Annotated in this window: 56 protein-coding genes and 1 tRNA gene (2 of these 57 running past the window's edge); 26 read left to right on the forward strand and 31 right to left on the reverse strand. The window is 59.1% G+C overall.

Annotation, left to right across the window (positions count from 1 at the left end; all coding sequences use genetic code 11):
• Positions 1-183, forward strand: partial view of a YaiY family protein gene (locus FHW76_RS09015; RefSeq protein ID WP_012542723.1) — the 3' portion only. It extends 120 nt beyond the left edge of the window; the window shows 183 of its 303 coding nt (coding positions 121-303); its start codon lies off the left edge, out of view; its stop codon occupies positions 181-183.
• Here FHW76_RS09015 and FHW76_RS09020 read toward each other — a convergent pair.
• The 3 genes from FHW76_RS09020 to FHW76_RS09030 all read right to left on the reverse strand — a co-directional run bounded on the left by FHW76_RS09020 (position 180) and on the right by FHW76_RS09030 (position 3,155).
• Positions 180-1,286: a DUF1615 domain-containing protein gene (locus FHW76_RS09020; protein ID WP_012968854.1), complete on the reverse strand. Its 1,107-nt coding sequence runs from the start codon at positions 1,284-1,286 to the stop codon at positions 180-182. The genes FHW76_RS09015 and FHW76_RS09020 overlap by 4 nt on opposite strands.
• An 18-nt stretch (positions 1,287-1,304) precedes the next feature.
• Positions 1,305-2,525 (reverse strand): peptide antibiotic transporter SbmA, encoded by a 1,221-nt coding sequence (gene sbmA / locus FHW76_RS09025; RefSeq protein ID WP_008805336.1) that lies wholly within the window; start codon positions 2,523-2,525, stop codon positions 1,305-1,307.
• Between the two features lie 117 nt (positions 2,526-2,642).
• The gene (locus FHW76_RS09030) at positions 2,643-3,155 is read right to left on the reverse strand and encodes an isochorismatase family protein (RefSeq protein ID WP_162493340.1); all 513 of its coding nucleotides are present in this window, start codon (positions 3,153-3,155) and stop codon (positions 2,643-2,645) included.
• A gap of 219 nt (positions 3,156-3,374) precedes the next feature.
• On the opposite strand from FHW76_RS09030, the gene ampH reads away from it, so the two are divergent.
• The 4 genes from ampH (at position 3,375) to FHW76_RS09050 (ending at position 8,261) form a co-directional block, all read left to right on the forward strand.
• The gene (ampH, locus tag FHW76_RS09035) at positions 3,375-4,535 is read left to right on the forward strand and encodes a D-alanyl-D-alanine-carboxypeptidase/endopeptidase AmpH (RefSeq protein WP_008805334.1); all 1,161 of its coding nucleotides are present in this window, start codon (positions 3,375-3,377) and stop codon (positions 4,533-4,535) included.
• Between the two features lie 105 nt (positions 4,536-4,640).
• Complete coding sequence (hemB, locus tag FHW76_RS09040; protein ID WP_002890201.1) at positions 4,641-5,615, forward strand: porphobilinogen synthase; 975 nt, start codon at positions 4,641-4,643, stop codon at positions 5,613-5,615.
• 255 nt (positions 5,616-5,870) lie between these two features.
• Positions 5,871-6,362: an REP-associated tyrosine transposase gene (locus tag FHW76_RS09045; RefSeq protein ID WP_004178721.1), complete on the forward strand. Its 492-nt coding sequence runs from the start codon at positions 5,871-5,873 to the stop codon at positions 6,360-6,362.
• 180 nt (positions 6,363-6,542) lie between these two features.
• Complete coding sequence (locus FHW76_RS09050) at positions 6,543-8,261, forward strand: lysophospholipid acyltransferase family protein (protein ID WP_064166044.1); 1,719 nt, start codon at positions 6,543-6,545, stop codon at positions 8,259-8,261.
• Positions 8,262-8,435: 174 nt separating this feature from the next.
• Here FHW76_RS09050 and tauD read toward each other — a convergent pair whose 3' ends face one another.
• The 7 genes from tauD to FHW76_RS09085 form a co-directional block, all read right to left on the reverse strand.
• The gene (gene tauD / locus FHW76_RS09055; RefSeq protein WP_004144604.1) at positions 8,436-9,287 is read right to left on the reverse strand and encodes a taurine dioxygenase; all 852 of its coding nucleotides are present in this window, start codon (positions 9,285-9,287) and stop codon (positions 8,436-8,438) included.
• The gene (tauC, locus tag FHW76_RS09060) at positions 9,284-10,111 is read right to left on the reverse strand and encodes a taurine ABC transporter permease TauC (RefSeq protein ID WP_008805332.1); all 828 of its coding nucleotides are present in this window, start codon (positions 10,109-10,111) and stop codon (positions 9,284-9,286) included. Before tauC ends, tauD begins: the two co-directional genes overlap by 4 nt.
• Complete coding sequence (gene tauB, locus FHW76_RS09065; protein WP_004893960.1) at positions 10,108-10,875, reverse strand: taurine ABC transporter ATP-binding subunit; 768 nt, start codon at positions 10,873-10,875, stop codon at positions 10,108-10,110. The genes tauC and tauB overlap by 4 nt, the downstream gene beginning before the upstream one ends.
• A gap of 11 nt (positions 10,876-10,886) precedes the next feature.
• On the reverse strand, positions 10,887-11,849 hold the full coding sequence (gene tauA, locus FHW76_RS09070) for a taurine ABC transporter substrate-binding protein (protein WP_060876166.1): 963 nt from the start codon (positions 11,847-11,849) through the stop codon (positions 10,887-10,889).
• Between the two features lie 224 nt (positions 11,850-12,073).
• Positions 12,074-13,006, reverse strand: a complete 933-nt coding sequence (gene mmuM, locus FHW76_RS09075) for a homocysteine S-methyltransferase (RefSeq protein WP_055323071.1) — start codon at positions 13,004-13,006, stop codon at positions 12,074-12,076.
• Positions 12,993-14,402 carry an S-methylmethionine permease gene (gene mmuP / locus FHW76_RS09080; protein WP_032739171.1) on the reverse strand — a complete coding sequence of 470 codons (1,410 nt, stop codon included), beginning with the start codon at positions 14,400-14,402 and terminating at the stop codon, positions 12,993-12,995. The genes mmuM and mmuP overlap by 14 nt, the downstream gene beginning before the upstream one ends.
• 82 nt (positions 14,403-14,484) lie before the next feature.
• A complete protein-coding gene (locus FHW76_RS09085; protein ID WP_012542728.1) occupies positions 14,485-14,601 on the reverse strand; it encodes a hypothetical protein in 117 nt (38 codons plus the stop codon).
• 74 nt (positions 14,602-14,675) lie between these two features.
• Between FHW76_RS09085 and eat the strand changes: the two genes are divergently transcribed.
• Genes eat through eutC form a run of 3 tightly spaced genes read left to right on the forward strand, consistent with a single transcriptional unit; the run spans position 14,676 to position 18,226 of the window.
• A complete protein-coding gene (gene eat / locus FHW76_RS09090; RefSeq protein WP_008805328.1) occupies positions 14,676-16,055 on the forward strand; it encodes an ethanolamine permease in 1,380 nt (459 codons plus the stop codon).
• Positions 16,056-16,064: 9 nt separating this feature from the next.
• On the forward strand, positions 16,065-17,453 hold the full coding sequence (locus FHW76_RS09095; RefSeq protein WP_016160361.1) for an ethanolamine ammonia-lyase subunit EutB: 1,389 nt from the start codon (positions 16,065-16,067) through the stop codon (positions 17,451-17,453).
• Positions 17,450-18,226 carry an ethanolamine ammonia-lyase subunit EutC gene (eutC, locus tag FHW76_RS09100; RefSeq protein WP_064166043.1) on the forward strand — a complete coding sequence of 259 codons (777 nt, stop codon included), beginning with the start codon at positions 17,450-17,452 and terminating at the stop codon, positions 18,224-18,226. Before FHW76_RS09095 ends, eutC begins: the two co-directional genes overlap by 4 nt.
• 440 nt (positions 18,227-18,666) lie before the next feature.
• Here eutC and FHW76_RS09105 read toward each other — a convergent pair whose 3' ends face one another.
• Positions 18,667-18,810 carry a hypothetical protein gene (locus FHW76_RS09105; RefSeq protein WP_046881799.1) on the reverse strand — a complete coding sequence of 48 codons (144 nt, stop codon included), beginning with the start codon at positions 18,808-18,810 and terminating at the stop codon, positions 18,667-18,669.
• On the opposite strand from FHW76_RS09105, the gene FHW76_RS09110 reads away from it, so the two are divergent.
• From FHW76_RS09110 to FHW76_RS09130, 5 genes are read left to right on the forward strand one after another with little or no spacing between them, the layout of a single operon-like run.
• On the forward strand, positions 18,803-19,909 hold the full coding sequence (locus tag FHW76_RS09110; protein WP_004147267.1) for an ABC transporter substrate-binding protein: 1,107 nt from the start codon (positions 18,803-18,805) through the stop codon (positions 19,907-19,909). The genes FHW76_RS09105 and FHW76_RS09110 overlap by 8 nt on opposite strands.
• Positions 19,910-19,928: 19 nt before the next feature.
• Positions 19,929-20,828 carry a branched-chain amino acid ABC transporter permease gene (locus FHW76_RS09115; RefSeq protein WP_002890128.1) on the forward strand — a complete coding sequence of 300 codons (900 nt, stop codon included), beginning with the start codon at positions 19,929-19,931 and terminating at the stop codon, positions 20,826-20,828.
• Entirely contained in the window at positions 20,828-21,877 is a 1,050-nt protein-coding gene (locus FHW76_RS09120; protein WP_008805324.1) for a branched-chain amino acid ABC transporter permease, read from the forward strand. Before FHW76_RS09115 ends, FHW76_RS09120 begins: the two co-directional genes overlap by 1 nt.
• Positions 21,864-22,646: an ABC transporter ATP-binding protein gene (locus FHW76_RS09125; protein ID WP_008805323.1), complete on the forward strand. Its 783-nt coding sequence runs from the start codon at positions 21,864-21,866 to the stop codon at positions 22,644-22,646. Before FHW76_RS09120 ends, FHW76_RS09125 begins: the two co-directional genes overlap by 14 nt.
• Positions 22,639-23,334, forward strand: coding sequence for an ABC transporter ATP-binding protein (locus FHW76_RS09130; RefSeq protein WP_004204908.1), 696 nt, complete (start codon positions 22,639-22,641; stop codon positions 23,332-23,334). Before FHW76_RS09125 ends, FHW76_RS09130 begins: the two co-directional genes overlap by 8 nt.
• Before the next feature lie 116 nt (positions 23,335-23,450).
• Here FHW76_RS09130 and FHW76_RS09135 read toward each other — a convergent pair whose 3' ends face one another.
• A complete protein-coding gene (locus FHW76_RS09135) occupies positions 23,451-23,627 on the reverse strand; it encodes a hypothetical protein (RefSeq protein ID WP_012542732.1) in 177 nt (58 codons plus the stop codon).
• A 327-nt stretch (positions 23,628-23,954) separates the two neighbouring features.
• Here FHW76_RS09135 and FHW76_RS09140 point away from each other — a divergent pair, with 327 nt between their 5' ends.
• From FHW76_RS09140 to FHW76_RS09155, 4 genes are read left to right on the forward strand one after another with little or no spacing between them, the layout of a single operon-like run.
• The gene (locus tag FHW76_RS09140) at positions 23,955-24,764 is read left to right on the forward strand and encodes an ABC transporter substrate-binding protein (protein WP_064166042.1); all 810 of its coding nucleotides are present in this window, start codon (positions 23,955-23,957) and stop codon (positions 24,762-24,764) included.
• Position 24,765: 1 nt separating this feature from the next.
• A complete protein-coding gene (locus FHW76_RS09145; protein ID WP_008805322.1) occupies positions 24,766-25,584 on the forward strand; it encodes an amino acid ABC transporter ATP-binding protein in 819 nt (272 codons plus the stop codon).
• Positions 25,581-26,333, forward strand: coding sequence for an amino acid ABC transporter permease (locus FHW76_RS09150; RefSeq protein ID WP_012968860.1), 753 nt, complete (start codon positions 25,581-25,583; stop codon positions 26,331-26,333). The genes FHW76_RS09145 and FHW76_RS09150 overlap by 4 nt, the downstream gene beginning before the upstream one ends.
• Positions 26,323-27,012: an amino acid ABC transporter permease gene (locus FHW76_RS09155; RefSeq protein ID WP_008805320.1), complete on the forward strand. Its 690-nt coding sequence runs from the start codon at positions 26,323-26,325 to the stop codon at positions 27,010-27,012. Before FHW76_RS09150 ends, FHW76_RS09155 begins: the two co-directional genes overlap by 11 nt.
• Before the next feature lie 3 nt (positions 27,013-27,015).
• On the opposite strand, the gene FHW76_RS09160 is transcribed toward FHW76_RS09155, so the two are convergent.
• From FHW76_RS09160 to FHW76_RS09185, 6 genes are all read right to left on the reverse strand, one after another.
• Complete coding sequence (locus FHW76_RS09160; protein WP_008805319.1) at positions 27,016-27,726, reverse strand: fimbria/pilus periplasmic chaperone; 711 nt, start codon at positions 27,724-27,726, stop codon at positions 27,016-27,018.
• The gene (ecpD, locus tag FHW76_RS09165) at positions 27,695-29,338 is read right to left on the reverse strand and encodes a fimbrial adhesin EcpD (protein ID WP_012968862.1); all 1,644 of its coding nucleotides are present in this window, start codon (positions 29,336-29,338) and stop codon (positions 27,695-27,697) included. Before ecpD ends, FHW76_RS09160 begins: the two co-directional genes overlap by 32 nt.
• On the reverse strand, positions 29,328-31,853 hold the full coding sequence (gene ecpC, locus FHW76_RS09170; RefSeq protein ID WP_183476561.1) for a fimbrial usher EcpC: 2,526 nt from the start codon (positions 31,851-31,853) through the stop codon (positions 29,328-29,330). The genes ecpD and ecpC overlap by 11 nt, the downstream gene beginning before the upstream one ends.
• A gap of 25 nt (positions 31,854-31,878) precedes the next feature.
• Entirely contained in the window at positions 31,879-32,547 is a 669-nt protein-coding gene (locus FHW76_RS09175) for a fimbrial chaperone EcpB (RefSeq protein WP_008805316.1), read from the reverse strand.
• Between the two features lie 58 nt (positions 32,548-32,605).
• Positions 32,606-33,193 (reverse strand): common pilus major fimbrillin subunit EcpA, encoded by a 588-nt coding sequence (gene ecpA, locus FHW76_RS09180; RefSeq protein WP_012542737.1) that lies wholly within the window; start codon positions 33,191-33,193, stop codon positions 32,606-32,608.
• A gap of 74 nt (positions 33,194-33,267) precedes the next feature.
• On the reverse strand, positions 33,268-33,810 hold the full coding sequence (locus tag FHW76_RS09185) for a helix-turn-helix transcriptional regulator (RefSeq protein ID WP_008805314.1): 543 nt from the start codon (positions 33,808-33,810) through the stop codon (positions 33,268-33,270).
• Positions 33,811-34,653: 843 nt separating this feature from the next.
• Here FHW76_RS09185 and phnC point away from each other — a divergent pair.
• The 4 genes from phnC (at position 34,654) to phnE (FHW76_RS09205) (ending at position 38,278) form a co-directional block, all read left to right on the forward strand.
• Entirely contained in the window at positions 34,654-35,496 is an 843-nt protein-coding gene (gene phnC / locus FHW76_RS09190) for a phosphonate ABC transporter ATP-binding protein (RefSeq protein WP_012542738.1), read from the forward strand.
• Positions 35,497-35,518: 22 nt separating this feature from the next.
• Positions 35,519-36,457, forward strand: a complete 939-nt coding sequence (gene phnD, locus FHW76_RS09195) for a phosphonate ABC transporter substrate-binding protein (RefSeq protein WP_032691132.1) — start codon at positions 35,519-35,521, stop codon at positions 36,455-36,457.
• A gap of 67 nt (positions 36,458-36,524) precedes the next feature.
• Entirely contained in the window at positions 36,525-37,397 is an 873-nt protein-coding gene (gene phnE / locus FHW76_RS09200) for a phosphonate ABC transporter, permease protein PhnE (protein ID WP_012968864.1), read from the forward strand.
• Positions 37,394-38,278, forward strand: coding sequence for a phosphonate ABC transporter, permease protein PhnE (gene phnE / locus FHW76_RS09205; protein ID WP_012968865.1), 885 nt, complete (start codon positions 37,394-37,396; stop codon positions 38,276-38,278). Before phnE (FHW76_RS09200) ends, phnE (FHW76_RS09205) begins: the two co-directional genes overlap by 4 nt.
• A gap of 340 nt (positions 38,279-38,618) precedes the next feature.
• On the opposite strand, the gene FHW76_RS09210 is transcribed toward phnE (FHW76_RS09205), so the two are convergent.
• Positions 38,619-39,284: an HAD family phosphatase gene (locus tag FHW76_RS09210; RefSeq protein WP_064166039.1), complete on the reverse strand. Its 666-nt coding sequence runs from the start codon at positions 39,282-39,284 to the stop codon at positions 38,619-38,621.
• A 95-nt stretch (positions 39,285-39,379) separates the two neighbouring features.
• Positions 39,380-40,249: a DMT family transporter gene (locus FHW76_RS09215; RefSeq protein ID WP_008805308.1), complete on the reverse strand. Its 870-nt coding sequence runs from the start codon at positions 40,247-40,249 to the stop codon at positions 39,380-39,382.
• A gap of 411 nt (positions 40,250-40,660) precedes the next feature.
• On the opposite strand from FHW76_RS09215, the gene FHW76_RS09220 reads away from it, so the two are divergent.
• The gene (locus FHW76_RS09220; RefSeq protein WP_004222859.1) at positions 40,661-41,227 is read left to right on the forward strand and encodes an NlpC/P60 family protein; all 567 of its coding nucleotides are present in this window, start codon (positions 40,661-40,663) and stop codon (positions 41,225-41,227) included.
• A 45-nt stretch (positions 41,228-41,272) separates the two neighbouring features.
• On the opposite strand, the gene phoE is transcribed toward FHW76_RS09220, so the two are convergent.
• Positions 41,273-42,325: a phosphoporin PhoE gene (gene phoE / locus FHW76_RS09225; protein ID WP_115656123.1), complete on the reverse strand. Its 1,053-nt coding sequence runs from the start codon at positions 42,323-42,325 to the stop codon at positions 41,273-41,275.
• A gap of 289 nt (positions 42,326-42,614) precedes the next feature.
• On the opposite strand from phoE, the gene proB reads away from it, so the two are divergent.
• From proB to FHW76_RS09240, 3 genes are all read left to right on the forward strand, one after another.
• Positions 42,615-43,718, forward strand: coding sequence for a glutamate 5-kinase (gene proB, locus FHW76_RS09230; RefSeq protein WP_008805306.1), 1,104 nt, complete (start codon positions 42,615-42,617; stop codon positions 43,716-43,718).
• 10 nt (positions 43,719-43,728) lie between these two features.
• Positions 43,729-44,982, forward strand: coding sequence for a glutamate-5-semialdehyde dehydrogenase (gene proA / locus FHW76_RS09235; RefSeq protein WP_022065078.1), 1,254 nt, complete (start codon positions 43,729-43,731; stop codon positions 44,980-44,982).
• A 113-nt stretch (positions 44,983-45,095) separates the two neighbouring features.
• A tRNA-Thr gene (locus tag FHW76_RS09240) sits at positions 45,096-45,168 on the forward strand.
• A gap of 827 nt (positions 45,169-45,995) precedes the next feature.
• Here FHW76_RS09240 and FHW76_RS09245 read toward each other — a convergent pair.
• From FHW76_RS09245 to nac, 6 genes are all read right to left on the reverse strand, one after another.
• A complete protein-coding gene (locus FHW76_RS09245; RefSeq protein WP_032438732.1) occupies positions 45,996-46,733 on the reverse strand; it encodes an amino acid ABC transporter ATP-binding protein in 738 nt (245 codons plus the stop codon).
• Between the two features lie 9 nt (positions 46,734-46,742).
• The gene (locus FHW76_RS09250; RefSeq protein WP_012968869.1) at positions 46,743-47,504 is read right to left on the reverse strand and encodes an amino acid ABC transporter permease; all 762 of its coding nucleotides are present in this window, start codon (positions 47,502-47,504) and stop codon (positions 46,743-46,745) included.
• 5 nt (positions 47,505-47,509) lie between these two features.
• The gene (locus FHW76_RS09255) at positions 47,510-48,205 is read right to left on the reverse strand and encodes an amino acid ABC transporter permease (protein ID WP_004222853.1); all 696 of its coding nucleotides are present in this window, start codon (positions 48,203-48,205) and stop codon (positions 47,510-47,512) included.
• Between the two features lie 23 nt (positions 48,206-48,228).
• The gene (locus tag FHW76_RS09260) at positions 48,229-48,981 is read right to left on the reverse strand and encodes an SDR family oxidoreductase (protein ID WP_009485112.1); all 753 of its coding nucleotides are present in this window, start codon (positions 48,979-48,981) and stop codon (positions 48,229-48,231) included.
• A 113-nt stretch (positions 48,982-49,094) separates the two neighbouring features.
• Positions 49,095-49,535: an acetyl-CoA carboxylase biotin carboxyl carrier protein subunit gene (locus FHW76_RS09265; protein ID WP_009485113.1), complete on the reverse strand. Its 441-nt coding sequence runs from the start codon at positions 49,533-49,535 to the stop codon at positions 49,095-49,097.
• A gap of 117 nt (positions 49,536-49,652) precedes the next feature.
• Entirely contained in the window at positions 49,653-50,576 is a 924-nt protein-coding gene (gene nac, locus FHW76_RS09270; RefSeq protein ID WP_009485114.1) for a nitrogen assimilation transcriptional regulator NAC, read from the reverse strand.
• Between the two features lie 355 nt (positions 50,577-50,931).
• Here nac and FHW76_RS09275 point away from each other — a divergent pair, with 355 nt between their 5' ends.
• Positions 50,932-52,134: a pyridoxal phosphate-dependent aminotransferase gene (locus FHW76_RS09275; protein ID WP_004222844.1), complete on the forward strand. Its 1,203-nt coding sequence runs from the start codon at positions 50,932-50,934 to the stop codon at positions 52,132-52,134.
• A 224-nt stretch (positions 52,135-52,358) separates the two neighbouring features.
• On the opposite strand, the gene FHW76_RS09280 is transcribed toward FHW76_RS09275, so the two are convergent.
• The 4 genes in view from FHW76_RS09280 to FHW76_RS09295 are tightly spaced (at most 10 nt apart) and all read right to left on the reverse strand, a layout consistent with a single transcriptional unit that may run on beyond the window.
• Positions 52,359-53,129 carry a 5-oxoprolinase subunit PxpA gene (locus FHW76_RS09280; RefSeq protein ID WP_004222843.1) on the reverse strand — a complete coding sequence of 257 codons (771 nt, stop codon included), beginning with the start codon at positions 53,127-53,129 and terminating at the stop codon, positions 52,359-52,361.
• 10 nt (positions 53,130-53,139) lie between these two features.
• Complete coding sequence (locus FHW76_RS09285) at positions 53,140-54,126, reverse strand: biotin-dependent carboxyltransferase family protein (protein ID WP_004222841.1); 987 nt, start codon at positions 54,124-54,126, stop codon at positions 53,140-53,142.
• Positions 54,123-54,830, reverse strand: coding sequence for a 5-oxoprolinase subunit PxpB (gene pxpB / locus FHW76_RS09290; RefSeq protein WP_009485116.1), 708 nt, complete (start codon positions 54,828-54,830; stop codon positions 54,123-54,125). Before pxpB ends, FHW76_RS09285 begins: the two co-directional genes overlap by 4 nt.
• Positions 54,831-54,832: 2 nt before the next feature.
• Positions 54,833-55,667, reverse strand: partial view of an ABC transporter substrate-binding protein gene (locus FHW76_RS09295; protein ID WP_155011511.1) — the 3' portion only. It continues 5 nt past the right edge of the window; the window shows 835 of its 840 coding nt (coding positions 6-840); its start codon lies beyond the right edge, outside the window; its stop codon occupies positions 54,833-54,835.

The following is a 55,667-nucleotide window of genomic DNA, read 5'->3' on the forward strand; positions in this document are numbered from 1 at the left end:
CTCAGCATGCTGATCCACGCTCCGGGGGTATTTGAACGCTTGATGCAAACGCAGGACGCCAGCCGTCCGCAAGTCGACATCAGTCTCGCCGTTGGCACCCTCTTTGGCCTGATCCCTTTCCTGATCGGCTGCTCGTTCATCGGGCTGCTGGCGCTCATTGTGCGCTGGCGTCAGCGCCGTTAACGCCGCGCCATACAATTTGCCCGCCGCTCATCAACCCGTTTTGCAAACCACGCCGTCGTCAGATTACGGGTAATTTTCGGACTCTCAAGCTGGATCCCTGGCAACATCTCCCGCGGCAGAGTCTTGCCCGCCCTTTTCTCGGCGAGGCGGAAAACCTGCTGATAAAGGTCGGTCTTCTCAAACGCCAGGCTGTCGCCCTTTTTCAACTGGCTGTGGATCTCGCTGTCGCTCATTCCCAACTGGCCCGCCAGACGACGCACCGCCAGCTCGGTGCTGCCCGGTTCCTCGCTGTCGTAGCGGATAAGGTCGCCGTCGAGCGCCAGTTTCACCCCGCTGGCTTTCACCACCGCGTTCTGGAAGGCGGCGTTACGGCTGGCATACCAGCCGGCGTTGAAGTCGGCAAAGCGGTACAGCGGCACGCTGTAGCTGGCCGGGTAGTTCAACAGATGATAGGTGCCAAACCACAGGCCACCGCGCAGGCTGAAGACCTCCTGGCGCACCGTCCCGTTCATTTTCCACGGGTAGCCGGAGGTGTGCTGCTCGGCAAAGGCAATGCTGACCTGCATCGGCCCCCCGGTGTGCACCGGGTTAAGTGAACCGAACAGCTTCTGCCCCATCGGCACCATCCCGATAAAGTCATCAAAAATGGCGCTCAGCTGCTTTTCCGTCTTCACATTGTCCAGACGGTCGCTATAGCTTTTACCGTTTGGCGAGGTGATCTTCAGCGCGGTATGGACCAGAAACGGCGGAATGTGCATTTTTTCCGCCCGGCGGTCAATTTCCTGCCAGGCGATTTTATTCAACCCCGGCACCACCGGATCGGACTGATAGTTAGACTCCTGCTGCGCGACCGCCAGCACCGAGCAGACATTCTCTTCCGTCGGCGCCAGCTTCTGGCTGTCAAACGCGGTGGCGATGGCTTGCGCCCAGGCCTCCCGATCCTTGACGCTGGCCGGCATTTTCTGCCGCACCACCGACGCCACGTCAACGGGCTTCTCGCCCTTTTTCAGCGTCGGGGCCTGCTGGCTGGTACAGGCGCTCAGCACCATGGCCGCCAACAGCGTCAATGAACCGGGAATAATGCGCGATAAACGTGCGGCCATCATGCTTCCTTGTCTTAATTAACGTAATGTCGGGATCGCTTCCTGCAGCGGCTTGCCGTCCAGCTCGCGTTCAAAACTGCGCAGACGTTTGTAGATGGACATCAGTTCCACCAGCGTCGTCCACGAGCTAATCAGGTACTGGAACGAGCCGCGCACCTGGCCGAAGACGTTGGTAATTTGCGTCATCAGCCCGAGGGTAATCGTACCGGCAACGATCGACGGAAACAGCAGGAAAAGGCCGAAAACGTTATCCACCTGCAGGTAGAGAATGCGGGCGATATTGAAATACATATAGTGGAAATAGAGACGGAAATAGTTGCGACGCACCGCGCTGAACAGCTCGCGCACCGTCGGCGGCGTGGCGCGGGTTTCATCGTCCTCACCGTAGACCAGCTCTTTACGATAGGCGGCTTCCACGCGCTGGTTTTTAAACTCCAGGCCCGGCAGCTTAATCCCCACCACCGCCAGCAGGCCGGTCCCCATCAGCGACCAGACGATAGCGGCAATCACCAGACCATACGGCAAATGGCCGACGATAGGCAGGTCGGGAACGTGTTCGGAGAGCGTCACCAGCACCGGCAGGAAGGCGATCAAGGTCATCACCGCGTTGATAAAGCTTACCCCCATATCTTCCAGGGTGGAGGCAAAGCGCATGGTATCTTCCTGCACACGCTGCGCGGCGCCTTCGATATGGCGCAGATGCTGCCAGTGGGCCATATAGTGTTCGTTCATCGCCGTGCGCCAGCGGAAGACGTAGTGGCTGACGAAGAAGTTGTTCATCACGCCAATGATCACCGCGATGAGCGCGATGCCGAGAAAGATGCCGATCTCATGATAAAACTGGTTGATGCTGACCTTATGCGGGGTGGCCAGCGCGCTCTGGATCAGGTCGTAGAACGGCGCATACCAGGCGTTGATCGCCACCCCGACTTCCACCAGAAACCAGGTGACGAAGATGATGAGCGACGTGCCGAGAATCGACCAGTACTGCCAGCGATGCGGGCAGTAGACAAACCAGAAGAGTGCAAACACGCCGACGCAAAACAGATAGTAAGCGTAGAACACCAGATAGTTGAGCGACCAGAAGCGCGCCGCGCTGATCGCCACATTTTGCGATGCTCCGGTGACCCGCAGCAGCCAGTCGCCGCCGCCCGCCTGCCAAAAGATCACGGCCAGCAGCGACCAGATAAAGGCAGAAATAAAAAACGGCCCCGGTTTGGGGAAAAAAGATTTAAACATCATTGTCTCCTGCTAACTTCTTATCGTTCTGCTATTGCTGTGTACGACGCATACGTCGGCCGCCGCGTGGATGCGCTCTCGCGGGGCAGACGAATGATAAGACCGGATATCAACAGCTTAGTTCTGCTGCCAGGCGTGCAGAATTGTTTCTGTGGGTTTCACCTGTAAAGGATTGCCAGGAACGGTCAGCGTACGCCACACCTCATTGTAGTGGGCGATAAGCGTCGCGGCCTGCGCGGCGGGGCGGTCGGCGGTGGTATGGGCATCTTCCGCGATCACAATACCGTACCCGCGGCTGGCGCCGTTTTTAATGGTGGTGTCGAGGCAGTAGTCGGTGGCGCAGCCGCAGATGACGAACTGCTGAATGTCGTGTTCGTCCAGCACCTGCGCCAGCGAGGTGTGGTAGAAGGCGTCGCAGGCGGTTTTGGTGACATACAGCGCGCCAGCTGGCTGTTCCAGCTCGGGAAGCAGGGCGAAGCCTTCGCTGCCGGCTTCGAGGCCGCCGGCCTCATCATGCTGAATGAAAATAACCTTGTCCGCCGCGCGCACCAGACGATTAATTTGCGCGACGCAGCGCTCGCGCGCCAGACGCGGCGTGGCGAACACGCCGTTTTGCATATCCACGACCATCACTACCCGTTGAGCCGTCATTGTTCTCTCCCACGAACTTTCAGCCAAACGGTCATCATACGCGGCAGCGGAAAAAGCCGATATCTGAAAGCGTAAAAAAGTCTTTTTTACGCACCGTTACCTTTTTCCTGCAGGAATGTCGTGAATCCCACTTTGTTCTGCGCCACTTCGTAGTATAAATACCCTCTTCTTTTTTATTTATTTAATGGATGATCTCCGTTGAAACGTAGTTTGCTCATTTTTGCTGCGCTGTGCGCGGCGTCGTGGACCTCGGTGCAGGCCGCACAGCCTACCGTTGACCCGGTTTTCGCCTCGGATGTGGTCGATCGTTACGCCAATCATATCTACTACGGCAGCGGCGCCACCGGCATGGCGCTGGTGGTTATCGATGGCAATCAGCGTGTTTTTCGCAGCTTTGGCGAAACCCGCCCGGGGAATAATCAGCACCCGCAGCTCGACTCGGTGATCCGTATCGCCTCCCTCAGCAAACTGATGACCAGCGAGATGCTGGTGAAGCTGCTCGACCAGGGGGTGGTGAAACTCAACGATCCGCTGAGCAAATACGCCCCGCCGGGTACCCGGGTGCCTGACTGGCAGGGAAAACCAATCACCCTGGTTAACCTCGCAACCCATACCAGCGCCCTGCCGCGCGAGCAGCCTGGCGGCGCCGCTCATCGTCCGGTGTTTGTCTGGCCGACCCGCCAGCAGCGCTGGAACTGGCTCTCTACCGCGACCCTGAAGACCGCGCCGGGCTCACAGGCAGCCTACTCCAACCTGGCCTTTGATTTACTGGCGGACGCGCTCTCCACCGCTGCCGGCAAACCTTATCCGCAGCTGTTTGAAGAACAGATCACCCGGCCGCTGGGGATGAAGGACACCACCTTTACCCCGTCACCGGATCAGTGCCAGCGGCTGATGATCCCGGAAAAAGGCGCCAGCCCATGCAACAACACCCTGGCGGCGATCGGCAGCGGCGGAGTCTACTCGACGCCGGGGGATATGATGCGCTGGATGCAGCAGTTCCTGTCATCCGATTTCTATACCCGCAGCCAGCAGGCCGATCGGATGCAGACGCTGATTTATCAGCGTAACCAACTGACCCGGGTGATTGGTATGGACGTGCCGGGCCGCGCCGACGCGCTGGGCCTCGGCTGGGTGTATATGAAGCCGAAGAATGGCCATCCGGGGATTATTCAGAAAACCGGCGGCGGCGGCGGGTTTATCACCTATATGGCGATGAATCCGCAGGCTAACGTCGGCGCCTTTGTGGTGGTAACCCGCTCGCCGTTAACCCGCTTCAACAATATGAGCGATGGCATCAACGACCTGGTCAGCGAGCTGAGCGGCGCGCAGCCCAACATGCAGACGGCCAGCCAGTAAGTTCGCGGGGGTTTCGCCAACACGACATAACGATCGTTTTGGCGAAACATCCCCATGCCATTTCAGTTACACTAACGTCTTTCATTTCACAAAATCAGGCAAACCATGACAGATTTAATCACTCGCCCCCGCCGCCTGCGTCAATCCGCTGCGCTGCGCGCCCTGTTTGAAGAGACAACACTGAGTTTGAACGACCTGGTGTTGCCGATCTTTGTTGAAGAAGAAATTGATGATTACAAAGCGATCGAGGCCATGCCCGGCGTGATGCGCATTCCGGAAAAATATCTGGCACGTGAAATCGAACGCATCGCTAACGCCGGCATTCGCTCGGTGATGACCTTTGGCATTTCTCATCACACCGATGCTACCGGCAGCGATACCTGGAATGAAAATGGCCTGGTGGCGCGTATGTCGCGGATCTGCAAGTCCACGGTGCCGGAGATGATCGTCATGTCCGATACCTGCTTCTGCGAATACACTTCCCACGGTCACTGTGGCGTGCTGTGCGACCACGGGGTGGATAACGACGCGACCCTGGAAAACCTCGGCAAGCAGGCCGTTGTCGCCGCCGCCGCCGGGGCGGATTTCATCGCTCCTTCCGCCGCGATGGACGGTCAGGTACAGGCGATTCGCCGCTCGCTGGATGCCGCCGGTTTCACTAATACGGCAATTATGTCCTACTCCACCAAGTTCGCTTCCTCCTTCTACGGCCCGTTCCGCGAAGCGGCCGGTACCGCGCTGAAGGGCGATCGGAAAACCTATCAGATGAGCCCGATGAACCGCCGGGAGGCCATTCGCGAGTCGCTGCTCGATGAAGCCCAGGGCGCCGACTGTCTGATGGTGAAACCGGCTGGCGCCTACCTGGATATTCTGCGCGATATCCGCGAACGCAGCGATCTGCCGCTCGGCGCCTATCAGGTCAGCGGGGAGTACGCGATGATCAAATTCGCTGCCCAGGCGGGCGCTATCGATGAAGAGAAAGTGGTTCTGGAAAGCCTCGGCGCTATCAAACGCGCAGGCGCCGACCTGATCTTCAGCTATTTCGCCCTCGATCTGGCCGAGAAAAAAATCCTCCGTTAAACCCGCCCCTCCCCGGTGGCGCTTCGCTTACCGGGGCTACCAAACCTCATCCCCGGTGCGCTGTATTTATCGCGACCACCACACCGTAGCCCGGATAAGGCGCTTGCGCCGCTATCCGGGGACAGGCGCTAACCAATATCTGTAGCTAAAACTTTGCGCGCCGCTTTCCACCTTCTGCGCCTTCTCCTTGGCGTACCAGATTTCGCCTTCTAACGTGTTAAACCACATCATAAATACCGAATTCCAGGAGATCCTGTGGTGGCTTATCGACGTTATTACATTAAGGGGGGAACCTGGTTCTTCACTGTTAACCTTAAAGACCGTAGAAGCATGCACCTAACTGAAAACATAGAATTATTGCGCTACTCTGTCGCCGTTGTTAAACAACATCGCCCCTTTATTATTGATGCCTGGGTGGTGTTGCCTGAACATCTGCATTGCATCTGGACACTACCTCATAATGATGACGATTTTTCTTCACGCTGGAGAGATATCAAAGGCTGTTTTAGCAGAACGTTAAAACGACAACCCCTCTGGCAACCGCGCTTCTGGGAGCATGCCATACGCGATGAAGATGATTACCGCCGACACGTTGATTACATCCATATCAATCCACTTAAGCATGGCTGGGTCACCCGGGTGATCGATTGGCCATTTTCAACCTTTCATCGCGATGTCCAGCGCGGGCTATATCCCCCAAATTGGGCTGGCGATAGCTTTGATCTTAGCTGCGGTGAACGCCGATAGCCTCTCCACGGTGGCGCTGACGCTTACCGGGGCTACAAATCGGCGCCAACCGTAGCCCGGATAAGGCGCTTGCGCCGCTATCCGGGGAACCTCGCTTGCTGCGACCGAAACTTCACCCAACTGTAATCTGAACGACATCTCCACCTTCTACTGTCTGGGCAGGACGGAGGAGGAGCCACTATGTTTAGTCTCGACAACGTACTCGATGACCTGTGGCCTCAGGCGAGGCCCGCCCCCTGGCAAAAGAAACTGTTAAAAAAGCTGTTTTATGAGGAAGAGTTTCAACAATTTGCCGATCGTCATCGCCACCTGAAGGGGCTTGATACGGTCGAACAGGTACTGGAATACCTCAATATCCGCTGCGCCATCCCGGCGCACGATCTCGAACAAATCCCCGAATATGGCCCGCTGGTCATTATCGCCAACCACCCCACCGGCACCCTCGACGGCCTGGCGCTCCTGTATGCGGTATCCCGCGTGCGCCGCGATGTCAAAGTGGTCACCAACCGCATGCTCACCCACCTTGAGCCCCTGAGCTCGCTGTTTATCCCGGTAGATAATATTCATGGCCGCACCGCTAAAGCGGCGCTGCAGCAGATGGATCACCAGCTGCAGGCCGGCGGGGTGCTGATCTTCTTCCCGGCGGGGGAAGTCTCCCGCCTCACCCTTCGCGGTATCCGCGATAAAAAATGGCACTCCGGCTTTATTAAGCTGGCGGCAAAATATCGCGCCCCGCTGCTGCCGGCGTGGATTAACGCCCACAACAGCGCCCTGTTTTACGCCAGCACTCTGGTCTCCGACAACCTGCCGCTGCTCCTGCTGATGCAGCAGATGTTTCGCCGGCGCAACAGCAGCCTGCCGGTGCGCATCGGCCAGCAGATCCCCTGGTCGAGCTGGTTCGATGCCAAGTCCAGCGCTCGCGAGCTTACCGGCCGCTGCTATCAGCACCTTGAACAACTGCGCAAAGGGCTGCCGGGGCAGTTCAAAACCGAAAGCGCCATCGCCCGTCCGGAAGACCGGGCATTGCTCAAACGCGAACTGCATAAGGCCGAGTGTCTGGGCCGCACCACCGACGGCAAAGTGATTTACCTCTGGCAGCGCAACGGCCAGGAGGACGCGCCGCTGCTGCGCGAGCTGGGACGTCTGCGGGAAATCGCCTTCCGCGCGGTCGGGGAAGGCAGCGGCAAACGGCGGGATATCGACGGGTATGACGACGACTATCTGCATCTGATCCTGTGGGATGAAGACGATCTGGAAATCGTCGGAGCTTACCGCTTTATGCCGACGGCCATCCAGCTGGCAAAGCGCGGCCTGGAAGGGATCTACAGTTACAGCCTGTTCCATTACGACGGGCGGATGGACGATGTCCTGCAGCACGGCATTGAGCTGGGGCGCAGCTTTATCCAGCCGCGCTACTGGGGGCGTCGCGGGCTGGACTACCTGTGGTCAGGCATCGGCGCTTATCTGGCGCGCTATCCGCACTATCGCTATCTGTTTGGTCCGGTGTCGATTTCTGGCGGGTTGCCGCCCGCCGCCCGCGATCTGCTGGTGGCGTTCTACCGGCTGTGGTTCCCGGCGACGCATCCGCTGGCGGAGTCGCGTCGACCTTATCCGGCGTCGCTGCCCGACGTGCTGGCGCAGTTTGGCGGGGAGGATTACAACGACGACCTGGCCCGGCTGAAGTCCCTGCTCGGCAATCTCGGCTGCGCGATCCCGCCGCTGTATAAGCAGTACTCGGAAGTGTGCGAGCCGGGCGGCGTGCAGTTTATCGATTTCGGCAGCGATCCGGATTTCAATAACTGCGTGGATGGTCTGGTGCTGGTGGATCTCACCTACCTGAAGGCCAATCGCTATCAGCGCTATATTGGCGCGCATCTGGGTGCGCAAAAATCGGCATAAACGCTTTTTCCCGGCTTGCGGCGCGTTGCGCCTTAGCCGGGCTACGGTACACCATTTCCGACGGATCGGTCGCCCGGAAAAGGCGCGTCAGGCGCCGCCTCCGGGAAGCTGCGGGCAATGCAGCATCCGCTTTTCTCCGCGGCTCGCGGCTGATGCCTTAACCGGCTACAAGCATTACCCCGCCCGGTAATACGGCTTATCGCCGAGGATCGTCGCCCGGTGCATGATCCGCCGCTGCGGCAGATAGTCGGCGTTGGCGTAATGCTGGGTCACCCGGTTATCCCAGATAGCGACATCGTTCGGCTGCCAGCGCCAGCGCACCTGAAACTCCGGTTTAGTGACATGAGCAAACAGGAAGTTCAGCAGCGCTGCGCTCTCTTTCTCACTCACCTCGACAATTCGCGTGGTAAACCCTTCATTAACGAACAGCGCCTGCTTGCCGGTCACCGGGTGGGTACGCACTACCGGATGCAGCAGCGGCGGATGCTTCGCCACCGCTTCCTGCCAGCGCCGATGCTCGGCTTCGGTCTTGTTGTACTTATACTCCTGGAACGATTTGCGGAAATCGTGTTCGGCATGCAGGCCGCTCAGCAGCTGCCGGAAAGGTTCTGACAGCGCTTCCCAGGCGGCAATGCCGCTGGTCCACAGGGTGTCACCGCCGGTCGTCGGCAGCTCTTTCGCCGCCAGAATGGCGCCGGCGGGCGGCGTGTCGATAAAGGTGACATCGGTATGCCAGTTGTCATTATCCGGCGGATTATCGTTGTGGGTATCGAGGACGATAATCTCTTCCACGCCAGGGGCGTGAGGGTAGACCGGATGGATATGCAGGTCGCCAAACCGCAGAGCCAGGTCGCGCTGTTGCGCCGGGGTGATATTTTGCTCGCGCAGGAATACTACCTGATGACGCAGCACCGCGTGATACAGCTGTTCAAACTGGTTGTCGCTCAGCGGACGGGTTAAATCCGCCCCGGTCACCTGCGCGCCAATATAGGGCCCCAGCGGGGTAATGCTCAGACGTTCACTCATTGTACTTCTCCATGCCAGGGCGTCAGGCGACGCTGCAGCGCGCGCAGACCCAGTTCCAGTAAAAAGGCGATAATGGCAATCACCGCGATCCCCGCCAGCACCACATCGGTGGCGAGAAACTCGCCGGCAGACTGCACCATAAATCCTAATCCGCGGGTGGCAGCGATCAGCTCAGCGGCCACCAGCGTTGACCAGCCCACCCCGAGACCAATGCGCAGCCCGGTGAGGATCTCCGGCAGCGCGCCGGGGAGGATCACCAGCCACAGCACCTGCGCCCGGCTGGCGCCCAGCGAACGGGCGGCGCGAATGCGCACCTGCTGCGCGCTTTTTACCCCTGCCAGCGCCGACATGGCTACCGGCGCGAAAATCGCCAGGTAGATCAGCAGGATCTTCGAGGTTTCACCGATGCCAAACCAGATCACCATCAGCGGTAGGTAGGCCAGCGGCGGCACCGGACGATAGAGTTCGATCAGCGGGTCGAGGATCCCGCGCACCGTCGAGTTGAGCCCCATGGCGATCCCCACCGGTACGCCAATAAGCACTGCCGCCAGCAGGGCGATGACGATCCGCGTCAGGCTCGCCGCCAGATGCTGCCAGAGCGTCGCATCCATAAAGCCCTGCGGCCCGGCGATGGTGATAAGCTTTTGCAGTACCTGGCCCGGCGGCGGCAGAAACAGCGGACTAATCAGCTGCAGCGCTGCGACCGCCCACCAGACGGCCAGCAATACCGCCAGAGTCGCCACGCTGAGGGTGAGCTGACGGGAGAGCGGCCAGCGCCACTTCAGCGTCGTCTGACGCGGTTTGTCGTTCAGTACCACGCTCATGAGAAAGCCTCCCGTTGGTCAAACACCCGGCTCAGAATGTATTCCCGCTGTTCAATAAACCGCGGGTCAGATTTGATGCTGCGGCAGGATTCGCCCGCGACAAAGCGACGGCTGAAATCAAGCCGCAGCCGCTCCACCACCCGTCCCGGCCCCGGCGACAGCAGTACCAGCTCGGTGGCCATAAAGATGGCCTCTTCAATGTCATGAGTGATCAGCAGCACCTGTTTGCCGGTCTCATGCCACAGTTTCAGCAGCAATGTCTGCATCTGCTCGCGGGTAAAGGCGTCAAGCGCGCCGAAGGGCTCATCCAGCAGCAACAGCTGCGGATTCGCCGCCAGCGCCCGGGCGATGCCCACCCGCTGGCGTTGACCGCCGGACAGCTGCCAGATAAAGCGTTTTTCCGCCCCTTCGAGACCCACCTTCTTCAGCATCTGCGCCGCCGCTTGCCGGCGCTGCGCTTTATCCACGCCCGCCAGCTGGAGGCCCAGCGCCACGTTATCCTGCACATTGCGCCACGGCAGCAGGCCTTCGTTCTGGAAGACCACGCCGCGCTCTGCGCCCGGCCCGGTCACCCGCTGACCTTCGAGGGTGATGCTGCCGTGCTGATAGGGCACGAATCCGGCAATCAGGTTCAGCAGGGTAGTTTTACCGCAGCCCGAAGGCCCCAGCACCACCAACAGCTCCCCACTCTCCAGCGTCAGGTTGATATCCGCCAGCGCCGGTTTACCGCCGTAGTCGGCGGAAAGATGCGAGATTTGCAGCATCGCCGCCTCCTTTACTTCACGAAACGGTCAGTGACGTACTGACGATAATCGGTTCCCGCCGCGGGCACTTTGCCCTGCTCTTTCAGGAAGCGCGCGGTATCGACGATGGCCTGATTGACCGGACCATTCAGCGCCTGCGCCTGCTCAGCGGCGGTCAGGTAGGTGTTCCCCTTCACCAGCCCGGGGACATCGGCTTCCGGCACGCCGCTCAGGCGCGCCAGCTTGCTGATGTTGTCCGGCTGTTTCAGCCATGTTTCCGGGTTGGCGATGTAGGGCTGCTGGGCGTCGATGGCGCTTTTAGCAAAGGCTTTGACGATCTCCGGATGCTGCTCGGCGAAGTCCTTACGGACCACCCAAACGTCGAGGGTCGGCGCGCCCCACTCCCCAACCTCCGCGGAATCGGTCAACACCTTGCCCTCTTTTTCCAGTTCGTTAACCGCTGGCGCCCAGACGTAAGCGCCATCGATATCCCCGCGCTGCCAGGCGGCGATGATCGCCGGCGGCTGCAGGTTAATAATCTGCACCTGGCCCGGCTTGATGCCCCAGTGTTTGAGCGCCGACAACAGGCTGTAGTGGGTGGTGGAGATAAACGGCACGGCGATGCGCTTGCCGATCAGATCTTCCGGTTTGGTAATGCTTTTTTTCACCACCAGCGCTTCGGAGTTGCCGAGCTTTGAAGCGAGCAGGAACACTTCAATCGGCACCTGCTGACTGGCGGCCACCGCCAGCGGGCTGGAGCCGATATTACCGATCTGCACATCGCCGGAGGCCAGGGCGCGCACCACGCTGGCGCCGCTGTCGAATTTCCGCCAGTCGACGGTCGCGCCGCTGGTTTTGGCGAAGGTGTTGTCCGCCTGGGCGACTTTCGCCGGCTCAGCGGAGGTTTGATACGCCACGGTCACGTTGACCGCCTGCGCCTGGAAGGCGGCGACAGCCAGCGCCGCCAGAAGAGTAATTCGCGATGTGAATGCCATAATGTCTGCTTCCCCTGAGTTGTTATAGGTGCAGTATTTCCGGCATCAGGAGGGAGATGAAGTAATTAAAAATTCTGGCTAATAGCGAATCGTTTTTAGAACAAAAGCGGGAAAGGATAGTTGGTTTTGAGCGGTTGGTTAGTGGCAGAGGGTTGGCGCCGGGTGGCGGCGACGGATCGCGCAAAGTGTAGGCCGGGTCAGCGCAGCGCCACCCGGCAAAAAACTCAGCGCTTCGCGTTAAGCGCGGCGATATCCTTCGGCGTGGTGCGGCAGCAGCCGCCAATCAGCTTCGCCCCGGCCGCCAGCCACTGCGGCAGATAATCCGCCAGGGTAGCGCAGGCTTCGCCATGATGGTGCCAGGTCTTGCTCACCGCATCATAATGTTCGCCGGAGTTAGGATAGACCACCAGCGGCAGGGCCGTCAGGCTGTGCAGATGCGCCAGCGCCGCGGGCGTATTTTCCAGGGCGATACAGTTGATGCCCACCGCCACCACCTGCGGGTTATCCGCCAGGGCAGCCATCACCTCGCGTAGCGGCGTCCCATCGCTGAGATGTTCGGCGTCGCGCAGCGTGAAAGAGTACCAGGCGCGGGCGCGGGGATAGTCCTGCAGCAGGGCCGTCAGCGCCTGGATCTCAGCAAATGACGGCAGGGTTTCACAGGCCAGCAGGTCGGCGCCCGCATCCAGAAGGGCTTCGACGCGCGGGCGGTGGAAATCCTGGAACTCTTCCGCGCTGCGCTGATAATCGCCGCGATACTCCGAGCCGTCGGCGAGAAATGCGCCATACGGCCCTACCGAACCGGCCACCAGCAGCGTGCCGGCCTGCGGGTTCTCGGCGAGGTACGCCTCGCGCGCTTTGCGCGCCAGTTCGACGCTTTTGCCGATCAGCGCCCGGGACTGCGCATCATCCAGCCCGCGCGCGGCAAAGCCCGCCGGGGTGGCCTGATAGCTGGCGGTGATCGCCACCTGCGCCCCGGCGCGAAAGTAGTCGAGATGCACATCGCGGATCAGCTGCGGGTTCTCCAGCAGCACTTTCGCCGACCACAGGCTGTCGGCCAGATCGCAGCCGCGGGCCTCCAGCTCGGTGGCCATGGCGCCGTCCAGCAGGACATAAGGCTGGGCGGCAAGCAGAGCAGTGAACGGGTTAGTCTGCGACATGTTGGGACTCCTGAGTCATATTCCGTGAACGAGTGAGATACCAGGCACCATAGCACAGGGCCACAAAGGGGATCCCGCACCACAGCGCAATTCTCTGGCTCGGGTCAAAGGCGAGGCCCACGCAGGCCACCAGGCACAGCACAAACCCCAGAACGGGCACCACCGGATACCAGGGAGCGCGATACTGCAGATCGCTCAGCGCCTTACCCTGCTGCAGATGGCGGCGGCGGAACATAAAGTGCGAGGCGCAGATGCTCAACCACACCGCCACTACCGCAAAACCGGAGATCGCCGACAGCGCCACAAACACCGTATCGGGCGCCACCACGCTGGAGAACAGCGCCAGCACGCCGCCCAGCATACTCACCGACAGCGCGGTCACCGGCACGCCCCGTTTATTGACTTTGGCAAAGCAGGCCGGCAGCGTCTTCTCGTTCGACAGCGACCACAGCATCCGCCCGGAAGCGTACAGGCCGGAGTTAGCCGCCGACAGGATCGCCGTCAGGATCACAAAGTTGAAAAGATCCGCCGCGTAAGGGATGCCCACCTTTTCAAACACCAGCACGAAGGGGCTTTTCTCCACCCCCGCCTGCTGCATTGGGATCAGCGCCGCCAGCACGAACACGGTGCCGATAAAGAAAATAATCAGCCGGGCAATGGTGGTGCGGATGGCGACCGGAATAACCTTATGCGGGTTTTCCGTCTCTCCGGCGGCAATGCCGATAAGCTCCGTCCCGGAGAAGGCGAAGTTCACCGCCACCATGGTCATCAGGATCGGCAGGCCGCCGTGCGGGAACCAGCCTTCGGCGGTGATATTGTGCAGGCCCGGCGCCGGCGAGCCATCCTGCATCGGAATGATGCCGAAAATGGCCGCGCCGCCGAGAATAATAAACGCGATGATGGTGATCACTTTCACCAGCGAGAACCAGAACTCGCCTTCCGCGAAGAAGCGCGTCGAAATGATATTAAGGCCGAAGATCACCGCGCAGAACACCACGCACCAGATCCAGACCGGCACCTGCGGGAACCAGTACTGCATGCAGAAACCCGCCGCGGTGAAGCTCGAACCCAGCGCCACCGTCCACGTCAGCCAGTAGAGCCACGCCACGGTATAGCCCGTCGCCGGGCCAAGATAGCGCGCCGCGTAAACGTGGAAGGCGCCGGTCTCCGGCATCGCCACCGACAATTCACCGAGGCACTGCATCACCAGCCAGACCACCAGGGCGCCAATCAGATACGCCAGCAGCGTCCCGGCCGCGCCGGTGGTGGAGATGATATAGCCGGTATTAAAAAATAAGCCGGTGCCAATCACGCCGCCGAGCGACAGCATGATCAGATGGCGCGTTTTCATGGTGCGCTTCAGTTGCCCACCTTGTTGTTGTGTTGTGCTTTGCATTTTATTTTCTCACGCCAGCCCGCTTGCCCGGGTCATGATGCGTATAAACGTATAGACATCTAAACATCCAAAAGAAGAAGTGTTATACCGTGCCGCCGCGGAAAAAGCAAAGCCGCTGCACCAGGGCACGCGCCGACAGCGTGCAGCCTGCCCCATTTTTGCGCAGCGCCAGCGGGCGCGCCACGCGCTGACGCCTCATCGCGACGGACCACGTTCTGGCACTCTCTTTGCAGCCTGTCGTTCAGAACCTTTCTATCTGGCGAGGCAACACGTATGACAGAGCAAACCACCACCTTAAAAAGAACGCTCGGCAGTTTTCGTTTATGGGGGATCGCCGTCGGACTGGTGATATCCGGGGAGTACTTCGGCTGGAGCTACGGCTGGTCGCAGGCGGGCACGATGGGGTTTATGGTCGTCGCCCTGGCGGTCGCCGCGATGTACTGCGCCTTTATTTTCAGCTTTACCGAGCTGACCACCGCCATCCCGCACGCTGGCGGCCCTTTCGCCTATGCCTACCGCGCCTTCGGGCCCACCGGCGGCTTTATCGCCGGTTTTGCCACCCTGATTGAATTCGTCTTCGCCCCGCCGGCCATCGCCATGGCCATCGGCGCCTACCTCAACGTGCAGTTTCCGGCGCTGGATCCGAAATGGGTCGCCTGCGGCGCTTACGTGATCTTTATGACGCTCAATATTCTCGGCGTCGGCATTGCCGCCACCTTCGAGCTGATCGTCACCCTGCTGGCCATCTTCGAGCTGCTGGTGTTCATGGGCGTGGTCGCGCCCGGCTTCTCCTGGAGCCACTTCACCACTAACGGCTGGGCGGGCGCGGAAAGCTTCAGCGGCCTGGCGCTGCCGGGGATGTTCGCCGCCATTCCGTTCGCCATCTGGTTCTTCCTCGCCATTGAGGGGGCCTCCATGGCGGCCGAAGAGGCCAAAGATCCGCAGCGCACCATTCCGCGCGCCCTGGGCGGCGGCATTCTGACGCTGACGGTGCTGGCGATCGGCGTGATGGTCTTCGCCGGCGGCGTCGGCGACTGGCGCGCGCTGTCCAATATTAACGATCCGCTGCCCCAGGCGATGAAGACGGTGGTGGGCAATGGCAGCGGCTGGCTGCATATGCTGGTGTGGCTGGGGCTGTTTGGCCTCGTCGCCTCCTTCCACGGCATCATTATGGGCTATTCGCGGCAGATCTACTCCCTCGCCCGCGCCGGCTATCTGCCCGCCGGGCTGGCGACCCTCAACCGCCGCACCCGCACCCCGCATCTGGCGATCCTCGCCGGCGGGGTGGTCGGTATCGCCGCGATCTTCTCCGACTCGCTGATCACCATCAGCGGCATGCCGCTGACCGCCTGTATCGTCACTATGTCGGTATTTGGGGCTATTGTTATGTATATCACTTCCATGGCGGCGCTGTTCAAACTGCGCCGTAGCGAGCCGAAGCTGATCCGCCCATTCCGCGCCCCGCTCTACCCGCTGGCGCCGGCCTTTGCCCTCGGCATGGCGGTGCTCTGCCTGGTGGCGATGGTCTGGTATAACCTGCTGCTGGCGCTGATTTTCGCGGCGATGATGCTCGGCGGCTACCTGTGGTTCCGCAAAACCGCAGCGGCCCGTGAACGGGCGCCAGTGGATCCTCAACTGCGCACGGTCTCCTGAGGAGGCGGCATGTATAAAACCACGCTATCGGGCCAGGTATGGCGCTTTGATAGTCTGAAAACGTTGATGGCGAAAGCATCGCCAGCCCGCTCCGGCGACGCCCTCGCAGGGGTTATCGCCACCTCAGCCGAAGAGCGGATGGCGGCGAAAATGGCCCTCGCCGAGGTGCCGCTGACCGACATTCTCGACAACCCGCTTATCCCTTACGAGCAGGACGAAGTGACTCGCCTGATCCTCGACACCCATGATGCGCAGGGCTTTGCTGCCCTGCGTCACCTGACGGTCGGCGATTTTCGCGACTGGCTGCTGGATGATGCTACCGATACCGCCACGCTGCAGCGGGTCGCCCGCGCCATCACCCCGGAGATGGCGGCGGCGGTCAGTAAGCTGATGCGCAATCAGGATCTGATCCTTGCCGCCAGCAAATGCCAGGTGGTGACGCGCTTTCGCAACACCATCGGCCTGCCCGGCCACCTCAGCGTACGCCTGCAGCCCAACCATCCTACCGACGACCTGAAAGGCATCGCCGCCAGTATGCTCGACGGGCTGCTGTACGGCGCCGGGGACGCGGTGATCGGCATCAACCCGGCCAGCGACAGCTTACCGGTGCTGGCGCAGCTGAACGTCATGCTGGACGATATTATTCAGCGCTTCGCCATTCCCACCCAGTCCTGCATTCTGACCCATGTCACCAATACGCTGCAGCTGATTGAGCGCGGCGCGCCGGTGGATCTGGTGTTTCAGTCGGTGGCGGGAACCGAAGCGGCCAACAGCGGCTTCGGCATCAATCTTGCCATGCTGCAGGAGGCCCGCGAGGCGGCCCTCAGCCTCAGGCGCGGTACCCTCGGCAACAATGTGATGTATTTTGAGACCGGCCAGGGAAGCTGCCTGTCGGCCAACGCCCACCACGGCGTCGACCAGCAGACCTGTGAGGCGCGGGCCTACGCCGTCGCCCGCCACTTTGAACCGCTACTGGTCAATACCGTGGTCGGCTTTATCGGTCCGGAGTATCTCTACGACGGCAAGCAGATTATTCGCGCCGGGCTGGAAGATCACTTCTGCGGCAAGCTGATGGGCCTGCCGATCGGCTGCGACGTCTGCTATACCAACCACGCGGAAGCGGATCAGGATGATATGGACACCCTGCTGACCCTGCTGTGCGCCGCCGGGCTCACCTTCCTGATCGGCGTGCCCGGAGCGGACGATATCATGCTCAATTACCAGAGCACCTCGTTCCATGACGCGCTGTACGCCCGTCGCCTGCTGGGCTTAAAGCATGCCCCGGAGTTCGCCGACTGGCTGGCGAAGATGCAGATTATCGATCCGCACGGCACGCTGCGGCTCACCGACGCCCGCCATCCGCTGCTGTCCGTCCTGCCGCAAGGAGCCTCCGTATGAACCGTCCCGATGCCTGGAACCCGCTGCGTGAATTTACCGATGCGCGGATCGCCCTGGGCCGCAGCGGCGCCAGCCTGCCGACCCGCGAAGTCCTCAACTTTGGTCTGGCCCACGCCAGAGCGCGGGATGCCATTCATCAGCCGTTCGCCAGCCAGCAGCTGGTGGCGCCGCTGGCGGCGCTCGGCCTCGACGCTCTGACGGTGCACAGCGCCGCGCCGGACCGTCACACCTATCTTCGGCGTCCGGATCTCGGGCGGCAGCTCGCCGACGAAAGCCGCGCCGACCTCGCCGCCAGCGGCGTCCGCCCCGCCGATCTGCTGCTGGTGATCGGCGATGGCCTCTCTTCCTGGGCGGTAGAGCGCCAGGCGGTGCCATTGATCCGCGCCCTGCTGCCCTATCTGCAAACGCTGGGTATCGGCCTGGCGCCGGTAGTGCTGGCGCATCAGTCGCGGGTGGCGCTGGGGGATGATATTGGCGAAACCCTGAAAGCCCGCGCGGTGGCGATCCTGATTGGCGAACGACCGGGTCTCTCCTCGCCGGACAGCCTCGGCGTCTACCTCACCTGGCAGCCCCATCGTCAGCGTCTGGAATCTGAGCGCAACTGTATCTCCAATATTCGTCCGGAGGGATTAAGCCATGACGCCGCCGCCTTTAAACTGGCCTGGCTGCTGGAGCAGGCTTTTTTACGCCGCGTCACCGGCGTGCAGTTAAAAGATGAAAGTGATAATCCGGCGCTGCATGGAAAAATAAAACCGTTGACCCCTTTAAAATAATAAGTCACACCAGCAGCAGAATAAATTTTAATACTACCGGGCGCACCTGAATATTATATTCGGGTGCGCGCTGAAATTGCCCGACGGCGCTTCGCTTGCGCGGGCCTGCGCAAACCGTTCAACCGGTTTATATGGTGGATTTTTCAGGCCGGGTAAGGCGCCAGTCGCCCCCCGGCAAAATGCGTTCACCGTACCAAAAACCGTGTTGTCATCAGCCTTATGCCCCTCCCTGCAGGTAATAAGAATATTGCATGAGTAAAAACGAAACGGACGTTGTAAGGTAAATCAGCGCATTAAAAATACCCGTCATACTTCAAGTTGCATGTGCGTTGGCTGCGTTCTCTCCCCCCAGTCACTGACTTCGGTAAGCGCCTGGGGACTCGCTCACTTGCCGCCTTCATGCGACTCGAATTATTTAGGGTATATATCTCGTTATCTATTCAACATAACAGCCAATAATTCGTCGGACACGCTGGCGAATTATTCCTCAATGTTATGCAGTCATTGATGGTTAAAGATAAATAATCGACCGACGGAGAAATACCAATGAAATCGTTTTCCGGGAAAGCGTCTTTAATGGCCACGCTGGTTGCCGCGCTGGTCGGCGCCAGCAGCGCGCAGGCAGCGGAAATTAAAATCGGGGTGGTATTACCCCTGAGCGGCGCCCTCAGCGGCTACGGCCAGCCGTCGCAGAAAGGGCTGGACATTATTCAGGCCATCACCCCGACGTTAAAAAATGGCGATACCATCAAGCTTATCGTTATCGATGATAAAAGCGACAAAGTCGAAGCGGCCAACGCCATGCAGCGCCTGGTCTCCAGCGATAAAGTGGATGCCGTGATCGGGGAAGTCACCTCCTCCAACACCCTGGCGATGACCAAGATCGCCGACGACAGCAAAACGCCGCTGGTCTCCTCCACCGCCACCAACGACCGCGTCACCCGTAACCATCCGTACGTCAGCCGGGTCTGTTTCTCGGACAGCTTCCAGGGGGTGGTCGGGGCCAATCTGGCCTCCCGCGATCTGAAAGCCAAAACCGCCGCCATCGTGTTTGACAGCAGCAACGACTACTCCGTCGGCCTGGCGAAAGCGTTCCGCACCCAGTTCCTGAAAAACGGCGGCACCATTCCCATCGAGGTACAGGCCCCGGGCGGCAGCAAGGACTTTAAAGCCCAGCTGGCGAGCGTCAAGGCGAAGAATGTCGACATGATTTACATGCCGATCTACTACACCGAAGGGGCGCTGATTGCCGTGCAGTCTAAACAACTGGGGCTCAACAAACCGGTGGTGGGCGGCGACGGTCTGGCCGCGGATCAGGTCTTCTTCGATGTCGGTAAAGACGCGGTCAACGGCTATATGACCACCGATTATTACTCGCCGAACGCCAAAGAGCAGACCCCGGCCGGGGAAACCTTCATCAAAGCCTGGGAAGCCAAATACCAGCAGCCGACCCATACCTGGGGCGCAATGGCGGCGGACGCCTATAACGTCATCGTCAACGCCATGAACCAGTGCAGCGATCCCCACGATCGGGTCTGCGTGAATGAAAAAATCCGCGCCACCAAAGATTTCCAGGGCGTGACCGGCACGCTGACGTTACAGAACGGCGATGCCATTCGCAGCGCGGTCATCAACGAAGTGAAAGATGGCAAGCTGGCGTTTCGTACCGTGGTTAACCCTTAAGTTGTGACGAGGCTACAAAATGGACGGCGCCATTTTTCTCCAGCAAGTGGTCAATGGAATGAGTCTTGGGGGCATGTACGCCCTGATTGCCATCGGTTATACGATGGTTTATGGCGTGCTACGGCTGATCAACTTCGCCCATGCGGACGTGATGATGGTCGGCGCGTTTAGTACGCTGTTTTTATTTTCTTCGGTTGGGCTACCCTTCGGGGTAGCCGTTTTCCTGACCCTCGGGCTGTGCGGCCTGTTTGGTATGCTGATTGACCGGGTCGCCTATCGTCCGCTGCGTCAGGCCTCGAAAATCTCCATGCTGATCACCGCCATCGGCGTCAGCTTCTTCCTCGAAAACCTGTTTAACGTGCTGTTCGGCGGCAGCTCACGCTTCTTCTCCGCCCCTGACTTTTTCAACCAGACCCGCGCCTTCGGCAGCGTCATCATTACCAACGTGGCGTGGATTGTGCCGCTGATCACCGTCCTGCTGCTGCTGGCGATCCTCTGGCTGCTGTACCGCACCCGTTATGGGATGGCGATCCGCGCGGTGGCCTTTGACGTCAACACCGTGCGCCTGATGGGCATTGACGCCAACCGGATCATCTCCCTGGTCTTCGCCCTCGGCAGTAGTCTCGCGGCCCTCGGCGGCGTGTTCTACTCCATCAGCTACCCCACTATCGATCCCCTGATGGGCGTGCTTATCGGCCTGAAGGCCTTCGCCGCCGCCGTGCTGGGCGGGATCGGCAGCGTCACCGGCGCGGTGCTGGGCGGCTTTATCCTCGGTTTTACCGAAGTGGTCGCCGTGGCGATCTTCCCCGAACTGGGCGGCTATAAAGATGCTTTCGCCTTCCTGTTCTTGATTCTGGTCCTCTTGTTCCGCCCGGTCGGCATTATGGGCGACGAACGTCTGGAAAGGAGCCGTTTCTGATGCTCAACGCGACGACGACCGCCGGGGCGCAGCTGCGCAACCTGGCCATTATTGTCATCTGTATCGCGCTGCTGGCCGGAATCAACGTGGTTTTCAATGACTACATTGTTCGTGTCATCAGCACCATTTTTATCTTTATGATCCTTGCGGTCAGCTACAACCTGATCAACGGCGTGACCGGCCAGCTATCGCTGGAGCCGAACGGCTTCGTGGCGGTGGGCGCCTACGTCACCGCCCTGCTGATCCTCTCCAGCGACAGCAAGGTAGACATGTTTGAAATGGCCGCCCCCAGCCCGTGGATCCTCAGCCTGCACGCAGGCTTCCTCCCTGCCCTGCTGATAAGCGGCCTGTGCGCGGCGGCGCTGGCGGTGTGCCTCGCCGTGCCGGTCTTCCGGGTGCGTGGCGACTACCTGGCCATTGTCACCCTCGGCTTTGGGTTTATCATCAAGATCCTCGCTATTAACAATCCGCAAATCACCAACGGCGCCATCGGGCTGAACGATATTCCGCAGCAGCCGCATCTCCTGTTCTGGTGCGGGCTGTTCGCCCTGCTGGCCACCGGCATGATCCTTCAGCTGGTGTGGTCGAAGTATGGCCGGATGATGAAAGCCATTCGCGACGATGAAGATGCGGCGATCGCCATGGGGGTCAACACCTTCCGCATCAAAACCTGCGCCTTCGCCACCAGCGCCTTCTTCGAAGGGATCGGCGGCGGTCTGCTGGCTTCGCTGCTGACCACTATTTCCCCGGGGCTGTTCGACTTTATGCTCACCTTCCAGCTGCTGATTATTATCGTCCTCGGCGGGCTCGGCAGCACCACCGGCGCCCTGCTCGGCACCGTACTGGTGGTCGGCAGCGGCGAATGGCTGCGCTTCCTCGACCAGCCGCTACAGTTCTTCGGTCACGATCTCGGCGCCTATCCGGGCCTGCGAATGGTGGTTTTCTCCCTGCTGTTGCTGATCATCATGCTCTTCGCCCGCGAAGGGCTGCTGGGGAAAAAAGAGATTTGGCAGATGGGAAGAAGGAACAGCAGCTATGGCGGAAAATAACGTTATCCTGCAGGTGCAGGACGTCACCATGCAGTTTGGCGGCCTGCGGGCCATCGACAATGTCAGCTTCCATGTTGATGAAGCGGAGATCTTTGGCCTTATCGGCCCTAACGGTGCGGGCAAGACCACCCTGTTTAACGTCATCACCGCCAACTATAAACCCACCAGCGGCAACGTCACCCTGGCGGGTACGTCGCTGAAGGGGCTGAAGCCCAACCAGGTGGTGAACGCCGGGATCGCCCGTACCTTCCAGAATATCCGTCTGTTTAACTCCATGACGGTGCTGGAGAACGTGATGGTCGGACTCGACCGCGCCAGCCGCTACTCGCTGCTGGAGGCAGCTCTGCATATTGGCCGCTACTTTCCGGCCGAGCGGGCGGCGAAGGCCAAAGCCATGGCCATCCTGGAGGACATCGGTATCGCCCACTTCGCGCATATGCAGGCCACAAACCTAAGCTATGGCAACCAGCGCAAAGTGGAGATCGCCCGCGCGCTGGCCACCGCGCCGAAGCTGCTGCTGCTCGATGAGCCGGCCGCCGGGATGAACCCGAAGGAAACCGAGGACCTGGCGGAGCTGATCTTCCGCATGCGCCATGACTATCAGCTCAGCGTCCTGCTAATTGAGCACGATATGCCCTTCGTCAACCGCCTGTGCGAGCGGGTGATGGTGCTGGAGTACGGTAAGCCGCTGTTCAGCGGCCTGATGGCCGAGGCGATCCAGCATCCTGACGTCATTTCCGCTTATCTGGGAGAAGCCAATTATGCTTAACGCCCGGGAACTGAAGGTCTTTTACGGCGTGATCCAGGGGCTGAAAGGCGTTGATATCGACGTCTATGACCGGGAGATCGTCACCCTGATCGGCAGCAATGGCGCCGGTAAAACCTCCACCCTCAACGGGATCGTCAACCTGGTGCGCTCCAGCGGGCGCGTCAGCTTCCTCAACGACGATATCTCACGCAGCCAGACCCACCAGATTGTGCGCCGCGGACTGGCGCTGGTGCCGGAGGGACGTCGGGTCTTTACCAACCTGACCATCGAAGAGAACCTGCGCATGGGCGCTTACAATAATCTCGCCGGCTACACCCGCCTGCGCGATCGCATGTACGCCCTCTTTCCACGGCTCAAGGAACGACGCCATCAGATGGCGGGCACCATGAGCGGCGGCGAGCAGCAGATGCTGGCCATCGCCCGGGCGCTGATGAGCGAGCCGGTGTTATTGATGCTGGATGAACCGAGCCTCGGGCTGGCGCCGAAAATTGTCGGAGAGCTGTTCGGCATCATTAAGCAACTGCGCGAAGAGAATATGACGGTGCTGCTGGTGGAGCAGAATGCGACGGCAGCACTGGCTATCGCCGATCGGGCGTATGTCCTGGAGAATGGCCGGATCACCTTGTCAGGCGCGGCGCGGGAGATGCTGACTAACCCGGAAATTAAGCGGATGTATCTGGGGGGATAAGCGTGGTCAAAACTGCCTGGGCTGCGGCGGCGCATCCTGTGTTGCCGCAACCTCAGGCAGTCTCTTGCTACACAAAGCACACCTCGTTCCAGTAGGCTTCTCGCGTCCTGCGTCGCTCAGTATGTCTTATCATGACGGAACCACCGGGTTTCCACGTTGCCAATGTCCACGCCGTAGAGGCTGGCCACCGGCAGTATCGCCTCCATGACGCGCTGGGTATCCTGCTGTCCGGCTTCACCGTTGGACAAAAAAGCCAGCCAGCCCGTTAATCGTTGCCACAATGCCACTTTCATTTTCTCCTCTGTCGGGAAGCGAATCGCCTGGGTCTATTTCAACCACAGTTGGCCGGGCGCGGGAAATATTAATTCCGAATTTGCAATCCTGGCTGGCGCATATTACGCCCGCTCCTATCCCCTCACCCTAACCCTCTCCCTGAGGGAGAGGGAACCGCCCGGCAATCGTTGCCGCGCCGGTAAAACGCCAGCGGCGCATAAAGAATACCCACAGGTTTGTTAAGTTCTTTTTCGTTATAGATAAGAATTTTTTCTTCTTTGCCGCCGACGGGGAATTTGTGGGAGCGTGATGTCCACAAAACAAAACAGGGATTCAGGGGAAAAAACATGCGCAATAAAACCACAAAAATGGCACTGGCGCTGGGTATGCTGCTGCTCGCGTCTCAGGCACAGGCAGACCAGCTGGCTGACATCAAAGCCGCCGGCGTCGTGAAAGTCGCCACCTTCGACGCCAACCCGCCGTTCGGCTCCGTGGATGCCAAAACCCACCATATCGTCGGCTATGATGTCGACTTTGCCCAGGCGCTGGCGAAAGCGCTCGGCGTCAAACTCGAGCTGGTGGCCACCAACCCGGCCAACCGTATTCCGCTGCTGCAGTCCGGCAAAGCCGACCTGATCGTCGCCGACATTACCATCACCCCGGAGCGGGCCCAGGTTATTGATTTCTCAACGCCGTATTTCGTCACCGGCCAGCAGTTCCTCGTGCCGGCCGGTTCTCCGGATAAGCTTGATGAGTACAGCAAAGCGCGCATCGGCGCGGTGAAAGGCACCACCGGCGAACAGGCCCTGCACCAGCGTTTCCCGCAGGCTCGCGTCCTCTCCTATGACGATATTCCGCTGGCCCTGACCGCCCTGCGCAACGGCAACGTCCAGGCCATCACCCAGGACAGCACCATCCTCGCCGGTCTGCTGGCGGAAGCGCCGGATAAAGCCAAGTTTAAAATTCTGCCCGACCTGCTCAGCAAAGAAGAGATTGGCGTGGGCGTGAAGAAAGGCGAACCGGCCCTGTTGAAAGCCGTTAACGATGAGCTGGTGAAGCTGGAGAAAACCGGCGAAGCCGCGAAAATCTATGATGTCTGGTTTGGCCCTGCCACTAAAACGCCGCAGCCGCGCGCCTTTACCATAGAAGCGAAATAATATGTTCTCGGGTTTACTCTCCCACTCCGCGGCCCCGGCCGCGGATTTTTCACGTCTGCAGCGCGCCAGCATTACGTTCCGTGATGTGGCCAAGCGCTACGGCGATCATCAGGTGCTAAACGCCATCAACCTGCAGGTCGAGCCCGGCGAAGTGGTGGCGATCCTCGGCCCTTCCGGTTCGGGAAAATCGACGCTGATCCGCTTGATCAACCAGCTCGAATCCTTAAGCGGCGGCGAGATCCTGATCGACGATAAACCGACCAGCCGGCTGAGCGGCAGCGCCTTGCGCCAGCTGCGCAGCCGCGTCGGCTTTGTCTTCCAGCAGTTCAACCTTTACGCCCACCTGACGGCGCAGGAGAACATCACTCTGGCGCTGGAGCGCGTTCACGGCTGGGGGAAAAGCGCGGCTCAGGAGCGGGCGCTGGCGCTGCTGCGCCAGGTCGGACTGGAAGAAAAAGCGCAGCAGATGCCGGCGCAGCTCTCCGGCGGCCAGCAGCAGCGAGTGGCGATCGCCCGCGCCCTGGCCTCCTCGCCGCAGATTATCCTGTTCGATGAGCCCACCTCGGCGCTCGACCCGGAGATGATCGGCGAAGTGCTGCAGGTGATGAAAACCCTCGCCCACAGCGGGATCACCATGCTGGTGGTGACCCATGAGATGCAGTTTGCCCGCGAAATTGCCGACCGGGTGGTGTTTATCGACGGCGGCGACATTCTCGAGGTCGCCCCGCCGGCTGAGTTTTTCGCCCATCCGCAGCATGCCCGCGCACGGCGTTTTCTGCAGAAGGTGCTGGATCCGCTGCACCAGGAGAGCCTCGAGTGACGCCGATGCTTGACTGGCACGGCGTCCTGAGCGGGCAGCCGTTGCAATGGATTATCTCTGGTTTTCTCACCACCGTCTGGGTCAGCGTCGCCGGGATCCTGCTCGCCACCCTGCTGGCGGTCCTGCTGCTGGCCCTGCGCCTCGGCGGCGGCCGCGCGGGGCGCGGACTGGTGGCCGCGTGGGTCTCGTTGTTTCGCAACACTCCGCTGCTGGTCCAGCTGCTGTTCTGGTACTTTGCCGCCTGGAACCTGCTGCCGCTGGCGGTGAAGGAGGTGGTGAACGACGAACACGCCTGGTCCATTTTGCCGGGTAACGTCTGGTGGCTGACGCCGGAGTTCCTCTGCTCGATGTGGGGGCTGGGGGTCTTTACCTCCGCCTTTCTGGTGGAAGAGATCGCCTCCGGACTGCGCGCCGTCAGCCACGGGCAGCGGGAAGCCGCGCTGTCGCAGGGCTTTACGCCGTGGCAGGAGCTGCGCTTTATCCTCCTGCCGCAGGGGCTGGCCAACGCCTGGCAGCCGATTGTCGGCCAGTATCTTAACCTGATGAAACTCTCATCGCTGGCCAGCGGCATCGGCTTTGCGGAACTGACCTATCAGGTACGACAGATTGAGAGCTATAACGCGCACGCCCTGGAGGCGTTTGCCGTCGGTACCGCGCTGTACCTGGCGCTGGGGGTGGCGATGGGCGTGGCGCTAACGCGTCTCGGCCCGGGAAGAAAACTGCAACGGAGCGCCCAACATGAACGCTAATCTGGCGGTGATCGCCGATAACCTCGATTACCTGCTATGGGGCCGACTGGCGGAGGGCCAGCCCGGCGGCGTGGCGCTGACCCTGCTGATGGCCATCGGCGCCACCCTGCTGGCGCTGCCGGGAGGCATTGCGCTGGCGGGCCTGGCCTGGCGCTACGGCGGGCTGGTGCGGCGTCTGCTGTTTCTGTGGGCGGAAATTATTCGCGGCATCCCGCTGATATTTGTCATCTTCTGGCTGTGGTATCTGTTGCCGATGCTGACCGGCGGCGATCTGCCCGGCGCGGTGACCGTGACCCTGGCGCTGGCGTGGTTTACCGCCGCATCGGTGATGCACTCGGTGCTGGCCGGGCTGCAGTCGCTGCCGAAAGGACAGTATGAGGCGGCGCTGACCCAGGGGTTCGCCCCCGGGCAAACGCTGCGCCTGGTGCTGCTCCCGCAGGCGCTACGCAATGTTCAGCCCTCGCTGGTGGGGATCTTTATCGGCCTGCTGAAAGACACGTCGCTGGCGTTTATCGTCAACGTCCCGGAGCTGACCACCGTGGCCGGTCAGGTCAACAACCGGGTGCAAATCTATCCCCTGGCGATCTTCGTTTTCACCGGCGCGGTGTACTACCTGCTGTGCTGCGGTCTGAGCCTGCTGGCCAGCCGGCGTTTTACCCGCCGCGCGACCGCCGGATAAGGCTCACTCCGCGGGACGGGGCTTCACCGGGCAGGTATCGCTGATCTTAATAAATTTGTCGTTATAAACCAGATAGTGGTTCCCCGGCTGGCGCAATGCCGGCTGGCGAACCACGTCGCCAGGACGCAGATACCACGCGTCCCCCTCCTCTTCGGTCGAATCGCATCCGGGTTTAATCAGCAGCTTGAACCAGGTATTGCCGGTGTTGCTCACCGTCCCGGCCACCTTATCGAAAGACCATTTAAACTGCACCTCGCGTGGGCGCACCACCAGAATGGTATCCATCACCACCACCGGCTCCATGCTGACCTCGCCGCCGGTCGGGCTGCGCCTCGTCAGGTTGCGGGTGGGGATTTCGCGAAACGAGACCCGATAGTAGCGCTCGCGGTTATCCCGCGGGCCATGATAGTAAAATTTAAAATACTCGCTCTCACCTGCCTGCAGCACCAGCTGGCGGGGGGCAAACAGCAGTTCGCCATCCACCGGCCGGGAGCGGACTTCGCTGCCGCCCGGACGATCGATGGCGCTGATGGCGATGCGGTACAGCCGCGCGCTTTTATTGTTGTTGACCACCCGTTTACTGGCGAAATCCGCTTCGGCCGGCAGGGAAAAGGTCAGGTTGCCGACCGAGATCGCCTGCGCCAGCGGCGCTGCCAGCAGGCAGCCCACCGTCAGCAGGGCCTTAGTTAATGTTGCGCCACGTCGCCTGAACATGAATCTCTCCTGAAGCGCTGACTTCGCCAAACCAGCCGTTATCGTCTACCGTCCGCAGCGAAATGGCGTTATCCATCGGAATCGAAAATTTCACCGTGGTCTTATCCATCTGCCCCACTTCGCCGGAGATATCGGTCCATGGCGTGGTCAGCCACAGCGCATCGGTCATATCCCGCCAGCTGTCATCGCACCCGGCATCGTAGGTCTGCGTCGTGCCGCTGCGGGTGATAAAAGAGAGCGTCGCCGGGAACGGCACTTTCGCCGTACCGTCATCAGAGCTGAAGAGACAGTAGGAACGCCCGCCAATCACCTGCGCCGGTCCGGTCACCTTGATCAGCACTTCATCGGCGGCCGTTTTACCGCTGGTGGTGACGATGTAGCCGAAATCGAGCGCCGGTTCGCCGCTGCCGACATATCCCTCGCGCGACGGCGCCGAGGTATATTCGTCCGAGATAATGCTGATGCTGAAATCACGGGGCTTGATAATCAGCGTGTTGGAGGTGGAAAACTCATACCAGCCTGACTCCGGCGAGGTGGTGTTCTGAAAGCGAAAGTTGAACAGATCCTTGGTGTTGATATCGCTGATCCCGAGGTTCACCATCTGCTTAAAGAAGTTGCTGGAGAAGAAAACATAGATCGAGTCTGAGCTCTTCATTTCGTTGAAAGTGTAGTAATAAGCGGTATTGCTCACCGGCTTCCAGGAGCTGCCGTTGAGGCTGAACTGCATATCGTACGCCCCGACGGCCGAGGCCAGCGACGAGTTGGCGATCGCCGGGAAAATATGGATCGAGGTGTTGCTTAAGCCGTTGGTCTGCAAGGTATAGTTGACCATCTTACAGCTTAATCCTGCGCGGCTGCCGATGGTCTGCGTCTGGCAGTCGGCGTTCCCTTCTCCCAGGGTCGGCACGCCGTCGCTGTTGATAAACACCTCCGCCAGCGAGTGGGTATTAATCAACCGCAGGTTCGCGGCTTTGGTGTGGGTGACGTTGCGCACATACCAGTTACCGGAGGCCTGATCCTTACAGCGCGCACCGCTGCTGGCATCGTAGTTCACCGAGGTCTGACAGGCATTGATGGTCATCGTAAAGCTGCCGCCGACCGGCATCTGCTGCAGATATTGATAAAACGCGTCCGACATCATGCCGTGCATCCACTTCGCGCCGCCGCTGGTCACCGTCGCGCCATAAAACCCGCTGGCGTCGGTGGTTTGCGGCAGGATCAGGCTGGTGGCCATATCGCACCCGGCGTACCAGTTGATGCAGCGCAGGCCGGTTAAGGGGTGCGAAACCGGCGAGTTTTCCAGCCACATATCAAACTTCCAGTTGGCATTGAGCCCGGTGTTGTAGCCGTTATCGATATAGCCGAGACTCTGCTGATAAATGGTGCCGGAGCCGGTGTATTTTAAGCCGGTCCAGCGGTTAGCGCCGGTCATACGCGGATCCAGCGCCCCGCCGGGGGTGACGAAAAAGTTGTCGTCGGAGTTGTTTTCAACAAACACAAACTCGCGCGCCGGCGCATCCGACCAGGTGGTCTTGGTCACCGCCGCCCTGAGTGCGGCTGCCGGCCAAAGCAGCGCGAGGATCGCCAGCGCCATCAGTGCATTAACTTTCATTCTCTTCTCCTGTCTGCTGCACCGCCGCCCACGACGAGAGGCCGCTGCAGACCACATCCCCGACCCAGACGGCGCCGCGTGCCTGGCTGAGCTCCAGCGCCACTTCGCAGGTTTTATTGCCGCCGTAGCTGAAATCGATAGTGGGGTATTTCTTATCCACGTCCATGACAAACTCGCCGTTTTCATCGGTCCGGGTACGGCCGATATGGTTGTTAATCCGCGCATTCGCCAGCAGCGTGCCGTCTTCTGCACGAATACGACCGGAGACGGTGACCATCTGCTTCACCTCTGGCTCAATCACTGCGACGTTGCCCGGATAAAGGGTCAGATGACTCTTACGCCCGCTGACGATGTCGTAGCTATCGAGCGAGTTTTTGCTGTTCTGCAGCTCCACCTCATAGCGGCCATAGGGAGAGAGCGGCAGGTAGTTACGCTTGCCGCTGAGCGGGAAAATCCGCCCGTTAACCCTGGCGCTAATCTGACCATCGTCCTCCAGCCCGGTGTTGAAGATCACTCCGGCGTTACCGTCAGTTCGTCCGCTGGCGGCGATGTTTTTGCCCTGCCAGCCGACGCTGCCGCTGGCGGTGAGGTTAGTGTTGACGTAGCCGTCCGCCGCACTGTTGACGTTCAGCGTGCCGCTGGCGTAGCGGGCGTCGAACTGGGCATACGCTCCGCCGCTGAGGGTTTTGTCATCCCCGGTATCGCCGGAGATGGCCCGCGACAGATTGGCGCCGATGGTGCGAATAGTGCCTTCATCAAACTGCTTGCGCGCTGAGAGGTTAGCCATGGTGTAGCCGTTCTGATGGGTCATCCCGGCGCTGAACCAGTTGCCCAGCGGCAGCGAGAGATCGAGAGCGATATATTTCCCGGTGTTGGCGCTGCTGTCGCCATTGTTATAGCGCTGGATCCCCGCCCGCAGGCCGAGCGATCCAAACGCGCCGCTGTAGACCGTCTGATAGTAATCCGCTGTGTAGTAATGACTGTTGTAGCGGAGGTCATCGTTGTAGCTGACGCTGAACGTCCCCAGCTTCGACCACAGCGCGTTCAGGTTGAGGGTGCCGCCGATCGCCCGGTTGTCGGCATCGCTGCGCCGCAATTGATCGCCAATGCGGGTTCTCTCCTGGTTGACCCACACTGAACTGAAGCCTCCCGGCAGCGTAGCGCTGATGCTGCCGACGCTGCTCCAGGAACTGTCGCTGGCCAGCATATTCTGCAGGTTAACGTTGATCGACTCGCCCAGCGGCAGCGTCAGGCGAGTTTCCCCCACCGCCTGGTTGTCGTAGCCATAGCCCGTTGCCGCCCAGCTCAGGGTGCTGAGCGACCCGGAGGTCGAGAGGCCTGCCAGCCAGCTCTCTTTTGCCGGCCGGGTCTTTTTGCCGCTTTCCGACCAGCGATCCATATGGAAACTGCCGCCCCATACCTGCCACGCCAGCGGCGCGCCGATGCCGCGTCCCCGGCTGAACAGCTTATTGACCCGCTGGGTGCGTTTGCTGACCACCCGACCATTAACGATCACCTCCACTTCCACGTCGTAAATACCGTACGGCAGGCCGCGGGTATCCACTTCATGGTTGCCCATGGCGAAGTTCTGGACGCTCAGCAACCGGCCGTCACGGGTGAGATGCACCTCGCCCGCCGCCGGTAAAAAGGCAATCACCGGCGTGGCCGACTGACTGTTGTCGAAGACGGTGGAGCTGGCCTGATTCCCCCAGGAAAGGCCGTAAATCTTGCCGGCCGAAATAGCGGTCATCGGTCCCAGGGACTGCAGGTTCCAGGTGTCGAGCATCCCGCCGGCAAAGCGGTGGCCGGCGAAATCGCGCTCATACATGGCCTTATATAATTCACTGTCCTGCTGACCGCTGCCGATCCCGTACAGCGAGCCGTCGAGCACCACGTGATGCTCTCGCAGCGCGGTGACGTTGTTCAGCGACAGGTAGCTGGAGGTGTTGCTCCCGCCATTGCGCATCTGGTTGTTATAGACGCCGAGGTTATAGCTCAGGTTGCTGCTGAGGGTGTTCACGCTGGACTGACCGATATCTTCGCTGCGCGAGCGCAGCACGGTGCCCAGCGCCTCGCGTTTGACCACCAGCTGCAGCAGCAGCTGACGCAGGCTGAGATCCAGCTGCGCGCTGTCGGTCAGGGGAATGGTGAGTGCCTCGCTGAACGGGGCGTTGGCCAGGCCGATCAGCTGCTGTCGGGTCTGTTGGCTGACGCTGGCGTTCCCCTCGCTCTCCTCCAGTTGGATCTGCCGGACACGCAGCTGGCCGTCGTCCAGCCAGATAAAGGCGCTGCCGATCCGCTGATCGTCACGGGTGTCCTGGCTGCCGGCAAGATGAATATAGAGCGGGACGCTCATACCGTCCTGCAGCGCCCGGCTGAAGGCCTGCGGAATAATCACCCCGCCAATCTGCTGGGCACTTACGGCAGCAGCGCTGGCGTCGGGCTGAACGAACAAAAAGATCATGCCGAAGGCAAGCTGCGTTTTCAGTCCTGGGGAAATCCGTCGTAGAGGCATCGTCGTTATCCATCTGCACAACTGTCTATTTCACGGGAACAAACTGCTCACCCTGCCAAAGCGCAACCCGTCCTTTTTTATTCGCCGTGTCCACCTGCGTAAAACGGCGCGATTTACCCGGCATCAGGTAGTAATTCTCTTTACACTCCTTACCGTCGGCGGCCTTCAGGCAAGGGCCGTAGGCGAGGATCCGCAGCGTCGCATTCCCGGTGTTGGTCAGGGAGCCGTTGGCGTACTGAAAGCGGTAATTCACCTGGCGCGGCGCCACCACCAGAATGGTGCCGATGCGGGCGGACGCCGTCGCTACCGCGCTGCGGTTGGCGTTATCGCGCTGGGCATCGCTGAGTGCCTGGTCGAACCAGACAATGCGGTAGTAACGCTCTTTGTCATCCGCCGGGCCTTTGTAGAAGAAACGGATGACATCGCTGGCCTGAGCGGGTAGCAGCAGGCTGGCGGGGGTAAGCAGCACCTCATCCGGTTTATCCATCGGGATAACCTGCCCACCATCCAGCGGGGAAGAGAGCCGTTCGAGATGGATATTGATCAGTCGACCGCTGTCTGTGCTGTTCTTGATTGTTTTGCTCAGCGTGCTGCTGCCGCTGTTCATAAAAGATGAGATATCGCCGACATCCAGCGCCTGCGCCGGCGACACCCCGACAAGCAGCAACCCGAGAGCCAGAAGGTGCTTTTTCATAACAATTCCGTCCGTGAAAAAAGCAGGGGGAGCCCCCCCTGCTGGTGCATCAGAAGGATCAGCTGGTCCAGGTGGCGTCGAACTGGACGCTGACGTCGCCGCTCCAGATCCCTTCCGGCAGGGTGCTGTAATCGGTCACTGCGGTGGTGCCGTTGGTGGTGCCGCTGATGATGGAGAAAGTGAAACCATCCTGCGCGGTGGTACGGCCGCTGGCGTTGTAGCCATTAGCCAGCGCGCTGAGGTTGCCGCCCAGCACGCCGTTAGCGGTATCGATCATCACGGTATCTGCCGTTTTTTCCACCGCGGCGCCGTTATAATCCACACCCACGCTCAGCGTGGAGCCGGAGGTGTCCAGCTGGGTTAAGGTGTTGGTGATAAGGCGCGAGGTCAGCTTAAAGGCGGTCGCCGTTGCGTCACCCTCAATCGCCACGTCAAACAGACCTTTCTGCGAGTTAAAGCCTTTAATGCCTTCGGCGTACTGGAATGCCAGGCTGCCGAGCGGGGTCACAACCAGCTTGCTGGTGGTGTCTTTTTTAGCGGTCGCCGACCAGGTCGCAACAGCCTGAGCCGTTACGTCAGCAGCCTGCGCCACACCCATACCGGTAAACGCTGTTACCAGAGCTATTGCCAGAACCTTTTTTTTCATCGCTTTTTCATCCTGAGTTGAATTAAGGACATGATGTCCCGGTGAACCATTTAAAAAACAATATTGCCTGGGTGTTACTGAACTAACTTATATATTTTGGAATACAGTTTGGCCTCAGCATTGCGCCGATGGGTATATACTGTCTTCACGCTACAATTTTCAATTCTGGCGATCGATTTCGGCTGCATGCCCTGAGCGGTCATGCGGATTATTTTCATTTCCCGGTCAGTAATTTTATCTTTCTTAATATCTTTGCGGAGAAACCTGCCATTAATTACGTAGGCCAGTTCTTTTCTAATATCGCGACTCAGGCCAACATATACCACGCCGCGAATATTGCTATTGTAATACCAGTAATTTGCTAAGGCTTCTGATTTCCTGGCCGCAATCAATACGACCTGTTTCCCCTTTACCGCGGATAGCCATTCGCTATCGCGCCTGATAAATTCATTTAAAGAAGCCGTGTTGAGATTGATAAACACAAAATCCTTTCTAATCTTCTCCTGCGACAGATAAATTAATTCATCGATATCCAAAATGAGTTCGGATAGTCCTTTATAGAAGTAGGAGTCATGGGCAGACCAAATGTACTTATCGGAACAGCATTTATATTCCATATAGTTTTTAACCTCATAGTCCTTGAAGTAATCATTTTTACAACTTCACTGTTTGCCAGGCCTACAAAGTTAACTGGCGTATTCGCTTCCTTTAATAAATCGCCATTAAATAAGACACGCATTACTTATCAATATTTGATAAGCCGGGTTTAATTTTAATTATTTCTGCATGGCGTTGAATTTAAGTTTTTTCCTATGGAGTGTCAACACGCGGACAGGCAATCAATTTCGTGCCTGGGTCAATATTTACAAAAACTGAAAATATCGGATTTTTGAGGAGTGGAAAAAGACATTTATTTTCATGAGGTTATTGGCAATATTACCCTCAATTCTTACTTGTGCTTTATATTACCCAGGATCTTCGCCCTATTATGTTAGGAATATTCTTAATGAGGGGCAGGGTGGAGTTGTCAAATAAACCAAATTAACAACAAAATAAAGAATATAAATCTGAATATAAGCAATAACCAGGATGATTTACCAATTCATAAGCCACATGAATAGATTAACCTGCCGCACAAAATAGTTATGCATATGTTAATTCTGCGGAATGATGAATGCTAAACAAAGGTAGAAGCATTATCTATTCGATTAAACAGACCTCATTAGCAAGATAAAACGAGTTTTGCCGATAGGTGCCTGCCGTCACGGCTGCGCCTGCCTTCGCGCCCCCCGAAAGCATAGCCGCTTTTCAAGGCTTCGCCAGCGGTCAGCAAGCCGCGCGGTCGGCCTGTCATCCCCGCCTTTTCCCGCCTGTTCACGCTTTGTTCGCAATACCGTCATCGAAATTTCATATAAAGACCTATTAATAGTGCCCAGTTAATGACGAACCTGGACACTCTTATGAACAGCTCTCTTGCCGCGGTGGCCGAAACTGATTTCCAGCCGTTCACCGATCTCGATGCCGGCCTGCAGCGGAAGGTCTTAAGCGTGCGTAACCTGACTAAAGCCTATCATGCTCAGCACAAAGTGCTGGACGGCATCAGCTTTGACCTGCACGCCGGTGAAATGGTCGGGGTCATTGGCCGCTCCGGCGCCGGCAAATCGACGCTCCTGCATGTCCTTAATGGTACGCACAGCGCCAGCGGCGGTGAAATTCTTAGCTATCCGGAAGTCGGTATGCCACACGATGTCTCAAAGCTGAAAGGCCGCTCACTCAACGCCTGGCGCAGTCAGTGCGGGATGATCTTTCAGGACTTCTGCCTGGTACCGCGCCTCGACGTGCTCACCAACGTCCTGCTTGGCCGCCTCAGCCAGACTTCAACCCTGAAGTCACTGTTTAAAATTTTCCCCGCCGCCGACCGGGCGCGCGCCATTGCGCTGCTCGAATGGATGAACATGCTGCCGCACGCGCTGCAGCGGGCGGAGAACCTCTCCGGGGGACAGATGCAGCGGGTGGCAATCTGCCGGGCACTGATGCAAAACCCCGGCATTTTGCTGGCCGACGAACCTGTCGCCTCGCTGGATCCGAAGAACACCCAGCGCATCATGGATGTGCTGCGCGAGATCAGCGAGCAGGGCATCAGCGTGATGGTGAACCTGCATTCGGTAGAGCTGGTGAAGGCCTACTGCACCCGGGTTATCGGCGTCGCCAGCGGCCAGCTTATTTTTGACGATCACCCCTCCCGGCTGACGCAGGATGTGCTGCAGCAGCTGTACGGCGATGAAGTTAGCCAATTGCATTAATTTCACTCACACGGGCAACATAATGAAAAAATATATGACTGGCGCAGTTCGTTTATCCGCAGTGGTCGCGGGCATGATGATGGCATGGCAGGCGGCGGCAGCGCAGCCGAAAGAGCTGAATCTGGGCATTCTCGGCGGGCAGAACGCCACCCAGCAAATCGGTGATAACCAGTGTGTGAAGACCTTCCTCGATAAAGAGCTGAACGTGGATACCAAACTGCGTAACTCTTCCGACTATTCCGGGGTGATCCAGGGTCTGCTGGGGGGCAAAGTCGACGTGGTGCTGAGCATGTCCCCCTCCTCTTACGCTTCGGTTTATATCAATAACCCGAAAGCGGTGGATATCGTCGGCATCGCCGTGGACGATAAAGATCAGTCTCGCGGCTATCACTCCGTGGTGATCGTCAAAGCCGACTCCCCGTACAAAACGCTGGACGATTTAAAAGGTAAAGCGTTCGGCTTCGCCGATCCGGATTCCACTTCCGGGTATCTGATCCCTAACCATGCGTTTAAAGAAAAATTTGGCGGTAACGCCGACAACAAATACAACAATACCTTCTCCAGCGTCACCTTCTCCGGCGGCCACGAGCAGGACATTCTCGGCGTGCTGAACGGCCAGTTCGCGGGCGCGGTCACCTGGACCTCGATGGTCGGCGATTACAACACCGGCTACACCACCGGCGCGTTCAACCGTCTGATTCGCATGGATCATCCGGATCTGATGAAGCAGATCCGCATTATCTGGCAATCACCGCTGATCCCGAACGGCCCGATCCTGGTAAGCAATGCGCTGCCGGCGGACTTTAAGGCGAAGGTCGTGGCGGCAGTGAAAAAACTGGACACCGAGGATCACGCCTGCTTTATCAAAGCGATGGGCGGTACCCAGCACATCGGTCCGGGCAGCGTGGCTGACTTCCAGCAGATTATCGACATGAAACGCGAGCTGGTGAGCGCGCGTTAATCCTGCCTCAACGCCGCCTGCTTGCCCCCAGGGTAAGCGGCGGCGCTACGTTGAAGATCCCCGACGCATGAAGACGACCCACACCGAATTTGAACGCTATTATCAGCAGGTACGCTCGCGGCAAAAGCGCGATACCGTCTGCTGGTCGTTACTCCTGCTGGCGCTCTATTTTGCCGCCGGCAGCGCCGCAGAATTTAATCTGCTGACCATCTGGCACTCGCTGCCCCACTTCTTTGACTATATGGCAGAGACCATTCCGCCTCTGAGTGCCGGTAACCTGTTCGCCGATGTGCAGACCAAAGGCTCGCTGGCCTGGTGGGGCTATCGCCTGCCGATCCAGCTGCCGCTCATCTGGGAAACCCTGCAGCTGGCGCTGGCCTCGACGCTGGTGGCGGTCGCCATTGCCACCATCTTCGCGTTCCTCGCCGCCAACAACGCCTGGACCCCGGCGCCGGTACGCTTTGCCATTCGGGTACTGGTGGCGTTTTTGCGCACCATGCCCGAGCTGGCGTGGGCGGTGATCTTTGTCATGGCGTTCGGCATCGGCGCGATCCCGGGCTTTCTGGCGCTGATGCTGCACACCGTCGGCAGCCTGACCAAACTGTTCTACGAGGCGGTGGAGAGCGCGCAAAACAAACCGGTACGCGGCCTGGCGGCCTGCGGCGCGTCGCCGCTGCAGAAAATCCGCTTCGCCCTGTGGCCGCAAGTGAAACCGCTGTTTCTCTCCTACGGCTTTATGCGGCTTGAAATCAACTTCCGTTCGTCGACGATTCTCGGGCTGGTGGGCGCGGGAGGTATCGGCCAGGAGCTGATGACCAATATCAAGCTCGACCGCTACGATCAGGTGAGCATCACCCTGCTGCTGATCATTCTGGTGGTGTCGGCGCTGGACATGCTGTCCGGTCGTCTGCGCCTGTGGGTACTGGAGGGTAAGAAATGAGCGTCTGGCACATGCAACCGGATATCGCCGCCAGCCGGCGGCAGCATAAACAGCTCTATCAGGTCCAGGGGCGCTACCTGCGCTACGTCGGGCTGGTAGCGCTGGCCTGCGTGCTCTATTACGTCTGGTTTTTTCTGCAGTTTGGCATCAGCGGCGAGCAGCTGACCACCGGTCTGCAGCAGATTGGCCGCTACCTGGCGCGGATGTTCGTCTGGCACGACTTCTGGAACTGGCCGTTCGGCTATTACTTCACGCAAATCGGCATCACCCTGGCTATCGTCTTCGCCGGGACGCTGACCGCCACGGTGCTGGCGCTGCTGCTCTCCTTCTTTGCCGCCCGCAACATCATGCGCGGCGTGGTGCTGGGGACCCTTGCCCTGCTGATGCGCCGCCTGTTTGATGTGCTGCGCGGGATCGACATGGCTATCTGGGGGTTGATTTTCGTGCGCGCGGTCGGCCTCGGGCCGCTGGCCGGGGTGCTGGCGATCATCATGCAGGACACCGGTCTGCTGGGACGGCTGTACGCGGAAGGACACGAAGCCGTGGACCGCTCGCCCGGGCGCGGGCTGACCGCCGTGGGCGCGAACGGCCTGCAAAAGCATCGCTTTGGCATTTTTACCCAGTCGTTCCCAACCTTCCTCGCCCTGAGCCTGTATCAGATTGAATCCAACACCCGCTCCGCGGCGGTGCTGGGCTTCGTCGGCGCCGGGGGTATCGGGCTTATCTATGCCGAGAACATGCGCCTGTGGAACTGGGATGTGGTGATGTTTATCACCCTGCTGCTGGTGGCGGTGGTGATGATCATGGACACCCTTTCCGCCTGGCTGCGCCGTCGCTATATCGGCGGCGCCGCGGTGCCGCTGTATCAGGGCGGACGCTAGCACACCTTTGCGCCGGATGGCGGCTTCGCCTTATCCGGCCTACTCGTCCAGGACTGGCTGTTGACTCACCGCCGGGCCTGGGGCAACTGAAACTGCCGGTGCTGGCGGCCTCAACATCGCTGAGACGTTCCCGGAAGGCCGGGGCAGCCCGCATGGATGCGGGCTGAGGGCCGTGTTTTGCAGGGATGCTGCCTCGGCCCGACCCGAAGCCTGCAGGGATAAGTCGAAGGCACCACGCAGTGGCGATGTTGCTGGCCGGAGCCCGGGGGTACAGGTGGCGGCTGCGCCTTACCCGGCCAGGGGTTCGTGCGCCCTGCCGTTAATTTATTCACCGTTGTTGCTATTCCAGCCGCCAGCTCAGCACCGGCCAGCCATATCCGGCACCCGCCGCCTGCAGCTGCGGACAGGGATTGACCAGCCGCACGCGATCCGCATGCAGGCACAGCGGCAGATCGTTAATGGAATCGGTATAGAAAGTCACCTCGCCGTCATACTGCGGATGCGCCTCGCGCCACTGCGCCAGACGCGCCACCTTCCCCTGCTGATAGCTGGGGATCCCGGCAATGATCCCGCTGTAGCCGCCGTCGACCATCGCCACGTCAATGCCCAGCGCCTGCTCGATCTCCAGCGCGGCGGCCACCGCCTGCACCAGCAGGCTAACCGAGGCGGAGATAATCAGCATCTGCTCCCCCTCGGCCCGCAGACGACGAATAAGTTCCCACGCCTGCGGATAGACCCGGGGCAGGATCGCCTCGCGCACGCAGCGGGCCACCAGCGCGTCTACGTCCGATTTTGGTATTCCGGCCAGCGGCGCCTGGATCAGGGCCACATAATCGGCGATATTCATCTCTCCCCGGTCATAATCCGCCATCAGCCGCGCCTCGCGGGCAAGATACCCCTTCTGCGTCGCCAGCCCTTCGCGAACCATAAACTGGCTCCAGACCGTACTGCTATCGCCCTGTATCAGGGTGTTATCGAGATCAAAAATCGTCAGCGTGTTGCCCATGGTACTTTCCCTTACTGGTCAAAATAAGCTGCCGGGAGCATGCGTAAAAAAGATGACAGGAAAATGAACCGGACGCCAAAGCGCCCGGCTCGCCATCAGCCGGCGCGGACCTTCGCGGTGCGGAACACCAGCACGATCCCACCGATGATCGCCACCATACCAACCATCGCCGCCGCCGGCAGCCGGTTGCCCAGCAGCAGATAATCCAGCAGCGCCGTGATCACTGGCACCAGATAAAAGAGGCTGGTGACATTAACAATATTTCCCGCGCTCAGCAGACGATACAGCAGCAGCTGGGCGACCACCGAAATCAGCAGCCCGAGAAACAGCACCGGAATAATCAACCCGGCGTTAACGGTAAACTGGAAGCCGCTGACCGGGGCAATCAGCAGGCACAGCCCCAGACTGACGGCGTACTGCAGCGGCAGGACATCCGCCGGCGCCTGACGGCTGCGCTTTTGCCACAGCGCGCCAAAGGTCATCAGCAGCAGAGCCGCCAGCGCAAACAGGATCCCCACCATCGCCATCGGCGAGGCCGCCAGGCTGCGCCACACCAGCAGCACCAGCCCCGCCAGGGCAATCAGCAGTCCTGACAGCCGCCGCCCCTGCAGGCGACGCTCCACCACGCAAAGCGTAAGGATGGGCTGGATCCCCATGATGGTGGCGATAAGTCCCGGCGTCACACCGTTAGCCATCGCCTCGAAGTAACAGACCGAATAGCCGCCAATCAGCATCAGGCCGGTGGCCGCTGTCTGCAGGCGGGTGCCCGGCGCGGGCAGCCAGCGCCGACGGACGATGGCCAGCGGCGCCAACGCGACCAGGGCAATCAGAAAACGAAAGACCAGCAGCGCCATCGGCGAAGCGTTGTCCAGTCCCCAGCGGGTGAAGATGGCCGCGCTGCCCCACAGCAGCACAAAAATGGCCGTTGTCGCCTGCGAGGCGAGCAGAGAATAGCGAACGTGCATAGCATGCTCCGGAACGTCAAACACAAGGTATCAAGCGTCATACCGGCAGGTAAGCGCCTGCTAAAGACGGCGTTAAGCGTCGAAAACAACCCGGTCTGGAGGGGGAGGCGGTGGGCAGAGCGTGGTGAAGCAATGATGAAGCGCAGACGTCATCCACCCCGCGTCGAAAGCGGCGCCGGGCAAAGTCTCACCAGAGATGGCGTAATGCGTCATGGAATGCCTCGTGAAATGTTTAATCAGAATCCTGGCACAGGCCGTTCGGAAGTGACAACTGCCTTTTATGGGTGATCTCTCGCCTGATTGTTTATTTTTAATCGTAAATAAACGTAAAGGCGGCCTCGGCTTATTCAGCCGTTCTTTTTAATCGGCTATAAAACAAAGCAGTCTGCTTGCTACTTCGAAAATAACGATATGAAGCCAAAACTGACGCATGCTCTCTTTTTAATTCCTTTTTTGTTGTTGGCAGGATGCTCCTCCTCACCGAAACAGGCAAAGAACACAAAATCTCATGCGGATATGACCATTGACGGCGGATCGGACGATCTGATCCCGGTGGTGGCGGCCCTGCATGATCAGATGCACACCTGGCAGGGAACCCCCTATGAATGGGGTGGTACTGAACAAAGCGGCGTCGACTGCTCGGGTTTCGTCTGGCGCACGTTGAAGGATCGCTTTAACCTGCCGATGGAGCGGATCACCACCCGCGAGCTGCTGCACATGGGCGTGCGGGTCAATAAACGCGATTTACGTCCCGGCGATCTGGTTTTCTTCCGCACCCGGGCCGGGATGCACGTTGGCTTTTACGATACCGATCATAATTTCCTTCACGCCTCGAGCAGCCAGGGCGTGATGCGCTCTTCGCTGGACAACCCTTACTGGGAATCGGCGTTCTATCAGGCGCGTCGTCTGCCGAAGGAGTATAACGCGCAGATCACCATGAACAGCGACACCCTGCATCTGGCGAAGAATCGCCGCTAAAAAAAAAGCCGCAGCCAGGGCTGCGGCGGGTGGTTCTGCGGTCAATCAGAACTGGTAGGTCATACCCAGCGCGACGATGTCGTCATCGTTGATGCCGAGTTTGTTATCGTTTTTCAGCTGGTTGATTTTGTAATCCACGAAGGCGTTCATGTTTTTGTTGAAGTAGTAGGTCAGGCCCACGTCAATGTAGTTAACCAGATCTTCGCTACCCACCCCTTCGATATCCTTCCCTTTCGACAGCACATAGCCGAGGGACGGACGCAGACCGAAGTCGAACTGATACTGCGCCACCGCTTCAAAGTTCTGCGCTTTGTTGGCAAAACCGCCGCTGATCGGGGTCATTTTGCGGGTCTCAGAATACATGGTCGCCAGGTAGATATTGTTGGCGTCATATTTCAGGCCGGTCGCCCAGGCTTCCGCTTTCGAACCCTGGCCGCGGGCCAGCAGGTTCTGATCGTTGGTACGGTCGGAGCTGGTGTAGGCCGCGCTGACGGCGAAGTCGCTGCCGCCGAAATCATAGCTTAATGAGGTACCAACGCCGTCGCCGTTCTGTTTCTTCGCTTCACGGCCTTCGTTTTTACCCTGGTACTGCAGGGTCATATCCAGGCCATCCACCAGACCGAAGAAATCGGTGTTGCGGTAGGTCGCCAGGCCGCTGGCGCGTTTGGTCATAAAGTTATCGGTCTGGGCAGAGGAATCGCCGCCGAATTCCGGGAACATATCGGTCCAGGCTTCCACGTCGTACAGGGCGCCAAGGTTACGACCGTAGTCAAAGGAGCCGTAGTTCTTCAGCTTCACCCCGGCGAATGCCAGACGGGTTTTCTGGCTGGAGTCGCTCTCGGTTTTGTTACCCGAGAATTCAGATTCCCAACGGCCATAGCCGGTCAGGTCGTCGTTAATCTGCGTTTCGCCTTTAATACCGAAACGCACGTAAGTCTGATCGCCATCTTTGCTGTCATAATCGCTGAAGTAGTGCATGGCTTTGATCTTGCCGTACACATCCAGTTTGTTCGCGTTCTTGTTATAAACTTCCGCTGCCTGCGTCGCTGTTGAAGCCACAAAGCCCATCATCATTAATGCCAGAGTACTCTTTTTCATTATTCAGTCCTGGTGATTTATTTATACGCGCTATTCAATTGCGGGCGCTCGCCCATCAAAAACAGGAGGTTTTTTAACGCCGGGAGATTAAATATTTATGACAAGGTGGAACTTTTTATAAAAAAGAGTATTTAAATGTATCTGACATATTTTTGTCACATCCCCTCTCCAGAATGCCCGATCCCGCGCAATAAAATGGCGCGCCCGCCGCCCCGGGTGTTGGCAAGCGGGCCGACTCCTGCTACAACATCAGCTCGATATCGATATTCCTTTTGAACGGCAGAGAATCATGAGTGAAAGCCAGACGCTGGTAGTAAAACTGGGCACCAGTGTTTTAACAGGCGGGTCCCGCCGCCTGAACCGCGCCCATATCGTTGAGCTCGTGCGCCAGTGCGCACAGCTGCACGCCATGGGACACCGTATTGTCATCGTGACCTCCGGGGCCATTGCCGCCGGGCGCGAGCACCTTGGTTACCCGGAACTGCCCGCCACCATCGCCTCCAAGCAGCTGCTGGCGGCGGTGGGACAAAGCCGTCTGATCCAGCTGTGGGAACAGCTGTTTTCTATCTATGGCATTCACGTTGGCCAGATGCTGCTGACCCGCGCCGACATGGAAGACAGAGAACGGTTCCTCAACGCCCGCGACACTCTGCGCGCGCTGCTGGATAACAGCATCGTCCCGGTCATTAACGAAAACGACGCCGTCGCCACCGCGGAAATCAAAGTGGGCGATAACGACAATCTCTCCGCACTGGCCGCGATCCTCGCCGGGGCGGATAAGCTGCTGCTGTTAACCGACCAGCCAGGCCTGTTCACCGCCGACCCGCGTAGCAACCCGCAGGCGGAGCTGATTAAAGACGTCTACGGCATCGACGACGCGCTGCGCGCCATCGCCGGCGACAGCGTCTCCGGACTCGGCACCGGCGGCATGGGCACCAAGCTGCAGGCCGCGGACGTCGCCTGCCGCGCGGGGATTGATACCATCATCGCCGCTGGCAACCGCCCGGACGTCATCGGCCACGCGATGGAAGGCCTGCCAGTAGGCACCTGCTTCCACGCGCAGGAGTCTCCGCTGGAGAACCGTAAGCGCTGGATCTTCGGCGCCCCGCCGGCCGGTGAACTGACCGTCGATGCGGGCGCGACCCAGGCGATCCTCGAAAGAGGAAGTTCGCTGTTGCCAAAAGGCATCAAAATCGTCAGCGGCAACTTCTCCCGCGGCGAAGTGATCCGCATCCGCAATAGCGAAGGACGCGATATCGCTCACGGCGTCAGCCGCTACAACAGCGATGCGCTGCGCCTTATCGCCGGCCAGCACTCGCAGCAAATCGATGCCATTCTGGGCTACGAATACGGCCCGGTGGCCGTCCACCGCGATGATATGATCATCCGTTAAGGAGCTGAAAATGCTGGAACAAATGGGCATTGCCGCCAAAGCGGCCTCCTGGCAGCTGGCGTTACTCTCCAGCCGGGAAAAGAACCAGGTACTGGAAAAGATCGCCGATTATCTGGAAGCGCAGACCGACGATATTCTGCGCGCCAACGCGGAAGATTTAGCCGAAGCTCGCGCCAATGGCCTGAGTGAAGCGATGCTTGATCGCCTCGCGCTGACCCCGGCGCGTCTGAGCGGCATCGCCAACGATGTGCGCCAGGTGTGCAATCTGGCCGATCCGGTCGGCCAGGTGATCGACGGCGGGCTGCTGGATAGCGGTCTGCGTATTGAACGTCGCCGCGTCCCGCTGGGGGTGATTGGCGTGATTTATGAAGCGCGTCCCAACGTGACGGTCGACGTCGCCTCCCTGTGCCTGAAAACCGGCAACGCAGCGATCCTGCGCGGCGGGAAAGAGACCTGGCGCACCAACGCCGCCACGGTGAAGGTGATCCAGCAGGCGCTGCAGGAGTGCGGTCTGCCGGCCGCCGCGGTACAGGCCATTGAGAGCCCGGATCGCGCGCTGGTGGGCGAAATGCTGAAGATGGATAAATACATCGATATGCTGATCCCCCGCGGCGGCGCTGGCCTGCACAAGCTGTGCCGCGAGCAGTCAACGATCCCGGTGATCACCGGCGGGATTGGCGTGTGCCATATCTTCGTTGATGAAACCGCCGAGATCGCCCCCGCGCTGAAGATCATCGTCAACGCCAAGACCCAGCGGCCGAGCACCTGCAATACCGTGGAAACGCTGCTGGTGCACCGCAACATCGCCGACACCTTCCTGCCGGCGTTGAGCAAACAGATGGCCGAGAGCGGCGTCACCCTGCATGCCGCCCCTTCCGCCCTCCCCACGCTGCAAAACGGCCCTGCGAAAGTCGAGCCGGTGAAAGCGGAGCAGTATGACGACGAGTATCTGTCGCTGGATCTGAACGTCAAAGTGGTGGCCGATATGGATGAGGCTATCGCCCATATTCGCGAACATGGCACCCAGCACTCCGACGCCATCCTGACCCGCACCTTGCGTAACGCCAACCGCTTTATCAATGAAGTGGACTCTTCCGCCGTCTACGTGAACGCCTCCACGCGCTTCACCGACGGCGGCCAGTTCGGCCTTGGCGCGGAGGTGGCGGTCAGCACCCAGAAGCTGCACGCCCGCGGCCCGATGGGGCTGGAAGCGTTAACCACCTATAAGTGGATTGGTTTCGGCGACGATACCATTCGTGCGTAAATGAGAACGGGCGATGCAAAAATAGGCAGTTGATTCCACTGGCTATTGACGCATCGCCCGCTAAGTTCTAACCTTTTGCCTCGTGATTCACGCTCGTGAACACCTCTTGCAGGGCCGATATAGCTCAGTTGGTAGAGCAGCGCATTCGTAATGCGAAGGTCGTAGGTTCGACTCCTATTATCGGCACTCACACAACAAAACCCATTAAAAACAATAAGTTAAATAGTAGCTCTCTCTCAAGTTACGATCTTCTTTTAAGGGATTGTATGACCAACAGTTGCCGCTATGGTTAACAGTGGCTACTCAGGGATGTTAGCACGTAGCGGCCTGTAGTTGTAAAGCTCGAACAGGTACAAAGCGTGAACAGTCCACACGAACCGCTATCAACTCGAAGCTGATGACGCTGCCAACGTCTCTAAATCCTCCCGAAACAGATTGATCACACGCATTTAAGCCCAATGTGTGGCCGTATGAGCCACGTAAACAGGTGAATAGTGGTAAACGTACCTGCACACGACATGCAGGCTCTGCCAGCGCTTCGCTCACGCTCTGAAAGGTACACGAGCACCCTGATAAGGTGTGATCCTTCTGAACACTGATGTAGTCGCCTTGACCTGCTCCCCACAGATTGATGCATATAGATGTTAGTAACGTCCGCTTCACGCCCTGAGACATTCGACAAGCTTTACGGCATTAGTAAGGGAGATTTTCACTCTTCCAGTGCCAGAAAGTATCTCGCTTCGTCGTACCGGGTTTTGGTCTTCCAGCAACGGTAAATGATCCTTATCCATTTGAATGCCTGAGCCCGGATGAATGCTATCGGAACGACCGTCGAGAATCTGTATCTGCGGCACCTCGAAAATGGATGCCTGCCGATGGTCTCTTGAACAGGCAAGAAAGCTGGTAGAAATGTACAATACAACTGCCACGACAATACAAAACGCCCGATGAAATTCATCAGGCGTTATAAGGCTGAAAAATTATTACCTGTTCTTTTATTAGTGAATTTACTCCTAGTGGAGCAGTAGATCATTGAGGAAACGTCGCGCGCGCGGATGTTGCGGCGCGGTAAAGAATTTATCCGGAGCAGACTTTTCCAGTATTTGTCCCTGATCCATAAACCAGATCGTATCGGCTACGTCACGCGCAAAGTTCATTTCATGAGTCACGCACATCATGGTCATCCCTTCCTGCGCCAGCCCGCGCATCACGCTCAGCACCTCGCCGACCATCTCCGGGTCGAGTGCAGATGTCGGTTCGTCAAACAGCATGACAGGCGGCTTCATCGCCAGCGCCCGGGCGATAGCCACCCGCTGCTGCTGGCCGCCGGAAAGCTGTGCCGGATAAACGTCGGCCTTGTGCGATAGTCCCACCCTTTCCAGCAGCTCCCCGGCATGACGTCGGGCTTCCGAACGCTTCTCGCCGAGAACTTTCACTGGCGACATCATGATATTTTCCAGCACCGAAACGTGCGGAAACAGATTGAAACTCTGGAAGACAAAGCCGATTCTCGTACGCAGCTGGTTCAGCCTGGTGCTCGAGCCATGAATATCGACGCCGTCAAACAGGATCTGTCCCTGTTCGATGGGCTCAAGACGGTTGACCGTCCGGATTAACGTCGATTTTCCGGATCCGGAAGGACCGCACACCACCACCACTTCACCGCTTTTTATTTCGGCGCTGACGTCGGTCAGGGCCTGATATTCCCCGTACCATTTATTCACCTGATTGAACAGAATCATCGGTCGCATGGTTGCTCCTTATTGAGTTTGTGATGGTGATGGGTCGAGAACCAGCGGCATGACCGGCTTTCCCATAGCGGACTGTGCACGTTGCCTCCTGCTGGCAATACGCAGCTCCAGGCGATTGGCCAGCCACGTCAGGCTAAAATTAATGATGTAGTAGCTCAGCGCTACGATGGCAAAGACCTGGAACGGTTTTGTCAGCAGCTGATTACTGACCTGGTTGGCCGCATAGGTCAGCTCCGGAACGTTAATAACGTAGCCGAGGGTACTATCTTTGATAATCGACACCAGTTGACTGACCAGACTTGGCAGCGCGTTGTACAACGCCTGCGGTAGAATCACCAGGCGCAGAGCCCGCACATGCCCCATTCCCAGCGCACGGGAGGCTTCATATTGCCCTGAAGGCAGCGCCTGGATCCCGCCGCGCACAATTTCAGCGATGTAGGCGCTCTCGTAGATAACCAGCGTACACAGCATCGTGCTGAAGCCGCTAATATTGTGGCCAATCAGCAACGGCACGCAGAAATAGGTCCAGAACACCACCATCATCAGAGGAATACCGCGTAGCAGATAGATCCAGCAGGTGACCGGCCAGCTCAGCCAGCGCCACGGAGAGAGGCGAGCGAGGCACAACAGCACGCCGACCGGGAAGGCGAACAGCACTGCCAGCAGCGACACCAGCAAGGTACACAGCACACCGCCAAGCGGACCATCAGGATATTGCCCCATCAGCAACAACAGGCCGTTATCATGCAGAATCGTGAAAAAATCAAACATACATATTACCTCGCATACGCGCGCTGAAAGCGACGGGCCAGCAGCGCCCCCATCCCCATCAGCAACAAAGAGAAGGCCAGGTAGCCTACCGTCGCCACCATATAAGCTTCGAAGGTACGGAAGGTCTGGTTTTCAATATCGCGCGTTACGTAAGTCAACTCGGTGACGCCAATGACCATTGCAAGGCTGGTATTTTTAAACAGCAGCACGGTGTGGTTAATCACCGATGGCAACGCATTACGGATCCCTTGTGGCAGAATCACCAGCCACATGGCGCGCAAATATCCCATTCCCAGCGCCCTCGCCGCTTCATTCTGGCCTTCGGGGATGGCACGCAGACCGCTGCGGATGTCTTCAGAGAAATAGGCCGCCTGGCACAATCCCAGCGCGACCAGCGAGAACAGAAACTCCGCATTCATCTCGTTGACCCACATCTGCAACGACTCAGGCAGCAGCGTCGGAATCGCGAAATACCACATCATCAGCTGAATAAGCGTCGGTACATTGCGGTGATAGGATACATACGCCGCGACCAAAAGCTGCGCGAAGCGCTTGTTGCTCAGACGGATCATCACCAGCACCAGCGCAATAAACATGGCCAGCAGCCATGCACCCAACGCCAGTTCCAGAGTGACGACGGTGCCATCAATAATCATCTGGCCGTAGTGGCCAGTCATCACGTTACTGAAGTCGAGTGCCATATATCCTCCTCGTTTGCCGTCATTCAGGACTCACGGTCACCAGGACGCATCGTGGATAGCCCACCGGGTACCTGCAGCGTCGGCGTGATCTCAATATTGCCGATGTTGACTGCCACCGGCGCGGCGAGCGCAAAGGCCACGCAGTCGGCGATATCTTTTGCTTCCGGCAGCTCGAAACCATCGATAAAGCGACGGCGGGCGTCTTCGTGATCGCCGGATACGTTACCGAATATCTCCGTCGCCACCCGCCCGGGGCAAATTTCGGTAATTCGTACCCGCTTGCCATAGCAATCGACGCGCAGCTGACGCGACAGCGCGTGCACTCCTGCTTTGGTGGCGTGATAGATGGAATTGCCATTGAAGTTATAAATCGCAGCGATGGAGGTAATATTAATGACGTGACCGCAGTCGCGCGCCACCATTCCCGGTACCAACAGACGACACAGGTGCAGCACGGCACGCAGGTTGACATCCACCTGGGTGTTGACCCAGTCGGCCTCGGCATCGAGAATCGATCCCGGATGAGAAACGCCGGCGTTGTTCACCAGAATATCGACCTGCAGACCCTGGCACAGTGCGGTCAGCGCCGATAGATCGCCGACGTCGACGGCGTGGGGAATGCAGCCAGTTCTGTCCGCCAGGGCGGCAAGCTGTTCATGGCGACGTGCTACCGCGTGAACCTCAATGCCTTCCTGACAAAGGCGTTCGACAATCGCTTCCCCCATCCCAGCGGAAGCGCCGGTCACCAGGGCCACTTTATAATCTGAAAATGGCATATGAGCCTCTCCTGTTGCGGCAGACCGATCTGCCTTTGACGTTGTTTTTCTGACTGTATGCAGTTATGTCCAACGGGGATAAGACATAAATAGTTTGGCCCGATAAGGGGTCCTTATAACTTCGCGGAAGCGGCATCCGTGGGCAGCAGCAGCGCGATCTCGCTGCCGTACTCCAGCCGGCTCCCCGCCGGCGCCACAAGGTTTTTGAGCGTCCCGGCCACCGGGCTGCGCACCGGCAAATAGAGCGGCCCGACCTGCACCAGCGCGAGGATATCGTTCGGCGCAACATGCTGCCCCTCGCTGACGAACGCCTCCCCATGGCTGGGATGGCTCAGCAACAGGCGTCCCGGCATCGGGGAACACACCGATAGCGGGCGGGTTTCGGCCCCCAGCGGCGGCAGAGGCGGCGGTTCGTCCATCGTTTTGCCACTGGGGTAGCGCAGGCGAACCGACCAGTCCGCGCCGCGCCACTCAAGCTCCCGCAGTCCGGCGTTATGCATCTTCTGCGCCAGCTGGCGCACGTCCTCAAAAGCTATCAGTTCTTTTTCCATCATGATTCCATCGCGCAAGGGTCAGAGCACGGCTATGCCGCGCGCCAGAGTAGTGACTCTAGCGCGGGGATCGGAAGGGTTGATAAGAGGGTTTCGCTTTGAGGCAATAAGGGGGACTTATTATCCCACCAGGGTTAGCGGCCGGTTGTCCTCAGTCCGCTGCGCCATCAGGGAGAGCAAAATCCCCTTCACCGCCTCCGCGGGCTGCGAAAGCGGCAGATGATCGGACATACAGAACGAGAGCGAGGTGAGTACATTGGGTTCGACAATTCTCGCCATCCAGGCATTGGCGGGCTGGAGCATGGTGCGCGCCGCGGACTCCGGCATGATGGTGCCGCCGAGATCCGCCGCCAGCGCGGCGTTAAGCGTGGTCAGCGATTCAATCTCGCACTTCACCCGGTAGCTCAGTCCGGCCAGTGTAAAGGCGTCGTCCGCGGCTTTACGCATAATGTTATAAATCCGCGGTAGAAACAGATCGTAGCGGGCGACCTCCGCCAGGGAGATTTCGCGCCGGGGCTCCCCCAGCGCGTGCGGACAGACGAAAAAAAGTTCTTCTTTCATCAGCGGTAGAAAACGCAATCCATGAATATCACGGTCACCATAGATAACCGCCATATCCATCCGACCGCTCATAATTAATTCGCTGAGGGTGGTGCCAAAATTTTCATTGAAATAGAGCACAATCCCGGGATGCTGGCGCTGGACTTCAGTCAGCAGCGGGATCGCCAGCAGTTGGGCAGCTGTGCCCGGCGCCAGCCCGACAGAAACCTGACCGCTCAGGGCCTGGCCTGCACCGTCGATGGCGCTCTGCGCCTGCTCGCATTGGCGCAGAATCGCCTGAGCGTGGGTATAGAGAATTTTTCCGGCGTTGGTTGGTGTGACCCCTCGTTTGGTACGAATTAATAGCTGCTGATCGACTTCACCTTCCAGAGTCGCCAGCTGCTGGCTGAGCGCCGGCTGAGCGATATGCAGAATGTCAGCGGCCTGCGTCAGGCTCCCGACGTCGACGATTTTAATGAAATATTTCAGGCGGCGAAGATTCATAGTAGCAGTCCCACATCAATACGTATCTCTGATGGCAAGCAAGATCGGTGCCATAGCCTAAGAGCACCACAGGCAGCCAATAGCGCCGCCATTTTCAGACAACCCACACTTCAACGCCGCTGCCTTTGCACCGTCGGAGTGCAGCGGCATATACCTGTTTGTCAACGGAGTGCCAGGAGGACGATTTCCTTCGGTCATCGCATTGCGTTATGTCCCCACAACAAAGCGCTATTAGCTTGCCACCTTCGCCCCCCTCTATGCTGGCTGATGTGTATTAACCTCCTTCGCCGCACACGGTGGATTATTCTGCGCCGCGTGTGGGTTTGCTGACCTTAGAACCAGGAACCGCAGCCTCATGCCTGATATAGCCGATCGTCTCAAAAATGTTACCGTCTCCGCCTCCGTCGCCATGACGCAAAAAGCACGCGATCTCGCCGCGCAGGGAATCGATGTCGTTGGTCTGTCTACCGGCGAACCGGACTTTCCCACTCCTCCTCACGTGATCGATGCCGCCTATGCCGCAGCATGCGCCGGGGATACCCGCTACCCGCCGACGGACGGCACGCCAGCGTTGCGTGCGGCCATCCAGCGCAAGTTCCTGCGCGACAATGAGCTACGCTACGATATCAGCCAGATCCTGACCGCTGGTGGCGCCCGACAGATTATCTTCAACGCTATGATGGCGACCATTAACCCCGGCGATGAGGTACTCATCCCCATGCCATCCTGGATTAGCTATGCCGACATCGTTAAATTCGCTGGCGGCACACCGGTGCCAGTACCCTGTCATGAAGAGTACGGTTTTAAACCACTGCCGCAGGACGTCGAAGCAGCGATCACGCCGAAGACCAAATGGCTGCTGCTGAATTATCCCAGCAATCCGACTGGATCGGTCGCCACCCATGCCGAACTCCTGGCACTCGGTGAGACGCTGTTGCGTCATCCGCATATCTGGATCATGACCGACGATATTTATGAGCATCTGTTGTATGACGGCGTGAAATTCTGGACCCTGGCACAGGTGGAGCCCCGGCTGTACGATCGCGTATTGACAGTGAACGGCGTCTCGAAAGCCTATTCAATGACCGGCTGGCGGCTGGGTTTTTGCGGTGGCCCATTGACGCTGATTAAGGCGATGAGCAACGTCAATACGCAAAACAGCGGCGGCGTGACGACCCTGGCACAAGCGGGGTCCGTCGCCGCACTGGATGGCCCGCAGGGTCTGCTGGCAGAACGGGCGGAAATCTATCGCCAGCGCCGCGATTACGTGCTTGAGCGTCTTGCCGGAATTCCCGGTCTGCGATGCCATAAGCCGCAGGGGGCCTTCTATCTGTTCGTCAACATCGAGGCGTTTATCGGAAAAACCAGCGCCAGCGGCCATTTTATCGCCAGCGACGCCGATTTTGTGATGGCGCTGATTGAGGAGCAGCACGTGGTGACGGTACAGGGGGCAGCCTACGGCATGAGCCCCTACTTCCGCCTTTCTTACGCCACCAGTATGGAACGCCTGCAAACCGGTTGCGATCGCCTCGCGGCCTTCTGCGCGGGTTGCCGTTAAGCTGTAGCGCGCAAATTGTGCGCGCTAAGCAGAGTGAAATGCCTGCCTGGCGTCTGACCCGGCAGGCATTTTTTTATCGTTCCAGAGGGGCGCCGGGATGGATTCATACCTGGCGGGATGGCCAATGGGTTTTGACTGACCGTGGGTCCGAGAGCGCATAACGTAAAGGGAGAACAGGTAGTGGTCAGGGGCGCGATTTGCCCCCCTCGTGACGGGAAAAGGCTTTACTGCGCCAGCACCTCCGCCGCGGATGCTACCGTCGCACCGCAGGCTTCAATCTCACTACGAACCAGCGTCGCCAGCGCCAGCGAGCCCGGGGTATCGCTATGGACCAGGATCGAACGCGCACGTATCGACAGCGTATTGCCGCTAAAAGTGGTCACCGTTCCCTGCTGGAGAAACTGACGTACTCTGGCGCGCACCGCCGCTTCCTCTTTGATTAGCGAACCGGCAATACCGCGCGGGACAAGTTGTCCACGATCGTCGTAGGCCCGGTCAGCGAGAAACAGCGTCAGCACCGGCAATCCGGCAGCCTGTGCCGCCCGTTCAATGATAGTATCCGGCTGGCAGAAGATAATCAGTTGCGAATCGATCCGGGCGACGGCCTGCATCACCTGCAGCGCCAGCGCATCGTCACGGTTAATCATATTGCCCATTGCCGCGTGAAAACTCAGGTGAACTACCCGGGTACCCTCGGCGCGGGCAATGGCAGAGAGCGCGCCAAGCTGATATACCACCTGCTGGCAGATCTCATCGGCAGAGAACGCCATCTCTTTGCGCCCGAAGCCCTGGCGATCCGGCAGACCGGGGTGGGCCCCAATCCCCACGCCGCGCACTTTCGCCAGGCGTACCATCCGCGTCATGATCGCCGGATCCCCTGCGTGAAAACCGCAGGCGATGTTGGCGGAAGAGACCTTATCCATTAGCGCTGAATCATCACATAGCTGATAGACGCCAAAACCTTCTCCCATATCAGAGTTCACATCAATTTTCATGCTGAGTTCCTTATAAACCAACGACCTTGACCAGCGGCGCTATGCTGACGCGCAAACGCTGCAGCCAACGTTCAATTTCCTGCCGCACGGCGATGGCGGTAGACGTATCGGCCTGTACCAGTTGAATTGACTGCCCCGCCTGGAGCTGGCCCAGACGCCAGAGATCTTCTTCAATCACGCAGGCAATTTTGGGATAGCCTCCCGCGGTGTTGGCATCGCTTAACTGGATAATCGGTTCGCCGGCCGGCGGAACCTGTACGATGCCCGGTATCAGGCCATAGGAGCGCATTTCAACCGTTTCGGCTGGCAGGATAGGCTCTCCCGCCAGGCGATAGCCGGTTCGGTTGCTGTGCTGCGAAATTTTCCACGCCTGGCTCCAGAACCGCGATGCATCAGCGGCAAACAACGGATACTCGCCAGCGGGGATAGCTCGGATCTGGACATCGCCCTGTGCGTTGCGCGGGAAAAAGGCGTTTAAGGCCACTTCCGGCGGCTCAATGCCAATCCCGGAATCCGGGAGTGGCGCCCCCTGCCAGGGACCACAGGACAGCACGTCGCCGCGCTGTAGTTGCCGCCCCTCGAGTCCGCCGAAACCGCCACGCAGAGCGGTACTGCGCGAGCCCAGAACCAGAGGGACATCAATGCCCCCTGCCACGCATAAGTAGCCGCGTGCGCCGCGACGGGGAAAACGCAACTCAAGCACCTGTCCTTTACGTACCGCGCAGCCCCACCAGGCCGGTAGTTCATCGCCGTCGAGCCTTGCCCGGCAATCGGCGCCGGTGAGCGCGATCCAGGTGTCCGCCAGGAAACGCACGCGAAAGGGAAACATCTGAACTTCGATTGCCGCCGCATTCTCCTCGTTTCCCAGCAGGGCGTTACCGGCGCGCAGTGCCAGCGGATCCATCACCCCGCTCACTGAGACGCCAAGATGACGCCACGCCGGACGGCCTAAATCCTGAATCGTATTTAGCGATCCGCTTTGTTCAATCTCAATCACAGTTCGACTCTCTCAGGCAGAAAACGGATGATATCGCCTGGCGCCATCAATGCAGGAATGGCGGCGTGGGGGTTGAATACCTCAATTTCCGCGTAGCCGATTGCATTCCAGCCGTTCGGTCCGGTCAACACCGACACCCCCGCCTGTGGCCCGCCAATAGTGACCGTCCCTTTGAGCATATTCAGCGAAGGCACCTTTTTACGCGGCGTCGCCAGACGCGGATCCAGACCATGGAGATAGCCAAACCCCGGCGCACTGCCAAGCGCGACCACGGTATAGACCCCCAGCGAATGCCGACGAATAACTTCCCGGGCGGAAAAACCAGTATGCCGACATACCGCCTCGAGATCGGTGGCGTGTTCGCCACCGTAGCACACCGGGATATCAATCTGCCGCCCTTCGAGGTTGAGCGCCTGCGCGGACAGCCAGTACTCGTGTAACCGGCGCTCCACTGCCGTCGGTTCCTCCGGCGTGTCATGGAGCAATACCAGTAAATTGGTCACGCCGGGGATCAGGGATTCCACCGCCGGCCACTGTTGCAGGTTCTGCGCCATAGACCAGATACGGCGCTGTGCCGGAAGGTCAAAGGCACCCGGCGCTTCGATAAGCCAGGCCCGGCTGCCCATCATGGAAATCCGCGCCGGAGCGCTGGCATGAATTTCAACGCGGCGCTCGGGTAACAACGTTTTCGATGTCGGCGTCATACTTATTCCAGCGGTTCGAACGTAAGGCTGGACAACGGTTGTACCCGTTCTTCGCGGACCATTTTGTATTCGGTATTCGGTCCAATCCAGGTATTCCAGATCTTGTCGATCGTCCCGTCGTCATCCATCACCTTCAGGCTTTCATTGACGCTGGCCAGCAGTTGCGGTTCGCCCTGCTTCATCCCCACGCCTATAGGCTCTAGCGCCATCGGCTCTTTAATCATCGCCAGATTAATGCTGTCCTTTTTTGCCTGACCGATCATTTTGATACCGGTCATAGTGTTGGTGACGAAACCCAGCACCTTATTCTGTTCAAGGGCAAGGAACGCCGACGCCGCGTCCTGGAAGGTAACCGGTTTGCCGCCCTTCAGCACGATGGATTGTTCAGAGGTAGTGCCCTTGGTGGCGCTGATACGCTTGCCTTTAAAATCGGCAAGGGTTTTATCGGCATTCGCCTCTTTTACCAACAGCATCTCTTTCGCGACGTAGTAAGGGTCACTGAACTGAATCTGGCGGCCACGTGTTTTGGTATAGGCAAGGTTGGCGATCAGCACGTCGGCTCGCCCGGTGGCGATAATAGCAATACGCGCTTCCACGGAAGTAGGAACCAGCTGCGCCTTGACTCCCATCTGTTTTGCCAGCGCATGACAGAGTTCAACGTCCATCCCGACCAACTGGCGGGTTTTTGGATCCGGGGCAGAAAATGGCGGCACATCGGAATAGACCGCGCACTTCAGCTCACCGCGCGCATGAATATCCGCCAGCATGTCGGCGCGCGCGGCCCCGGACACTGCTACCAGCGTCAGAACCAGCGCTAAACCCGCATTTCGCTTCAGT

Origin of the sequence: Klebsiella sp. RC2 (assembly GCF_014192815.1) — a bacterium.
Classification (GTDB): Bacteria; Pseudomonadota; Gammaproteobacteria; order Enterobacterales; family Enterobacteriaceae; genus Klebsiella; species Klebsiella variicola.

Excerpts from the sequence above, each read along its gene's own strand:
- phnC (WP_012542738.1), top strand. The coding sequence starts at position 34,654 with ATGAACAGCTCTCTTGCCGCGGTGGCCGAAACTGATTTCCAGCCGTTC.
- FHW76_RS09210 (WP_064166039.1), bottom strand. The coding sequence starts at position 39,284 with ATGGGCAACACGCTGACGATTTTTGATCTCGATAACACCCTGATACAG.
- pxpB (WP_009485116.1), bottom strand. The coding sequence starts at position 54,830 with ATGACGCCGACATCGAAAACGTTGTTACCCGAGCGCCGCGTTGAAATT.
- FHW76_RS09115 (WP_002890128.1), top strand. The coding sequence starts at position 19,929 with ATGGACGGCGCCATTTTTCTCCAGCAAGTGGTCAATGGAATGAGTCTT.
- ecpA (WP_012542737.1), bottom strand. The coding sequence starts at position 33,193 with ATGAAAAAAAAGGTTCTGGCAATAGCTCTGGTAACAGCGTTTACCGGT.
- FHW76_RS09220 (WP_004222859.1), top strand. The coding sequence starts at position 40,661 with ATGAAGCCAAAACTGACGCATGCTCTCTTTTTAATTCCTTTTTTGTTG.
- nac (WP_009485114.1), bottom strand. The coding sequence starts at position 50,576 with ATGAATCTTCGCCGCCTGAAATATTTCATTAAAATCGTCGACGTCGGG.
- phoE (WP_115656123.1), bottom strand. The coding sequence starts at position 42,325 with ATGAAAAAGAGTACTCTGGCATTAATGATGATGGGCTTTGTGGCTTCA.
- FHW76_RS09120 (WP_008805324.1), top strand. The coding sequence starts at position 20,828 with ATGCTCAACGCGACGACGACCGCCGGGGCGCAGCTGCGCAACCTGGCC.
- FHW76_RS09140 (WP_064166042.1), top strand. The coding sequence starts at position 23,955 with ATGCGCAATAAAACCACAAAAATGGCACTGGCGCTGGGTATGCTGCTG.
- FHW76_RS09175 (WP_008805316.1), bottom strand. The coding sequence starts at position 32,547 with ATGAAAAAGCACCTTCTGGCTCTCGGGTTGCTGCTTGTCGGGGTGTCG.
- ecpD (WP_012968862.1), bottom strand. The coding sequence starts at position 29,338 with ATGAAAGTTAATGCACTGATGGCGCTGGCGATCCTCGCGCTGCTTTGG.
- FHW76_RS09185 (WP_008805314.1), bottom strand. The coding sequence starts at position 33,810 with ATGGAATATAAATGCTGTTCCGATAAGTACATTTGGTCTGCCCATGAC.
- FHW76_RS09110 (WP_004147267.1), top strand. The coding sequence starts at position 18,803 with ATGGCCACGCTGGTTGCCGCGCTGGTCGGCGCCAGCAGCGCGCAGGCA.
- FHW76_RS09030 (WP_162493340.1), bottom strand. The coding sequence starts at position 3,155 with ATGGTCGTGGATATGCAAAACGGCGTGTTCGCCACGCCGCGTCTGGCG.
- FHW76_RS09245 (WP_032438732.1), bottom strand. The coding sequence starts at position 46,733 with ATGCGACCGATGATTCTGTTCAATCAGGTGAATAAATGGTACGGGGAA.
- ecpC (WP_183476561.1), bottom strand. The coding sequence starts at position 31,853 with ATGCCTCTACGACGGATTTCCCCAGGACTGAAAACGCAGCTTGCCTTC.
- proB (WP_008805306.1), top strand. The coding sequence starts at position 42,615 with ATGAGTGAAAGCCAGACGCTGGTAGTAAAACTGGGCACCAGTGTTTTA.
- FHW76_RS09050 (WP_064166044.1), top strand. The coding sequence starts at position 6,543 with ATGTTTAGTCTCGACAACGTACTCGATGACCTGTGGCCTCAGGCGAGG.
- sbmA (WP_008805336.1), bottom strand. The coding sequence starts at position 2,525 with ATGTTTAAATCTTTTTTCCCCAAACCGGGGCCGTTTTTTATTTCTGCC.
- FHW76_RS09265 (WP_009485113.1), bottom strand. The coding sequence starts at position 49,535 with ATGATGGAAAAAGAACTGATAGCTTTTGAGGACGTGCGCCAGCTGGCG.
- FHW76_RS09250 (WP_012968869.1), bottom strand. The coding sequence starts at position 47,504 with ATGTTTGATTTTTTCACGATTCTGCATGATAACGGCCTGTTGTTGCTG.
- mmuP (WP_032739171.1), bottom strand. The coding sequence starts at position 14,402 with ATGCAAAGCACAACACAACAACAAGGTGGGCAACTGAAGCGCACCATG.
- tauC (WP_008805332.1), bottom strand. The coding sequence starts at position 10,111 with ATGAGCGTGGTACTGAACGACAAACCGCGTCAGACGACGCTGAAGTGG.
- FHW76_RS09260 (WP_009485112.1), bottom strand. The coding sequence starts at position 48,981 with ATGCCATTTTCAGATTATAAAGTGGCCCTGGTGACCGGCGCTTCCGCT.
- FHW76_RS09160 (WP_008805319.1), bottom strand. The coding sequence starts at position 27,726 with ATGTTCAGGCGACGTGGCGCAACATTAACTAAGGCCCTGCTGACGGTG.
- FHW76_RS09135 (WP_012542732.1), bottom strand. The coding sequence starts at position 23,627 with ATGAAAGTGGCATTGTGGCAACGATTAACGGGCTGGCTGGCTTTTTTG.
- phnE (WP_012968864.1), top strand. The coding sequence starts at position 36,525 with ATGAAGACGACCCACACCGAATTTGAACGCTATTATCAGCAGGTACGC.
- FHW76_RS09085 (WP_012542728.1), bottom strand. The coding sequence starts at position 14,601 with ATGAGGCGTCAGCGCGTGGCGCGCCCGCTGGCGCTGCGCAAAAATGGG.
- FHW76_RS09020 (WP_012968854.1), bottom strand. The coding sequence starts at position 1,286 with ATGGCCGCACGTTTATCGCGCATTATTCCCGGTTCATTGACGCTGTTG.
- tauD (WP_004144604.1), bottom strand. The coding sequence starts at position 9,287 with ATGAGTGAACGTCTGAGCATTACCCCGCTGGGGCCCTATATTGGCGCG.
- FHW76_RS09255 (WP_004222853.1), bottom strand. The coding sequence starts at position 48,205 with ATGGCACTCGACTTCAGTAACGTGATGACTGGCCACTACGGCCAGATG.
- tauA (WP_060876166.1), bottom strand. The coding sequence starts at position 11,849 with ATGGCATTCACATCGCGAATTACTCTTCTGGCGGCGCTGGCTGTCGCC.
- FHW76_RS09280 (WP_004222843.1), bottom strand. The coding sequence starts at position 53,129 with ATGAAAATTGATGTGAACTCTGATATGGGAGAAGGTTTTGGCGTCTAT.
- tauB (WP_004893960.1), bottom strand. The coding sequence starts at position 10,875 with ATGCTGCAAATCTCGCATCTTTCCGCCGACTACGGCGGTAAACCGGCG.
- proA (WP_022065078.1), top strand. The coding sequence starts at position 43,729 with ATGCTGGAACAAATGGGCATTGCCGCCAAAGCGGCCTCCTGGCAGCTG.
- FHW76_RS09145 (WP_008805322.1), top strand. The coding sequence starts at position 24,766 with ATGTTCTCGGGTTTACTCTCCCACTCCGCGGCCCCGGCCGCGGATTTT.
- mmuM (WP_055323071.1), bottom strand. The coding sequence starts at position 13,006 with ATGTCGCAGACTAACCCGTTCACTGCTCTGCTTGCCGCCCAGCCTTAT.
- hemB (WP_002890201.1), top strand. The coding sequence starts at position 4,641 with ATGACAGATTTAATCACTCGCCCCCGCCGCCTGCGTCAATCCGCTGCG.
- FHW76_RS09095 (WP_016160361.1), top strand. The coding sequence starts at position 16,065 with ATGTATAAAACCACGCTATCGGGCCAGGTATGGCGCTTTGATAGTCTG.
- eat (WP_008805328.1), top strand. The coding sequence starts at position 14,676 with ATGACAGAGCAAACCACCACCTTAAAAAGAACGCTCGGCAGTTTTCGT.
- FHW76_RS09215 (WP_008805308.1), bottom strand. The coding sequence starts at position 40,249 with ATGCACGTTCGCTATTCTCTGCTCGCCTCGCAGGCGACAACGGCCATT.
- phnD (WP_032691132.1), top strand. The coding sequence starts at position 35,519 with ATGAAAAAATATATGACTGGCGCAGTTCGTTTATCCGCAGTGGTCGCG.
- eutC (WP_064166043.1), top strand. The coding sequence starts at position 17,450 with ATGAACCGTCCCGATGCCTGGAACCCGCTGCGTGAATTTACCGATGCG.
- FHW76_RS09275 (WP_004222844.1), top strand. The coding sequence starts at position 50,932 with ATGCCTGATATAGCCGATCGTCTCAAAAATGTTACCGTCTCCGCCTCC.
- phnE (WP_012968865.1), top strand. The coding sequence starts at position 37,394 with ATGAGCGTCTGGCACATGCAACCGGATATCGCCGCCAGCCGGCGGCAG.
- FHW76_RS09155 (WP_008805320.1), top strand. The coding sequence starts at position 26,323 with ATGAACGCTAATCTGGCGGTGATCGCCGATAACCTCGATTACCTGCTA.
- FHW76_RS09130 (WP_004204908.1), top strand. The coding sequence starts at position 22,639 with ATGCTTAACGCCCGGGAACTGAAGGTCTTTTACGGCGTGATCCAGGGG.
- FHW76_RS09125 (WP_008805323.1), top strand. The coding sequence starts at position 21,864 with ATGGCGGAAAATAACGTTATCCTGCAGGTGCAGGACGTCACCATGCAG.